The 56,248-nt window shown below is 65.1% G+C and carries 54 protein-coding genes and 1 pseudogene (1 of these 55 cut by a window edge); 36 read left to right on the forward strand and 19 right to left on the reverse strand.

Going from position 1 to position 56,248, the window contains the following annotated elements; translation table 11 throughout:
* The 4 genes from AUL38_RS14355 to fbaA all read right to left on the reverse strand — a co-directional run.
* On the reverse strand, positions 1-1,406 hold a 1,406-nt coding region (locus tag AUL38_RS14355; RefSeq protein ID WP_059063096.1), incomplete at its 3' end, for an aminotransferase class V-fold PLP-dependent enzyme.
* A complete protein-coding gene (locus AUL38_RS14360; protein WP_083506919.1) occupies positions 1,403-2,833 on the reverse strand; it encodes an MFS transporter in 1,431 nt (476 codons plus the stop codon). The genes AUL38_RS14360 and AUL38_RS14355, both read right to left, overlap by 4 nt.
* 125 nt (positions 2,834-2,958) lie before the next feature.
* Entirely contained in the window at positions 2,959-3,873 is a 915-nt protein-coding gene (locus tag AUL38_RS14365; RefSeq protein WP_059063098.1) for a DUF6264 family protein, read from the reverse strand.
* Positions 3,873-4,901: a class II fructose-bisphosphate aldolase gene (gene fbaA, locus AUL38_RS14370; RefSeq protein WP_059063100.1), complete on the reverse strand. Its 1,029-nt coding sequence runs from the start codon at positions 4,899-4,901 to the stop codon at positions 3,873-3,875. Before fbaA ends, AUL38_RS14365 begins: the two co-directional genes overlap by 1 nt.
* 142 nt (positions 4,902-5,043) lie before the next feature.
* Here fbaA and glpX point away from each other — a divergent pair, with 142 nt between their 5' ends.
* The 3 genes from glpX to AUL38_RS14385 are packed head-to-tail and all read left to right on the forward strand — an operon-like array spanning position 5,044 to position 6,817.
* Complete coding sequence (gene glpX / locus AUL38_RS14375; protein WP_059063102.1) at positions 5,044-6,027, forward strand: class II fructose-bisphosphatase; 984 nt, start codon at positions 5,044-5,046, stop codon at positions 6,025-6,027.
* Positions 6,028-6,052: 25 nt separating this feature from the next.
* Complete coding sequence (locus AUL38_RS14380; protein ID WP_083506921.1) at positions 6,053-6,511, forward strand: DUF3995 domain-containing protein; 459 nt, start codon at positions 6,053-6,055, stop codon at positions 6,509-6,511.
* 15 nt (positions 6,512-6,526) lie between these two features.
* On the forward strand, positions 6,527-6,817 hold the full coding sequence (locus AUL38_RS14385) for a putative quinol monooxygenase (RefSeq protein WP_059063107.1): 291 nt from the start codon (positions 6,527-6,529) through the stop codon (positions 6,815-6,817).
* A gap of 35 nt (positions 6,818-6,852) precedes the next feature.
* Here the strand turns inward: AUL38_RS14385 and AUL38_RS14390 are convergent, their stop codons facing one another.
* On the reverse strand, positions 6,853-7,761 hold the full coding sequence (locus AUL38_RS14390) for a LysR family transcriptional regulator (protein WP_059063109.1): 909 nt from the start codon (positions 7,759-7,761) through the stop codon (positions 6,853-6,855).
* Between the two features lie 166 nt (positions 7,762-7,927).
* Between AUL38_RS14390 and AUL38_RS14395 the strand changes: the two genes are divergently transcribed.
* Genes AUL38_RS14395 through AUL38_RS14405 form a run of 3 tightly spaced genes read left to right on the forward strand, consistent with a single transcriptional unit; the run spans position 7,928 to position 11,842 of the window.
* Positions 7,928-9,460, forward strand: coding sequence for a sodium/proline symporter (locus tag AUL38_RS14395; protein WP_059063111.1), 1,533 nt, complete (start codon positions 7,928-7,930; stop codon positions 9,458-9,460).
* Between the two features lie 43 nt (positions 9,461-9,503).
* A complete protein-coding gene (locus AUL38_RS14400) occupies positions 9,504-10,262 on the forward strand; it encodes an enoyl-CoA hydratase/isomerase family protein (protein ID WP_059063113.1) in 759 nt (252 codons plus the stop codon).
* Positions 10,259-11,842: a class I adenylate-forming enzyme family protein gene (locus AUL38_RS14405; RefSeq protein ID WP_059063116.1), complete on the forward strand. Its 1,584-nt coding sequence runs from the start codon at positions 10,259-10,261 to the stop codon at positions 11,840-11,842. Before AUL38_RS14400 ends, AUL38_RS14405 begins: the two co-directional genes overlap by 4 nt.
* A 21-nt stretch (positions 11,843-11,863) precedes the next feature.
* Here AUL38_RS14405 and AUL38_RS14410 read toward each other — a convergent pair whose 3' ends face one another.
* The 3 genes from AUL38_RS14410 to AUL38_RS14420 are packed head-to-tail and all read right to left on the reverse strand — an operon-like array spanning position 11,864 to position 14,771.
* Entirely contained in the window at positions 11,864-13,099 is a 1,236-nt protein-coding gene (locus tag AUL38_RS14410; protein ID WP_059063118.1) for a DNA recombination protein RmuC, read from the reverse strand.
* 43 nt (positions 13,100-13,142) lie between these two features.
* Complete coding sequence (locus AUL38_RS14415; RefSeq protein ID WP_059063119.1) at positions 13,143-13,727, reverse strand: 3'-5' exonuclease; 585 nt, start codon at positions 13,725-13,727, stop codon at positions 13,143-13,145.
* A gap of 12 nt (positions 13,728-13,739) precedes the next feature.
* Positions 13,740-14,771, reverse strand: coding sequence for an agmatine deiminase family protein (locus AUL38_RS14420; RefSeq protein ID WP_059063121.1), 1,032 nt, complete (start codon positions 14,769-14,771; stop codon positions 13,740-13,742).
* A gap of 147 nt (positions 14,772-14,918) precedes the next feature.
* Here AUL38_RS14420 and ychF point away from each other — a divergent pair, with 147 nt between their 5' ends.
* The 3 genes from ychF (at position 14,919) to AUL38_RS16950 (ending at position 17,516) form a co-directional block, all read left to right on the forward strand.
* Positions 14,919-15,992 (forward strand): redox-regulated ATPase YchF, encoded by a 1,074-nt coding sequence (ychF, locus tag AUL38_RS14425; protein ID WP_059063123.1) that lies wholly within the window; start codon positions 14,919-14,921, stop codon positions 15,990-15,992.
* 38 nt (positions 15,993-16,030) lie between these two features.
* Positions 16,031-16,555 carry a GNAT family N-acetyltransferase gene (locus AUL38_RS14430; protein WP_059063125.1) on the forward strand — a complete coding sequence of 175 codons (525 nt, stop codon included), beginning with the start codon at positions 16,031-16,033 and terminating at the stop codon, positions 16,553-16,555.
* Between the two features lie 163 nt (positions 16,556-16,718).
* Positions 16,719-17,516, forward strand: coding sequence for a GNAT family N-acetyltransferase (locus AUL38_RS16950; protein ID WP_083506924.1), 798 nt, complete (start codon positions 16,719-16,721; stop codon positions 17,514-17,516).
* Positions 17,517-17,558: 42 nt separating this feature from the next.
* On the opposite strand, the gene AUL38_RS14440 is transcribed toward AUL38_RS16950, so the two are convergent.
* Positions 17,559-18,062: a YiaA/YiaB family inner membrane protein gene (locus AUL38_RS14440; protein ID WP_235590746.1), complete on the reverse strand. Its 504-nt coding sequence runs from the start codon at positions 18,060-18,062 to the stop codon at positions 17,559-17,561.
* 108 nt (positions 18,063-18,170) lie between these two features.
* Between AUL38_RS14440 and AUL38_RS14445 the strand changes: the two genes are divergently transcribed.
* The 4 genes from AUL38_RS14445 to AUL38_RS14460 all read left to right on the forward strand — a co-directional run bounded on the left by AUL38_RS14445 (position 18,171) and on the right by AUL38_RS14460 (position 21,639).
* Complete coding sequence (locus AUL38_RS14445) at positions 18,171-18,530, forward strand: hypothetical protein (RefSeq protein WP_059063127.1); 360 nt, start codon at positions 18,171-18,173, stop codon at positions 18,528-18,530.
* A gap of 84 nt (positions 18,531-18,614) precedes the next feature.
* A complete protein-coding gene (locus AUL38_RS14450) occupies positions 18,615-19,292 on the forward strand; it encodes an ion channel (RefSeq protein WP_161937450.1) in 678 nt (225 codons plus the stop codon).
* Positions 19,289-20,542, forward strand: a complete 1,254-nt coding sequence (locus AUL38_RS14455) for a chloride channel protein (RefSeq protein ID WP_059063131.1) — start codon at positions 19,289-19,291, stop codon at positions 20,540-20,542. Before AUL38_RS14450 ends, AUL38_RS14455 begins: the two co-directional genes overlap by 4 nt.
* 41 nt (positions 20,543-20,583) lie before the next feature.
* On the forward strand, positions 20,584-21,639 hold the full coding sequence (locus AUL38_RS14460; protein ID WP_059063133.1) for an ECF transporter S component: 1,056 nt from the start codon (positions 20,584-20,586) through the stop codon (positions 21,637-21,639).
* Here the strand turns inward: AUL38_RS14460 and AUL38_RS14465 are convergent.
* Positions 21,636-22,484 carry a hypothetical protein gene (locus AUL38_RS14465; RefSeq protein ID WP_059063135.1) on the reverse strand — a complete coding sequence of 283 codons (849 nt, stop codon included), beginning with the start codon at positions 22,482-22,484 and terminating at the stop codon, positions 21,636-21,638. The two genes, AUL38_RS14460 and AUL38_RS14465, sit on opposite strands and share 4 nt — an antisense overlap.
* Before the next feature lie 275 nt (positions 22,485-22,759).
* On the opposite strand from AUL38_RS14465, the gene AUL38_RS14470 reads away from it, so the two are divergent.
* Positions 22,760-23,242, forward strand: a complete 483-nt coding sequence (locus tag AUL38_RS14470; protein WP_235590747.1) for a GNAT family N-acetyltransferase — start codon at positions 22,760-22,762, stop codon at positions 23,240-23,242.
* 55 nt (positions 23,243-23,297) lie between these two features.
* Positions 23,298-23,906 (forward strand): hypothetical protein, encoded by a 609-nt coding sequence (locus tag AUL38_RS14475; protein WP_059063139.1) that lies wholly within the window; start codon positions 23,298-23,300, stop codon positions 23,904-23,906.
* A gap of 15 nt (positions 23,907-23,921) precedes the next feature.
* Here the strand turns inward: AUL38_RS14475 and AUL38_RS14480 are convergent, their stop codons facing one another.
* From AUL38_RS14480 to AUL38_RS14500, 5 genes are read right to left on the reverse strand one after another with little or no spacing between them, the layout of a single operon-like run.
* Positions 23,922-24,548, reverse strand: coding sequence for a TetR/AcrR family transcriptional regulator (locus tag AUL38_RS14480; protein WP_059063141.1), 627 nt, complete (start codon positions 24,546-24,548; stop codon positions 23,922-23,924).
* A gap of 28 nt (positions 24,549-24,576) precedes the next feature.
* Positions 24,577-25,368 (reverse strand): enoyl-CoA hydratase-related protein, encoded by a 792-nt coding sequence (locus AUL38_RS14485; RefSeq protein WP_059063143.1) that lies wholly within the window; start codon positions 25,366-25,368, stop codon positions 24,577-24,579.
* Entirely contained in the window at positions 25,369-27,477 is a 2,109-nt protein-coding gene (locus AUL38_RS14490; protein WP_059063144.1) for a biotin carboxylase N-terminal domain-containing protein, read from the reverse strand.
* Positions 27,478-27,482: 5 nt separating this feature from the next.
* Positions 27,483-29,078, reverse strand: coding sequence for an acyl-CoA carboxylase subunit beta (locus AUL38_RS14495; RefSeq protein ID WP_059063146.1), 1,596 nt, complete (start codon positions 29,076-29,078; stop codon positions 27,483-27,485).
* Positions 29,075-30,955 carry an acyclic terpene utilization AtuA family protein gene (locus AUL38_RS14500; protein ID WP_083506926.1) on the reverse strand — a complete coding sequence of 627 codons (1,881 nt, stop codon included), beginning with the start codon at positions 30,953-30,955 and terminating at the stop codon, positions 29,075-29,077. The genes AUL38_RS14495 and AUL38_RS14500 overlap by 4 nt, the downstream gene beginning before the upstream one ends.
* 277 nt (positions 30,956-31,232) lie before the next feature.
* Between AUL38_RS14500 and AUL38_RS14505 the strand changes: the two genes are divergently transcribed.
* The 3 genes from AUL38_RS14505 to AUL38_RS14510 all read left to right on the forward strand — a co-directional run bounded on the left by AUL38_RS14505 (position 31,233) and on the right by AUL38_RS14510 (position 34,089).
* Positions 31,233-32,120, forward strand: coding sequence for an acyl-CoA dehydrogenase family protein (locus AUL38_RS14505; protein ID WP_201023755.1), 888 nt, complete (start codon positions 31,233-31,235; stop codon positions 32,118-32,120).
* Complete coding sequence (locus tag AUL38_RS17605) at positions 32,033-32,371, forward strand: acyl-CoA dehydrogenase family protein (protein ID WP_201023756.1); 339 nt, start codon at positions 32,033-32,035, stop codon at positions 32,369-32,371. Before AUL38_RS14505 ends, AUL38_RS17605 begins: the two co-directional genes overlap by 88 nt.
* Positions 32,372-32,439: 68 nt before the next feature.
* Positions 32,440-34,089: a class I adenylate-forming enzyme family protein gene (locus tag AUL38_RS14510; protein ID WP_059063149.1), complete on the forward strand. Its 1,650-nt coding sequence runs from the start codon at positions 32,440-32,442 to the stop codon at positions 34,087-34,089.
* Here the strand turns inward: AUL38_RS14510 and AUL38_RS14515 are convergent, their stop codons facing one another.
* Positions 34,090-34,794 (reverse strand): hypothetical protein, encoded by a 705-nt coding sequence (locus AUL38_RS14515; RefSeq protein ID WP_059063151.1) that lies wholly within the window; start codon positions 34,792-34,794, stop codon positions 34,090-34,092.
* 232 nt (positions 34,795-35,026) lie between these two features.
* Between AUL38_RS14515 and AUL38_RS14520 the strand changes: the two genes are divergently transcribed.
* On the forward strand, positions 35,027-35,419 hold the full coding sequence (locus AUL38_RS14520) for a zinc ribbon domain-containing protein YjdM (RefSeq protein ID WP_059063153.1): 393 nt from the start codon (positions 35,027-35,029) through the stop codon (positions 35,417-35,419).
* A gap of 26 nt (positions 35,420-35,445) precedes the next feature.
* On the opposite strand, the gene AUL38_RS14525 is transcribed toward AUL38_RS14520, so the two are convergent.
* Together AUL38_RS14525 and AUL38_RS14530 are read right to left on the reverse strand one after the other, a co-directional pair.
* Positions 35,446-36,621: a hypothetical protein gene (locus AUL38_RS14525; RefSeq protein ID WP_059063154.1), complete on the reverse strand. Its 1,176-nt coding sequence runs from the start codon at positions 36,619-36,621 to the stop codon at positions 35,446-35,448.
* A gap of 67 nt (positions 36,622-36,688) precedes the next feature.
* A complete protein-coding gene (locus tag AUL38_RS14530) occupies positions 36,689-37,084 on the reverse strand; it encodes a VOC family protein (protein WP_059063156.1) in 396 nt (131 codons plus the stop codon).
* 133 nt (positions 37,085-37,217) lie between these two features.
* On the opposite strand from AUL38_RS14530, the gene AUL38_RS14535 reads away from it, so the two are divergent.
* From AUL38_RS14535 to AUL38_RS14570, 8 genes are all read left to right on the forward strand, one after another.
* On the forward strand, positions 37,218-37,640 hold the full coding sequence (locus AUL38_RS14535) for a VOC family protein (protein ID WP_059063159.1): 423 nt from the start codon (positions 37,218-37,220) through the stop codon (positions 37,638-37,640).
* A gap of 4 nt (positions 37,641-37,644) precedes the next feature.
* Positions 37,645-38,139: an NUDIX domain-containing protein gene (locus AUL38_RS14540; RefSeq protein ID WP_059063161.1), complete on the forward strand. Its 495-nt coding sequence runs from the start codon at positions 37,645-37,647 to the stop codon at positions 38,137-38,139.
* A 47-nt stretch (positions 38,140-38,186) separates the two neighbouring features.
* Entirely contained in the window at positions 38,187-38,399 is a 213-nt protein-coding gene (locus tag AUL38_RS14545; protein ID WP_059063163.1) for a DUF4287 domain-containing protein, read from the forward strand.
* Positions 38,396-38,851, forward strand: a complete 456-nt coding sequence (locus AUL38_RS14550; protein WP_059063165.1) for a DUF1801 domain-containing protein — start codon at positions 38,396-38,398, stop codon at positions 38,849-38,851. The genes AUL38_RS14545 and AUL38_RS14550 overlap by 4 nt, the downstream gene beginning before the upstream one ends.
* 96 nt (positions 38,852-38,947) lie before the next feature.
* Positions 38,948-39,697 carry a GTP pyrophosphokinase family protein gene (locus AUL38_RS14555; protein WP_059063167.1) on the forward strand — a complete coding sequence of 250 codons (750 nt, stop codon included), beginning with the start codon at positions 38,948-38,950 and terminating at the stop codon, positions 39,695-39,697.
* 35 nt (positions 39,698-39,732) lie between these two features.
* Positions 39,733-40,548 (forward strand): aminoglycoside phosphotransferase family protein, encoded by an 816-nt coding sequence (locus tag AUL38_RS14560; RefSeq protein WP_059063169.1) that lies wholly within the window; start codon positions 39,733-39,735, stop codon positions 40,546-40,548.
* A gap of 57 nt (positions 40,549-40,605) precedes the next feature.
* Positions 40,606-41,538: a homocysteine S-methyltransferase family protein gene (locus tag AUL38_RS14565; RefSeq protein WP_059063172.1), complete on the forward strand. Its 933-nt coding sequence runs from the start codon at positions 40,606-40,608 to the stop codon at positions 41,536-41,538.
* 70 nt (positions 41,539-41,608) lie between these two features.
* Entirely contained in the window at positions 41,609-42,460 is an 852-nt protein-coding gene (locus tag AUL38_RS14570) for a hypothetical protein (RefSeq protein WP_059063173.1), read from the forward strand.
* A 124-nt stretch (positions 42,461-42,584) separates the two neighbouring features.
* Here AUL38_RS14570 and AUL38_RS14575 read toward each other — a convergent pair whose 3' ends face one another.
* Entirely contained in the window at positions 42,585-43,409 is an 825-nt protein-coding gene (locus AUL38_RS14575; RefSeq protein WP_059063379.1) for a CPBP family intramembrane glutamic endopeptidase, read from the reverse strand.
* A 336-nt stretch (positions 43,410-43,745) separates the two neighbouring features.
* On the opposite strand from AUL38_RS14575, the gene AUL38_RS14580 reads away from it, so the two are divergent.
* From AUL38_RS14580 to typA, 9 genes and pseudogenes are all read left to right on the forward strand, one after another.
* On the forward strand, positions 43,746-45,410 hold the full coding sequence (locus AUL38_RS14580; protein WP_059063176.1) for an ABC transporter substrate-binding protein: 1,665 nt from the start codon (positions 43,746-43,748) through the stop codon (positions 45,408-45,410).
* 189 nt (positions 45,411-45,599) lie between these two features.
* A complete protein-coding gene (locus tag AUL38_RS14585) occupies positions 45,600-46,526 on the forward strand; it encodes an ABC transporter permease (RefSeq protein WP_059063178.1) in 927 nt (308 codons plus the stop codon).
* A complete protein-coding gene (locus AUL38_RS14590) occupies positions 46,519-47,490 on the forward strand; it encodes an ABC transporter permease (protein WP_059063180.1) in 972 nt (323 codons plus the stop codon). The genes AUL38_RS14585 and AUL38_RS14590 overlap by 8 nt, the downstream gene beginning before the upstream one ends.
* Positions 47,487-49,271, forward strand: coding sequence for an ABC transporter ATP-binding protein (locus tag AUL38_RS14595; RefSeq protein ID WP_083506928.1), 1,785 nt, complete (start codon positions 47,487-47,489; stop codon positions 49,269-49,271). The genes AUL38_RS14590 and AUL38_RS14595 overlap by 4 nt, the downstream gene beginning before the upstream one ends.
* Positions 49,272-49,483: 212 nt before the next feature.
* Positions 49,484-51,100, forward strand: a complete 1,617-nt coding sequence (locus AUL38_RS14600) for an ABC transporter substrate-binding protein (protein WP_235590748.1) — start codon at positions 49,484-49,486, stop codon at positions 51,098-51,100.
* Between the two features lie 61 nt (positions 51,101-51,161).
* Positions 51,162-52,244: an ABC transporter permease gene (locus AUL38_RS14605; protein WP_153006621.1), complete on the forward strand. Its 1,083-nt coding sequence runs from the start codon at positions 51,162-51,164 to the stop codon at positions 52,242-52,244.
* A gap of 1 nt (position 52,245) precedes the next feature.
* Entirely contained in the window at positions 52,246-53,295 is a 1,050-nt protein-coding gene (locus tag AUL38_RS14610) for an ABC transporter permease (RefSeq protein ID WP_059063185.1), read from the forward strand.
* Positions 53,292-55,023 (forward strand): annotated as a pseudogene (locus AUL38_RS14615) (dipeptide ABC transporter ATP-binding protein). The gene AUL38_RS14610 and the pseudogene AUL38_RS14615 overlap by 4 nt, the downstream one beginning before the upstream one ends.
* Positions 55,024-55,159: 136 nt before the next feature.
* Positions 55,160-56,248, forward strand: the 5' portion of a protein-coding gene (gene typA / locus AUL38_RS14620; RefSeq protein ID WP_059063187.1) for a translational GTPase TypA. The gene runs 816 nt beyond the window's last position; only the first 1,089 of its 1,905 coding nucleotides appear in the window; its start codon is at positions 55,160-55,162; the stop codon falls past the right edge of the window.

Below are 56,248 nucleotides of genomic sequence, written 5' to 3' on the forward strand. Positions count from 1 at the left end.
CCGCCGGCTCCCGCGATCTTCAGGATCCGCCATGCCATGTCGGGCGACGGGACCCGGAAGGGGCCGTCCTCCCGCTTCGGCGCGTACCCAAGGGCCTGGAGCGCGCCATATTCGAGGCGCGGGTTCGCGCGTGCCTTTCCGCGCACAGCACCCGCTGCTGCCTGCAGCGCGGTGACAAGTTCGGGGAGCGTCCGCTCGGTGACTGGCGTGATCGTGAGGTGCGCCGTGTGTGGCAGTCGCACGCCGTTCGGCTGCGTGAAACCCGGTTGGTGTTGAATGCGGAAGCCCAACGTCGCCAGTTCGTCGGCGAGATGGTGCGGATCGACCTGCTCGGTCTCAGGGAGATCGCTGTCGGTGACGAGCGCGACAGACGGCCCGGTGGGTGCGCCCCAGACGTTGAGGCCGCGGATCTGCGACGCCTCACGCACGATGACCTCTGCCGAGCGAACACATGAGGCCGTGAGCTCGGCGTAACCGGCGTTGCCGAGACGCTTCGTGATGGCCCACGCCGCGGCCAGCGGAGACGCAGGCTTCGAGCCGAGCAGCGTCGGGTTGACGACAGGGTAACCGGGCCAGCTCGTGGTCGCGAAGAACTGGGCCCGGTGCCGCCTGCGTCCGCGGTGCAACAGCACCGAGACCCCCTTCGGGGCGTATCCGAACTTGTGCAGGTCGGCGGAGATGCTCGTCACGCCCGGCACCCGGAAGTCCCACGGTTCGACGCTCGGCCACCACGGCAGCACGAGGCCGCCGAAGCAGGCATCCACGTGGCAGGACACAGCGAACTCCTTCGCGACCTGGGCGACCTGCGCAACCGGGTCGACCGCACCCGAGGGGTATGCGGGGGCTGAGACCACAACGAGGGCAACGTCTGCGCCGAGTTTCCGTTCGAAACCGGCGGCCCGCACCGACCCGTCGGGCTCGCACGGGACCGGATCCCAATCGAGATCGAATAACCGTGCTGCCTTTTGGAACGCCGCGTGTGCGGTTGCGGCTGTGACGAGTCGCGGCTGCTTGCCTGCGCGGGCCAGCTTTGCTGCGAGTTCGGGGTTCTCAGCCCGCCAGAGATCCCGGGCAGTTTTCACCGCGAGCAGGCAGCTCTCCGTCCCACCACTGGTGACGCTGCCGGCGACGGGGCCGCCGCCCAACTTAGGGGTTGTACCGTGCAGCGCTTTGCGCATGAACGCGATGATGTCGCGCTCCATCGTAGCTACCGACGGGAACGTCGTCGGATCGAGTGCGTTGAGCGGTCGGGTGAGCTCCGCAGCGTCGCGCGCGAGGTCGTCGAGCTCGGCGAGGCCCGAATCGTAGACATATGACAGCACCCGGCCGCCGTGCGTCGGAGCGTCACTGTTGCGCAGCGCAGTGAGCTCGGCGAGGATCTCTGCCGAGGTCTGGCCGGCGCTCATGGTCGGCTCCCTGCAGCGGGGTCGATGTCGCGCTCGGACAGTTTGTAGCTGCGCAGCGTGGCGAGGCTTGCGAGCATGAGGAGGGCCGGGAAGAGACTGAACGCCAGCGTAATACCTGAGACTGCTGTCGCCGGCTGGGTGACCGTCACGGATGCGACTGACTCGACGTAGCCGGTTGCTGCGAGCACGAGCGCGAGCGTTGTTGATCCGAGCGCCATGCCGGCGGTCTCGCCCGCGGTCCAGACGCCGCCGAAGACGCCAGCGCGTGCCTCTCCACCGCCGGAGCGGGCGGCGTCGTGGCTCATGACGTCTGGCAGCATAGCCATCGGCATCGTCTGCATGCCGGCGTATGCAGCACCCGCGACGCCAACGGGCACGAGGATCCACATGCCCGGCCAGAGCAGCATGCCAATGAGGACGACTGTTGCGACGAGAAACAGGAGACTCGCGATGCGGAACGTGCGCACCTTGCCGACGCGATCCGCGATCCACCGCCACACGGGGGCGAAGAGCAGCGCGGGTGCGATGAGCGAAACGAACAGGATCGTCACGGCGCCCTGCGAATCCAGCACCCACGTCGCGACGTACTGTGCGCCGGCAAGCATGAGCCCGGTCGCGAGACCCTGCAGCATGAACGTCGCGAGCAGCGCGCGGAACGGCTGGCTGTCGCGCAACGCCCTGAGGCCCTCGCGGTAGTGCACGAGGGAGAAGGCGCGGGGGCCGCCGTGTGCCGCCATCGTCGGAGTGCCGCGGGGCGCCACGGTCGAAGCGATCCACAGGCTGACGCCGAGCAGCGCGGCTGCGGCGATCGCCATGATGAGGTAGCCGAGGAGCTGATTGTTGGGGAAGAGGTCGCGGATCTCGGGGCCGCCAGCACCAAACAGCAGGATCGCGATCGTGAGCACAACGACGCGCCAGGTGAGCAGCCGTGTGCGCTCTTTATAGCCGTCGGTGAGTTCCGAGGGGAGCGAGATGTACGGGATCTGGAACATGCTGAAGAAGGTTGCAGCTGCGACGAAGGCGACGAGCACCCAGATGGCCGACACCGCGGGGGAGAGCCCCGGCGGAACCGCAAACATGAGCACGAACGCGATGGGGAGGCCAACCACTCCGACGAGCATCGGCCCGCGCCGGGATCCGGTGCGAGCGAGCGCGCGGTCGCTGAGACCGCCGATGATGGGGCCGATGACGACGTCCCACACTTTTGCGAGTGTGACGATGAGCCCAGCGACGAGCGCGGTGACACCGAGTGAGTCCGTGAGGTAGTAGACGAGTACGAGGCCAGGAAGCGTCGCGAAACCGCCGGTCGCGAGCGAGCCAGCCGCGTAGCGAGCGACGCTGCCAGCGGGAAGTTTGGGGCTCGCGCCCTGGGCGGTGCCCGATGGTGTGGGCGGCGCTGCTGAATCAGAACTCGACGGTGAACTCATGGGTTCAGCGTAGCTGACTGCGAGGGTGGGTGTGTGGCCGGTACACCGCGGCGAGGGACTCCGGAACGCACACACGCCACCCGGATCCTCAGGAAACGAGTGGCGTGTGTGCAGGCCTCAGGGCGCTAATTCGACGGGAAGCCCTGCAGATAATTCAGGAGCTCGGTTGAGGCCTGTGGATCTCGCATGATCTCCATGAGCTCAGGCGTCTGCACCATGGCGGCTGCGACGATCGTCACGACCACGATAAACGCAAGCATGCCCGCTGCGAGCGGGGCCCAGAACGTGAGCTTGCGCGCGCGGAGCCGGCGGATCGAGTAGACGAGCACCAGCCCGTACAACACGAGCAGCACCATGCCGGTGACCTTGCCGGTGAGATCGAGCCAAACCGGCGGGGTGAGCTCGGTCACTCCTGGCGCGTCCTCCATCACCTTAAACATGGTGCTCATGCCCATCATCGCGAAGGCAGACTGGAGCGCGCCGAAGCCGCCGAACACGAGCAGCAGGATCGTGACGATCCTGTCGGCCATGTTCGGAGGCTTCTGGTAGCCGGCCATGCCCTGCGCTGGCGCCTGGAACTGCTGTGCCTGGCGCGGAGCGGCGGGCTGTCCCGGCGTCTGCCCGCGGTACGGCTCACCGGCGGCCGGAGTCGCCGCGGAGCCCTTTGACGCCGCCTTGCGTGCCGGGCGAGCGATACCGGAGCCAAGGTTATGTGGCACACCCTGCACCGTTCCCGGTGCCGAGGCACGCCCAGCGCCGGAGCGCTGCTGGGGTGTGCCGACTGCCGTGCCGGAGGAGGCAGCGGCATCCTCACCCTCTGGCTTCCATTCCCAACCCTCGGGCGCGTACTCGCCAAATTCCGGGCGCGGGCGCGTGTCAGGCTTCGGAGCTGGTGCGGGAACCGGGAGGGTCGGGGTCACCGGTTCCTGAGGTGCCGTCAGGGGAGCCGACGCCGCGGAGGGAGCTGGTGCAGCATCCGGCTCGGCTTCGGGGGCCGTCGGCTCGGGAGCCTCGGGCCGGTCGTTGGGAGTGTCTGCCACTATGCGCTCACCGACTTTCCTGCTGATCCGAGCTGCTCGGCAGCGAGGGCAATGCGTGCGGCCATGCCGCTCTCGGCAGCCCGGCCCCATGCGCGCGGGTCATAGATCTTCTTGTTGCCGACCTCACCGTCGATCTTCAAGATCTCGTCGTAGTTCTTAAACATGAAATCGACGACCGGGCGGGTGAACGCGTACTGCGTGTCGGTGTCGATGTTCATCTTGATGACGCCGTTACGCACTGCCTCGGCGATCTCCTCTGCCGATGAACCCGAGCCGCCGTGGAACACGAGGTCGAGGGGGTTCTTGCCAGTGCCGTACTTCGCCTGCAGACCATCCTGGATCTCAGCGAGCAGCTCGGGACGGAGGCGCACACCACCGGGCTTGTACACGCCGTGCACGTTGCCGAAGGTGAGGGCGGTGAGGTAGCGACCCTGCTCGCCGAGGCCGAGCGCCTCGACAGTGGCGACGCCGTCCTCGAGTGTCGAATACAGGCTGTCGTTGATCTCGTGGCTGATGCCGTCTTCTTCGCCACCGACGATGCCGATCTCGACCTCAAGGATGATGCCAGCCGCGGCCATGCGGGGGAGCAGCTCCTTCGCAATGTCGAGGTTCTCGCCGAGTGGCACGGCCGATCCGTCCCACATGTGCGACTGGAAGTACGGGAGGCCCCCGCCCTTCACGCGCTCTTCGCTTGCCTCGAGCAGGGGCAGGACGAAGCTGTCCAGATGCTGCTTGGGGCAGTGGTCGGTGTGGAGTGCCACGGTAACGTCGTAGGCCTTCGCGACCTCTTCGGCGTACTTGGCGAACGCGATGGCGCCGCCCGCACGGTTCTTCACAGTGTGGCCTGCGAGGTAGTCGGCGCCACCAAAGCTCACCTGGATGATTCCATCAGAGCCCGCCTCAGCGAAACCCTGGATGGCGGAGTTGATGGTCTGCGAGCTCGAAACGTTGACCGCAGGAAAAGCGAATCCGCCTGACTTGGCGGCGTCAAGCATTGCTGCGTACTGTTCCGGAGTTGCGACGGGCATGTGTGCTCCTTGGCGTAGATGATGGTTGCTCGCTTCCCGAACGGCAACACATGTTGAGTCTTGGCAGTGTGAAGGGCCACGTCACGAAACTTCGTCACCTGGCCGCACTGCAACGCCCAGTCTACGCGGTAGTCTTATGGGTATGACTGATCCTCTTTCGCTCGACGACTGGCAGCCCGACCGGAACCTCGCGATGGAGCTCGTCCGCGCGACCGAAGCTGCAGCAATGCGTTCGACCCCGTGGATTGGCCGCGGAGACAAGAACGCAGCTGATGGCGCTGCGGTCGACGCGATGCGACGCTTCCTCGCAACCGTGAACATGAACGGCACCGTCGTGATCGGTGAGGGGGAGAAGGACGACGCTCCGTGGCTGTACAACGGCGAGCGCGTCGGCAACGGCCTCGGCGCTGACTGCGACGTCGCTGTAGACCCGATTGACGGCACCCGCCTCACCGCAGAGGGCCGCCCAGGTGCGCTCTCCGTTATCGCCGTAGCCGATCGCGGCAGCATGTACGACCCGTCTGCCGTGTTCTACATGGACAAGCTTGTTGCGGGCCCCGAGGGCGTCGGCGTTGTCGACATTCGCAATCCCATTGGTGAGAACATTCGCGCCCTCGCAAAGGTGAAGGGCGTCGACGTCTCAGACATCCGTGTTGCCGTGCTCGATCGCCCCCGCCACACTCAGCTCATCGCGGACATCCGCGAGGCTGGCGCTGGCACGCGCCTCATCATGGACGGCGACGTCGCTGGCGGCGTGAACGCTGCGCGCTGGGACTCAGGCATTGACCTGTGCGTTGGCATCGGCGGCACGCCCGAGGGCATCATCACCGCGTGTGCCGTGAAGGCTCTTGGCGGCGTCATCCAGGGCCGACTCTGGTCGACCGACGACGACGAGCGTCAGCGCGCACTCGATGCGGGACACGACTTCGAGCGTGTGCTCGAGGCGAACGACCTCGTCGCGAGCGACAACTGCTACTTCGTGGCCACCGGCATCACCGACGCTGACTTCGTTACCGGTGTGGAGCGCCGAGGCCCGTTCGTGCGTGCGGAGAGCATCGTGATGCGATCGCACTCGGGCACGATCCGGCACATTATTAGCGATATGGATCCGAACCGCTGGGAGTAAATCCCAACTAGATGGAGGGCGACAGATGAGTGGACTTCGAAGCGCAGCACGAGTAATCGGATGGGCGGGGTTGACCGCCGCTGGCGCCCTTCATGCAATTTGGGCCTCTGGCTCTACGTGGCCAGAGCGTAACGCGAAGCGGTTGGGCGAGGCCGTCGTTGGAAGTTCGAAGGAGCTCCCCGACGCGCAGTCCACCTGGGTTGTCGCCGGCACCGCGCTCGCAGGTGGCGCAGTTGCCGCTGGTGCGCTGGGCGAGGGCCGGGCCGTCGTCGGTCTGCGCCGACTCGCCGGAACGGCGATGCTCGCTCGCGCTGCGTTTGGGGGCGAGGCTGCGCTGCAACTGCTCGGGCGCCCGGCTCCCGGTGCACGCTTCCAAGATCTGGATCGCCGCTACTACCGGCCGCTCTTCGGAGTGATCGGTGCAGCGCTGCTTATCGGGGCGAAGAAGAAGCCCAAGCAGCGTGCCGACTCGCTCGACAGCTGAGATACCGTTGGGCGCATGCTGAAAGTCATCGCCCAGGATTTTATTCGGCTCGACGCGATCGAGACGGTGATGCCGCTGTACCGTGAGCTCGTTGCACTGACGCGGCTCGAGCCGTTGAACATCAGCTACGAGCTCTGCATCGACCGTGAGGACCCGGGGCACTTCATTTTCCTCGAGACCTGGCCCGATCGGGCCGCGCTTGACGCGCACTGCGAGACGGAGCACTTCACGCGTCTGGTGCCGCAAATTGATGCTTTCCAGCGCTCAGCCGACACCTACATTCAGATGCGGCCCGCGTTCGAGTAACACGTCGATCTGCATGGCGCCGGATCTCCCGCCGGTCACCCCGTGACGAGCTGCGCGCTCGTGCGCAGCGCGTGCAGGAATGCTTCCGAGAGTGGACTGGTATCCGTCTCCCGTAGTGCCGCGATGATGTACCGGCTCGGCGGTGGATCCGCGAGCTGCAGTACCGAGACTGCTTCGCTCCGCCCCTGCAGTGATATCCGCGGCATGAGGGCGATCGCGAGACCTGAGTCCACGAGGCCGAGGATAGTGCCGGGGTTGTTGCTGTGAAACGCTACCGCCGGCGTAAAGCCCGCCGCCGCCGTGTACGTATGGAGGCACCGGTTCGCTGGTGTATCTGGGAGATGCGCGGCCCAGGTCTCTTCGCGCAACTCGTCAAGACGCACACTAGATTTCGCGCTGAGCCGATGCTTTGCGGGGGCAACGACAAGCAGGTCTTCTGTCGCTACCGTTTCAAGTCGCAGCCCGGGAGGGAACGAGGCGGGCACGAGCTCGTACTCAAATCCGAGCGCGATGTCGATGGAGCCGTCGGCAACCCGTGGAAAGAGCTCGTGCGGCTCGCCCTCGTCGAGCGTGATCTCGGTGTCGCGCCGCCGCACCAAGAATTGTGCGATGGCTTTCCCGAGAAGCTTCCCGCCGGCGCTGTGAAAGCTGCCGATCCGGAGTCGGCCTGCCTGGCCTGCCCCGAGCCTGCCAACATCAAGGTCGATCTGCCTGAGTAGCGCGAAGAGTTCGGTAGAGCGTTGGACGAGGTACTCTGCGGCCTCCGTGGGCACGATGCGCTTGGCCTCGCGCTCGAAGAGTTGAACGCCCAGTGCGCGTTCGAGCCCGGAGATCTGCTGTGACAGCGCTGAGGCGGTGTAGCCGAGCTCTCTGGCGGCGGCGGCAAAAGAGCCCTGGCGCATGACCTCGCGCAGCGTGGACAGCGTTCGGACGTCGATCGGCATGGAAGGCAACCTCCTGGTTCGCATCGTTGCGGTTCGTAAGTGATATTAATGCATAGCCTCGAAATCTGTCGCCCTTGCGACACATTCGGGCCTCGAGTCCTCGATAACGTTAATGCTAGTTGCAGTGCGCCGAACCTCTGGCTTGAGGAACAAAGGAGTTTTTCAAATGTCTACTGACGTGAATCCGTCCACAGTGATTGTGTTTGTGGTGTATCTCGCCGCAGTACTCGCAATCGGGATCTGGGCCTACAAACGAAACAACACCATGGGTGATTTTGCGATTGGCGGTCGTACCCTCGGCACGTTCGTCACCGCCGTCAGCGCGAAAGCGACCGACTCCAGCCAGTGGGTATTCTTCGGCTTGCCAGGCGCGTTTTACATCAGCGGCATGCGCAACGTCTGGATGATCATCGGCCTCACCGCCGGCTTCTACCTCAGCTGGCGCTTCCTCGCCGCACGGCTCCGCACGTACTCTGAACGGCTCAATGATTGGCGAGATGCCACCGATACGAACGAGTCGGTGACGCTGCCTGGCTTCTTTGCCAACCGCTTCCACAGTAACTCGCTGCGGTCGGTCACCGCTGTCTTTATCATCGTGTTCTACATCATTTACCTCGGCTCTGCGTTCATCGCGACCGGGGTGATCTTCTCGCAGATCTTCGGCACGACAATCCTCGTCGGCACCATCGTTGGCGCGATTGTTGTCACTGTGTACTCGTCGCTCGGTGGCTACCTGGCGAGTAGCTACACAGACCTCGTTCAGGGATTCCTGATGTTCGGCAGCCTCGTCGCTATCTCGATCGCAGCGGTCATTCGGCTCGGTGGCCCAGGTGGCTTTTTCGCAGCGGTGACCGAACAGAACCCGGATCTTCTGAACCCGTTCAAGGGCGTCGAAATGGTCGGCGACAGCTGGATGACGACGAGTTCTGTGCCCTTCGTCGCGATTATCTCGGCGCTCGCCTGGGCTGTGGGCTATTTCGGCTCGCCGCATATCCTCGCAAGGTTTATGGGCATGCGTTCAGCCAAGTCGGCCCGCGGCGGCGCCCGCATTGGCATCGTGCTCTCGATCACGCTGCTCGGATCCGCAGGCATTATCGGGTTCGCAGCGATCGCGCTCTTTGGGCCAGGGCTCGAAAACCCCGAGGACGCCTACATGCTGCTCGTCGGGGAGCTCTTCCCGAGCTGGGTAGCTGGGATCTTCCTCGCAGGAGTGCTGTCGGCGGTCATGAGCACTGCCGATTCGCAGCTGGTCGTTGCGTCGGCAACACTCACCGAAGATTTCTACCGTGCGTTCATCAACAAAGATGCGCCGGCCAAGACGCTCGTCTGGATGAGCCGACTGGGAGTCCTGCTGTGCGCTGGTATCGGTCTCTTTGTCGCCCTCCAAGGCGGCTCCATCCTCGACCTCGTCGGGTACGCCTGGGCTGGGTTCGGCGCAGCGTTCGGCCCTGCGATTCTTGCCGCCCTCTACTCAAAGAAGGCGACCTGGTTCGGGGTCATGCTCAGCATCATCGCCGGCGGCCTGACCGTCATTCTCTACCGCGAGTTCGACACCATCGGCCTGTACGAGCTTGTGCCTGGCTTCCTCGCCGGCCTGCTCGCGCTTTGGCTTGGCAGTGCGTTTGGTCCGAAACAGCGGGCACCGGTTGGCGCGGCCTTCGACACACTCACCGGCAAGACGCCAGTCGTCACACAGTAACCACTTCGTTTACCCCCACTCACCGACCACAAAAGGAGTTTCCATGGCCCAGCTAGATATCGCGAAGAACGACGGCATCGCGATCCTCACCATCAACAACCCGACTGCGATGAACGCCTGGACTCAGGCAATGCAGCGCGACATGAAGGTGAAGCTCGATGCACTCGATCGCGACCCAGAGGTCGAGGCGATCGTCCTCACCGGGGCAGGGGATCGCGCATTCTGCGCGGGGCAGGATCTCAACGAGGTCGCCGATTTCACACCCTCAGATGTCGAAGAATGGCTCGACACGTTCTACGAGGTGTACGACGCCGTGCTCTCCAACTCGAAGCCTGTGATCGCCGCGCTCAACGGCGTCACCGCAGGGTCGGGCTACCAGCTGTCCTTGCTGTGTGACGTGCGCATCGCACACCCCGGCGTGCGAATCGGCCAGCCCGAGGTGAAATCTGGAATCCCGAGCATCACCGGCATGTATCTCACCTGGCAGTCCGTCGGCTACAGCAAGACCGCGGAAATGATGCTGACCGGAGAACTGCTCACCGCAGAGGCCGCCGCCGCGCTCGGCATGATCGCGGAGGTTGTCCCGGAGGACGAGGTGCTCTCGCGCAGCGTCGAGCTTGCTCGGAGCCTCGCGAGCCTTCCGAAGCAGGCCTTCGCGCTGACGAAGCAGCGTGTCCGCGCGACGCTCATGCCCGGTCTCACCGAAGCGTTTGCTGCTGCGCTGGAAGCCGACAAGCAAGCCTATGGTGACGGTGAGCCCCAGCGCACCGCGACCAGCTTCGTTTCGAAGAAGAACAATTGACGGGAGGGGTAGCGGCTGTACGCAGCAGCGATGCCGTCGCCCGTGCGGCAGATTTCGTCCATGGTCCGGCGCTCTCGGACGCCCTGCGTGCGCTGGCCGCACAAGAGCCCGACCGGGTCTACCTGAAGGATGCGGGGGCGCCGGTTACGGCAGCTGAACTGCTCCTCCGCGTGCAGCTCATGGTTGAACAGCTCCGCTCCCGAGGGGTGACGGCAGACTCGCGTGTCGCGCTGTCACTTCCGGTCGGTTGCGACCACGTCGTTTCAATCTTTGCTCTGCTCGAGCTTGGGGCTCTGTGGATCCCGCTCAACACGCAACTCATCGGGACACCGCTTGCGCACCAGCTCGCGGACTCCGGGGCGACGCACATCATCGCAGATCCGGCGGCCGCACTGACGCAGGACCCAGCGGTGCGGGACGAAGGGTGCGCGGCTGACTTCGCCGGTGCGCTCTCGCACCCGGTGCGCTTCGTTGTGCTGATCGGGCGACACCGGTCGCAACAGGAAGCCGAAGATCGAGCCGGGGCATGTCTGCTCATGTACACCTCAGGGACGACGGGCCCACCGAAGGGGGCACTCGTCACGGAAACGATGCTCCGCGCGGCGGTGCTTGGTGCGCTTGAGGTGTCTGCACCCGTGGCGGGCGACGTGTTCTTTGTATGGGAGCCGCTCTTTCACATCGGCGGTGCGCAGGTCGTATTCCTGCCACTCTTCGCTGAGGTCTCGCTGGCGCTCGTCTCACGATTCAGTGCCTCACGCTTCTGGAGCGACGTCCGGGCATACGACGCGACCCATATCCATTACCTGGGAGGTGTCTTGCAGATCCTCCTGCAGCTGCCCGTCGATCCACTCGAACGGGACAACCGTGTGCGGGTTGCGTGGGGGGCCGGAGCGACGCCCGAAGTACAGACTGCCTGCCGTGAGCGCTTCGCATTCGCGCTACACGAGTGCTACGGGATGACCGAGGCCTCAAGTATCGTCACGGTGAACGCTGATGACCAGGAGGGTGGCGTCGGCCTGCCTCTGCCGTGGGTTGAAGTCGCGATCCGGGAGCATTCGGGTGCGCAGCAGACCGGCCAGGCGCCTGAAAGCGTCGGTGAGATTGTTGTGCGAGGACTCATCGATGGACTCGTGACACCCGGGTACCTCGGTAACGCAGACGCGACAGCCAAGATTCGTGACGGTGAGTGGTTCCGCACTGGAGACCTGGGCTTCCTAGACGCAGCCGGGCGGCTGCATTTCAGCGGTCGTGCCAGCGACAGCATCCGGGTGCGCGGGGAGAACATTTCCGCGTGGCAGATTGAGAGCGTCTTTGGGCTGCACCCTGCGATTGACCGGTGCGCGGTGATTGGCGTCGACGCGGCAGTGGGGGAGCAAGAGATGGTGCTCTGTTACACGGTTGACTCTGAGGCCTCAGTCACCCCGCAAGAGATACTCGACTGGGGGTCCACGCAGCTCGCGAAGTTCCAGATCCCGCGCTACGCCCGTCGCTTGGAGACGATGCCACTCACCCCAAGTCAACGCGTCGCGAAGCACAAGCTTCCACACACACTGGAGGGTGCAACCGCGCGCGCACGATGACGCGAGTGCTGTGGCGGCGTGTTAACGGCCGAGCGAGGAATCGCTCGGCCGTTCTGCATCCGGCTCGGGTGACGACCACAGGTCGGGCGCGAGTTCGGGGGCGGTCAGTGGTCGCACCGCGTCTTCGAGCTGGGCCGGTGCGCTCTCGAGAGCGTCGCCGTTCAGCGCACTGATCTTTCGTGCTGTCGGCAGCACCTGGCGTTCGAGCGAACCGACGTAAGCGTTGTAGCCCTGGACGCTGCGGGAGAGCGTGCGACCGAGCTTATCGAGGTGGGTGGCGCTCACCCCGATCCGCTTATGGAGCTCGCGACCGAGCTCAAAGAGCGTGCGCGCCTCACTTGTGAGCGTGTCTTGGCGCCAGCTGAAGGCCACGGACTTCAGGATCGCCCACAGGCTGACGGGTGAGGCGAGCGCAACGCGGCGCTCGAATGCGAACTCGAGCAGCACTGGGTCAGTGTCGAGCGCAGCCGACAAGAGCGACTCGCTCGGAACGAACGCGATGACGAACTCGGGGGAGTCACCGAGCGCCGCTGAATAGTCGCGCCCGCTCAACTCGATGACGTGGTCGCGGAGCGCGCGTGCGTGTCGCGCGAGCAGGTCTCGCTGCCGTGCGGCTCGCTCAGGCGCGTTATCTCCCGCCGGCTGCGTCGCAAGGTGCTGGGCCTCGAGGTACGCATCGAAGGGGACCTTCGCGTCGATTGCGATCGACTTGCCGCCCGGTAGTTTCACGACCATGTCGGGCCGGAGAGCCCCTGTCGACGTAGGAATGTGCTGCTGCACCTCAAAGTCAACGTGCTCAAGCATGCCCGAGGCCTCGATGATGCGCCGCAGCTGGGTCTCTCCCCAGAGCCCGCGGGTGTTGTTCGATCGGAGCGCCGAGGCGAGGCTTTCGGCCGTGCCACGCAGCTTCTCCTCGGCGCGGGCTGCATGCCGAAGTTGTTCGGCGAGCTCACCGTGCTGGGCCGCACGCTGCTGCTCGATGCCGACGACGGTGCGCTCAAGTTTGCCGAGCGTGTCCCGCAGCGGCACGAGCTGCTGCAGCACTCGTTGCTCCTCGCGGTCGAGCTCGATGCGGCGTTCAGTGTTCGCCTGCGCATCGCGCAACCGTTCGTTGAGCCCCTGTGCGCGGGTTTCTGCGACCGCGAGCTGCTCTCGCAGCTGACCCGACCGTCTGCCCGCTAGGAAGGCGCCGCCTGCTCCACCAACGGCGAGAGCGGCAAGGATGATCGCGGTGAGGGCGAAAGCGGAGATGGTCATGTCTCCATGGTGGCAGCTGCCACCGACAACGCCGGTACGGTACTTACAGTTTGAGGGGGATCGCCTTCAGCTGGTTGAGGCGTACGCCGGTGAGTTTCGCGAGAGCAAGCACGTCGGGTGCCTCGTGTCGCCGGGCCGAATCGATGATGATTGAGGCGCACGCCTCCGCGTCGGCGAGGGCTTCGTGGTGGGAGAACTCGCCGTAGCCGGCTGCTGCGGCCGCGAGCGGGAGCCTGTGCGAGGGGATGTCGTAGGTCTTACGCGAGACCTGCACGCTGCAGAGATACTTGAGCCGCGGCGTCGGTACGACAGCCTCAGCGCATGCGGCTCGAATCACGCCCATGTCGAACGAGGCGTTGTGCGCGACCGCGACATCGTCTCCAATGAAACCGAGGAGATCCTCAAACTGTTCGGCCCATGTGGGTGCATCGAGCACCATCTCGGGGGTGATGTTGTGGATCTTCACGTTGAACGAAAGGAAGCGCGAGTGTGCCGCGGGTGGCTTGATGAGCCACTCGGTGCGGTCTACGACAACGCCATCGCGTACCCGAGCGAGCCCGACGGAACAGGCAGAGGACGGGTGACCGTTGGCGGTCTCGAAGTCGATCGCAGTGAAATCAATTGGCACCGGTCAAGCCTGTCACATGCCGCTGACACTGGACCGCGAGGGCACCTCGCGTGTGGCGCAGTGAATCCCGCCGCCGCCCGCTGCGATCTCGTCGATCCGCACCGCCACGACTTCGCGGGAGGGGAAGTGCTCGCTGAGGATCGCGCGAGCGCGTCGATCCGCCCGGCGGTCGCCGAACTCGGGTACGAGAACGACCTCGTTGCCGACAAAGAAATTCACGTATGACGCGAGGAACTCGTCTGAGTTCGCGCGGATCCGTGTGAGGTCAGGCTGCGGAAGGTCGACGACGTCGAACGCCGCGCCCCTTGCATCGCGTTCGCGGCTGAGCACGCCGCGTGCTTGCTCAGCTGACCGAGACCACACATCTTTTGGGGCTCCCGGCGCCGCTACGTCAAGCAGCACGACGCCGGGCGCGGTGAAGCGGGCGAGGGAGTCGACGTGTGCGTCGGTGATGTCCGCGCCCACGACGCCATCGAACCAGACCACACGGCTGACTCCGAGGAGCGCGCGCAGCTCCGCTTCGAGTTCGTCGCGGGTGCGGCCGGGATTGCGGTTCGGGTTGACGACGGAGCTCTCGGTCACGAGCAGCGTCCCGGCCCCGTCAGATTCGAGCGATCCGCCCTCGGCCACGATCCGTGCCTGCGTGCGCGGAATTGAGAGCGCGTCGAGGATCCGCTCGGCGACCGCCGCATCGTGATCGTGCGGCTGCTTGCCGCCCCAACCATTGAAGTTCAGGTCCACGCCCAAGATGCCCTCGGCGCTGTCGACACACACGGGAACCGTGTCACGAGCCCACAGATCATCGACCGGGATCGGCACCACCTCCACGTTCGGACCGCAGGCGCGGGCCGCGCGCTCGGCATCGTCCGGTGACGCGAGCAGCATCACCGGCTCGCTCTCGCCGAGCACGCGCGCGAGGCGGGCGATGTCCTTGCGAACGTACCTTGCATCTTCCTCCCAGATGCGGGCTGTCGGCCACGACATGATGGTGCGCTCGTGCGGTTCCCACTCCGCGGGGAGGCGTGGCGTGGCGTGCTGTGTCATGGAAAGCTTTCGGCGTCGAGGTGCTGCCCGAATCGAGTGCGGGATGGGCGGGAGCCCTAATGCTAGGCGCCCTGCCGGGGTGAGCCGCTGTGAATCAGATCGCGGGCGCGGGTCGCGCGTCCCCGTTCCCGGGTAGACTTAACCCCCGTGGCTCTAACTATCGGAATCGTGGGACTGCCCAATGTTGGCAAGTCGACCCTCTTCAACGCGCTTACGCACAATGACGCTCTCGCGGCGAACTACCCGTTCGCGACGATCGAGCCGAACGTTGGCGTCGTCAACCTTCCCGACCCCAGGCTCGACAAGCTCGCCGAGATCTTCGGCAGCGAGCGGATCCTCCCCGCCCCCGTCAGCTTCGTCGACATCGCCGGCATCGTTCGCGGCGCGAGCGAGGGCGAAGGGCTCGGCAACCAGTTCCTCGCAAACATCCGCGAGTCTGACGCGATCGCCCAGGTCGTGCGCGGCTTCTCCGACCCCGACGTGATCCACGTCGAGGGTGGCGTGAACCCCGCGAGCGACATGGAGACCATCAACACCGAGCTCATCCTCGCCGACATGCAGACGCTCGAAAAGGCGCTCGTGCGGTACGAGAAGGAGCTCAAGGGCAAGAAGATCGACCCCGCGGTCGTCGACTCCGCGAAGGCCGCGATGGCCGTGCTCAACGAAGGCACGCTGCTGTCGCTGTCGAAGGTGGATCTCGAGCCGATCCGCGAGCTCGGGCTGCTCACCGCGAAGCCCTTCCTCTACGTCTTCAACGTTGACGAGGGCGTGCTGCAGGACAAGGCACGTCTCGCCGAACTCGCCGAGCTCGTCGCACCGGCGAAGGCGATCTTCCTCGATGCCAAGCTCGAGAGCGAGCTCATGGAGCTCGACGACGAGGACGCCGCAGAGCTCCTCGCCTCGATCGGCCAGGAAGAGAGCGGTCTCGACCAGCTCGCACGCATCGGCTTCGAAACGCTCGGCCTGCAGACCTACCTCACCGCGGGTCCCAAGGAAGCACGCGCCTGGACGATCCCGAAGGGCGCAACCGCCCCGCAGGCTGCCGGCGTCATCCACGGCGACTTCGAGAAGGGCTTCATCAAGGGCGAGATCATCTCGTTCGAAGACCTCGTCGAGACCGGCTCGGTCGCCGAGGCGCGCGCGAAGGGCAAGGCCCGCATGGAGGGCAAGGAATACGTCATGCAGGACGGCGATGTGTGCGAGTGGCGGTTTAACGTCTAGTCGCGCCACACGCCTGCGCGTCGCGTTAGGCTCGCCGTATGCGGTTTTCATACGACCTTGGTGGCGGTTACTCGCTGTCCCTGCGCACCCTCGAGACAGCGGGGGAGCAACACGCGCTCATCCTGAAGAACCTTGAACGCCTGAAGCAGTGGGAGCATTGGGCGCACGAGAAGGGCGAGGAAGAGGATGCCGCCTTCATTCGGCAGTCGCTCGACTCATGGCTGGCGGGCAACTCGCTTCCGTGCAATATCTACGCGGGCGAAGCAATCGTGGGGTCGATTGAGCTGCGGATCAACCAGTATCAGCAGACCGGTGAGATTGGGTATTGGATCGATGCCGATCACGAGGGCCACGGGGTCGTGACACGTGCGTGCCGGGCGCTGATTGAGCACGGTGTCGAGAAACAGGTGAAGCGCTTCGAGCTGCACCTTGCGGTCGAGAATACGCGCAGCGCCGCGGTCGCTGAGCGCCTCGGATTTACGTGCGAGGCGAAGCTTGCCCAGGCGATGCGTCTCGGTGACAAGCGCCTCGACTCATACGTGTACGCGCTGATCGTGGACTAACAGCGACGTTCTGAGAGTTCAGCGCCTGGGCAGTCTCGTGGGGCTGCACTTCGCGGGGGCTTCTTGAATATCCGCGGGGCTGGACGGGCGTCAGACATCCATTGAACGGTTTCGCACGAGGGGCCTGAGCGACCTATCGCTCAAGGAATGCCAGACTCGTCTCATGACGAACTCCCCGGCGCAGGTCGATATCCGTGCCTACGAAAGCGCCGATGCCGCGGCGACCTTGCGCATCTTCGAGGAAGCGATCCTCGTCACGGCCGCCGCGGACTACACACCTGAACAGTTGGCGGTATGGGCGCGACCAGGCGACCGTGAGCTCAGCGGCTGGGATCGCTCCATGCTTGATCGCGAGAGCTGTGTCGCCACAATCGACGGGATCGTTGCTGGGTTCTCCGACGTGAATGTCGAAGGCTACATCGACATGATGTTCGTCTCTCCCGAGTGCGCGCGGCGCGGCGTCGCGCGCGAACTGCTGGTGTTTCTCGAACACCGAGCGCGTGCGGGTGCAGCGAGCCAGCTATCCGCCAATGTGAGCCTCACTGCCCGCCCATTGTTTGCAGCGCACGGGTTCCGCGTTGTCGCCGAGCAGCAGCCCGTGATCAACGGTGTCGCAATGACGAACTTGCTCATGGTGAAGCCGCTCGGTGCTGAGCGTGTTGAGGGCGAGACTAAGGCTCGCTGGCAGGCAAAGCTCAATGACGTGCGGAGTGCGGTTGAGCAGTTACGTGAGGTTTGCGCAGCGGAGGACGATGCCCGGCGCGCGGCGACCGCGACGTTGCTTGCGGGAATGTTTGCCGACATCGACAGCCCTCCTGCGCTCCGGAAGGGCGCCAGAGAAGCGTTGACGCTGTACGCGGGAGGAATGGGATCGTTCTCTGACGTTGGCACTGCGAGCATGGACAGGGCTGTCCAGACTCTGCGCGTCGCGCTGCGCGGTTCGGTGACTGCGCGTTCGTAGCGTGTGTCGCACCACAGCCCGGCGGGCCAAGACACTCGGGAGTCAGTGGCTGCTCGGGGTCTCCCGCTGCGCGGTCTGCCGTCGCGCGTCGACGGCGTCGGGGCCGTAGAGCTCCGGGTGCTGTGCTTTGTAGGCGATGAGGTCGCGCACGTTTTTCTGTACGACGATCACCGCGAACACTGCCATCGCGAAGGTCATGCCATAAAGGCCATTTTCGCTGGGGAGGAGCGGGCTATTCCAGAGGCCCCAGGCGAGCATCGCGAGGCTGATGCCGAGCCCGAGCCAAGACACAGCGAGGTAGATGGAGGTCACGGGGACACCCTCGTGACGGTCGCGCACTGATTTTTGCAGGCCAACGGCGCTCACAAGGCCGAAGAAGAACGAGCCGAGGAAGAAGCCTTTCTCGAAGGGGTCCATGTCGGCCCGCCAGAGGCTCACGAAGTAGACGATCACTGAGAGCGCGAGTGCTGCCCAGGCCGCACCTACGAAGGCTCCGGTTGGCTTGCCGAACTGTTCGCGGCGGGTCATTGTGAGTTCCTGTTCCATGATCCTGCTCCTTTGCGTCTGGTTTGGGTCAGCATAACGGCCGCTATATGAGGCTGTCGGAACATTGGGTTACTCTAAGACAGCCCTAAGCAAACAGAGGGGGACACGATGTCAAAGCGCAAGACGGCTGCGGAGAAAGCTGACGAAGTACGACGCTACGCACTCGCTCAGGGGGCCTGCACTGAAGCAGAGTTCGAGCCGTTCTTCACGGACCCGAACCAGGCGATCCGAAACACTGCTGCAATGAACCCCGACGCGACCGCAGCCGTGCTTGCGCGGTTTGCCGGAGATCGCTTCTGGAGCGTCAGAGCAGCCGTTGCGGAGCACCCGAATACGAGCCGAGAGACGCTGCTCGGCCTGCTCGAAGCGCAGCAGCCCCGACGAGGCGTCGTGCATCATGCGGCGCGCGAACGCCTCGAGAGCGAAGGCGTCGCATTCGACGAGGACGGACTGCCAGAGCCGGCGTAGGCGCGCGCCCGGCGTGCGCGATCGATTGTCGGTGAAGAGGGGCGACGGGTACACACACCCGAAAACCCCTGCAGGAATAATTCCGTGGAGAAAACACCTCGACAGGAACAACTCGGGCGCTCGCGCCGTTTCAAGCGGTCTGCTTCGACGGACCCGAGCCAGGCCGCGCGCTGGCGTCGGGTTGGGGAGCTATTGCGGACTGGGCTGGCGACGGTGGCGGTGATCGCCCTCTATTTCACGGTGCCACTCGCCTCAGGGGAGTTCAGCGCATTTGGTCGCCTGATCGGCGCATCCATCGCGCTCGTCGTCCTCGGCTATGCGATTGTGCAGGTCGTACGTCAGCGCAGCAATCTCTCCAGGTTGATCGTGTTGTTTGTGGTCGTTGCCGCAGTGTTCTCGGCGCTGTTCTTTGTTATTGCTCGAAACTGGCCGGGATCTTTCGAGGGCCTCGACACCCGTATCGATGCCCTGTATTTCACGCTCACGACGATGACGACGACAGGGTATGGTGACATTCACGCTGTCGGACAGGTGGCGCGAGTACTCGTCTCCGCGGTGTTCGTCTTCGACTTCGTGTTTATCGGGCTCGTCGCAGCTGAACTGTCACGGCATGTCGATAGGTCGCGACTTACCGCCCGTACCGTCGTGAACGTCACGGCGGTCGCCACGGCGCCCACTTCAGACAGTGACGATGAGACCGGCGCGGTCGGTGAAGAGCCACGAGGCCGTGATAGCGACGGCGAAGAAGGGCATCCAGCATGATCCAGATCCCGGCACAGCGCGGCATCCCCGCGCCGCGGCTCATCGTGCTCGCACTCAGCTACGGTGCCGTCGCCGGTCTGCTCGCACTCCTCACGCTCTCGGGGATGATGTGGTTGCAGGGCATCGTGTGGGGCGCCTCGGCTGCCGCTTTCGGAGACCGCAGCCCGCTGCAGATCGTGCTCACAATCCTCGCAGGGGGCGCGCTGCTCGTGCTTCTCGACCGGATCGCCCCGAGCGAGGACATCGAGACGTTGCTTCGCCAGTCGGCCGACCCTGGAGGGATGCCCCGTCGCGCGGTGCTTGCCACGGGACTCTCGGCGATCGTCGCCGTCGCCTGTGGCGGGGCCGTCGGCCCCGAGGCTGGCATCCTCGCGGTCGTCGCGCAGCTCTCGGCCATCGTCTCGCACCGACTCAGGGGAGACATCGAAGCGCAGCGTGTCATCGGACAGGCTGGCACAGCCGGCGCGCTTGGCGGGTTCTACGGTTCACCGCCCGGTGCGGCGGCGATTGAGGGCGACACCATCGGGCCCCGCAAGGCACTCGAACTTGTTGCAGGATTCTCCGGCTTCCTTGTGTTTCTCGGAGTCGCGCGGCTCGTTGCGCCGGATGGCGTGCAGCGGATCGAACTCCCCGCACTCACCGAGAGCTCCACGCTCGAGTTTGGGTTGGTGCTCGTGGCGCTCGCGGGGGCCGCTGCCGGGCTGCTGTTCCGCGCTCTCCACGGGGTGCTGCACCGTCTCACGGCGGCGATCCGCCACCGGTGGATCGTCATTCTGGCGGGCACCGGAATCTTCGCCATGCTCGCCGCCGCGCTCCCACTCGTACGGTTCTCGGGGCACCACGAACTCGTCGAGCTGTGGGGCCTCACCGAGTCGGGTTCGTGGGGCGAGCTCGCGCTACTTGCGGCCGCGAAGATCGTCGCCCTCGCGCTGTGTCTCGCGAGTGGTTGGCGCGGCGGCGAGTTCTTCCCGCTCGTGTTCGTCGGGGCTGCCGTTGGCGGCGCGCTCGCAGCGGTGACCGCCGTCGACGCCGGTGCGGCGATCGCCGTGGGCATGGCGGCCGCGGCCGCCGTCGGGTGGAAGCGCCCCCTTGCCGCGGTGCTCGTGCTCGTGTTGCTTGTCGAGACTCCGGCCGCGCTGCCGCTCCTGCTCGGCGCTGGAGTGGGCTACGTCGTGAATCTCCTCCTGCCCGACCGTGACGCGGGTCGAGCATCGTCGGATCCCAGCGATCCTGACTTTTCGATACCCTGAGGATAGAAACTGGCCTATGTGCCAAGCCGGGGGAGTGGCGAATGGTGGGGTCGAGTACCAGCGGGCAGGAGCACACCGAGACGTTCGACGAGATCGTCGCAGACCTGCACACGCTGCGGGAGCAAGCTGGTCCCGTCTCGTACGCTGAGATCGTGCGGCGCATTTTCGATCTCAGGATTGCCCGCGGCGTGAACGAAGCCGCAGCAGCGCCGCCCCGATCCACCGTTTACAACGTCTTTACTGAGGGCCGAGCACGTCTGGACACCGAGCTCGTCAGGGACATCGTGCTCGCGCTGGGCGTCACCGAGGACGAAGCGGAGCAGTGGGTGGATCGGTGCCGAGCCGCCCAACGGGTGCACCCGGCAGTGGAACCGGTCAGTGTTCCGCCTGCGCTAAGTTCGGGCAAGATTCGGCCGCCTGTTTCGGACCGCATCCAGCTACCAGCGGGACCGATTCGCCCTCCGCTCGGCGTCCTGATTCTGGTGCTGCTGCTGTGCATTTGCGTCAGCGTCGCGGGGAATGTGCTTGTGCGCGCCCTCGGACTCCCGATCTACCTGGACATGGTCGGAACAGCGATTGCGGCGATCGCGCTTGGACCCTGGTACGGCGTGCTCGCCGCGGTCGTCACCGCCTTAGCGGGAACGCTCTACATGGACAGCGATTTTCTGTTCGCGCTTGTCGGGATCACCGGCGCCCTCGTCTGGGGCTACGGTGTGCGTCGATTTCGGATGGGCGACACCTTTGCGCGGTTCCTCGTGCTGGGCCTGATCGTCGCAGCGGCGAGCTCGCTCATGGCAACTCCCTTGCTGGTGCTTCGGCATGGGGGAAGCTTTGGCGAGGGGCAAGTGAATATGACCGGCTCGCTACTCGCCGCGGGCGTCCCACTGCTCGGCGCAGTCTTCACGGTGAACATCATTACGTCGCTCATCGACAAGCTCCTCACGAGTTACATCGCACTGGCGGTGCTGCCGCTGCTTCGCCGCTGGTTCGGAGTCTCCCTGACACATATTCCCGTTGTTGGCCAGCTGCACACCCCGGGTCCGCCAGCAGAGGGGCGAGAATCTCCCGACGGCCCAGAGCTACCGGGCGTAGGTTAGCGGGCGTCGGAGACGAAGAGCGGTTCGCTCACTGCACGCGCCAGTGCTTCGTCAATGCGCGCGAACGCCGCACGGCGCTCATCGAGTGGCACCGCTCCCGCCGCCGCGCTCGAACTCGGCACGTAGACAACCTCGTATCCCAGTGGCGCGAAGTGCTCGCGGATCGGAGCCTCGACCTCGCGGCTGAGACAGGCGAGCACCGGCTTGACCGGCCCGCGCAGAATCGCGAGCTCTTCGTGCAGAAGTTCGAGCATGACGTCGAGTACGAGGCCGCAGTGCTCGGCACCGAGCCGCTCGACGATGGCGTCCTGCGTCGGCACTGAGATTCCCTTGTACAGGTCTGTGAGATACCCGCTCGCGCGCTGTGTCCCTGCCCAGTCGGCCGGTTCGTGTTGCCCGTTGATGCTGATGAAGAAGACATCGGCGTGGAGTTCGTCTCGCAGCGCATCCCAGTGCTCGGAGCCAACGGATGCGTCCGAGAAACGCTCGACGGTGACGCGCTGCTGCGGTGCAGTCTCTCCTGCTGCGGGCGGCGCTGGCTGGCTGCTCGGGGGTGGAACTGCCCAGCTGGTCGTGTGCGCGAGTGTCAGATCGTTGACCGTCAGCTCGCCGGGTGCATCGCTGGGTGCAGCATGCTGGTCAGGACGCTCCCGAAGCCTGCCTCCGGTCGCTCCGACGTGCAGCCCCTGCACGAGTGCGTGGACGCGCGCTGCGGCGGCGTTCCGGGTACCTGCCGGGAGACGGCAGAGCAGCCGTTCCGTCAGTGACAGTCGAGTCGAACGGAGCTCGTCGAGGGCAGCTTGCGACACGCGGTTGACTGGGGCGGTGCCTGACGTAGGCTGCATCGTATGCTCCTCTGGGCTGTTATTTGACGCGCACGTTCACGGGCGACTTCTCTGTGCTGATCTTTGCAGGGATGCTCGTTGACCGGGGCAGATACGAACCCGCCGAAGCGATTCTGGACAAGCTTGGACAACCCGGCGACGTCCTGCGGCATCCGGAACGATGCGGAAACGCCTCGGAAATGCGCGGAGGGTGGAGCCGCTGGGGAGAATGCCCGACGCACCAGCAGATACGAAAGAAGCACCGCTTGCACATTGCGCCGCTACAGGGGCCCCGAGTGGCCCTCACCCCGCTTGCCGTGACCGACGCCGAAGTGATGGTCGAAGTGCTCGCGGACCCGGAGCTGTACCGGTTCACCGGGGACGCTCCGCCCACGCTCGCCGAGCTCACCGCACGCTACGAGCGGCAGGTGAGTGGGCCGCCAGCGGACTCGCGCACTCGGTGGCTGAACTGGATCGTGCGGTACGAGGGGCGTCCCGTCGGGTACGTGCAGGCGACAGTTCAGGAGCAGCCCGGTGCAGAGCTGGCTGAACTTGCCTGGGTGATCGCCACCGCAGCGCAGGGCCGCGGACTCGCAGCTGAGGCGGCAGGACTGATGGCGGACTGGATCGCGGCGCAGGGCGTGCCACGGCTCGTCGCGTCGATTCAATCTGGGCACCGGGCCTCGGAGCGTGTGGCCGAGCGGATTGGGCTCACGCTGACTGGTGTGACAGACGAGGAAGGCGAGCGCGTGTGGGAGCGTAACCTGAGTCTCGTCTGAAGCCCGTCGGTGCGTGACCGTTGACTCGCCTGTGGGCAGCAGCTTTGATGTAGACATGAGCTTCTTTAGCAACATCCCAGCACCCGAACCAGAGGCGGACGACTCCGCCGAGCTCCGTGCCCCGGCCTGGTTCGTGCCCAGCGAGGACGAGGTCCCGGTCGCGGTGCACATCGGGAGGGTGCTTACCGAGCAGCCGGGGGTCACCCTCGTGCTGCAACGCGCAGACGTATATTCGCAGGGGATCCAGTTCGTGTTCCTCACTGCCGTCCGGGCTACCTCCGCGCTGAGTCGCGCGGAGTTCACGACCCTGTATGAAGCAGCCAGTGGATCGTTCCGCAGCAACGATCCACGTCGCGATCTGCGGATCGGGCTCACGCTCGCCGACGGCGCCCGCCTCGACAGCTACCGCGGGGACAACGGCCTCGACTGGGAACACGCACCGAGCGGCCCGGTGTTCTCGCTCGGCGGAGGCGGCGCACACGGGGGCTCACACCGGATGAGTGTTCACAGTACGGGCTGGCTGTGGCCGCTGCCTGCGCCCGGCCAGGCAACGCTGCACTTCTCGTACCCAGGGCTCGGAGTTGACGAGGGATCGATCGATATCGATCTGCGGCCGCTCGTGGACGCTGCCGCCGGCGTGGAATTCATTGAGAGTCCGTGCTGAGCTGGCGCTCGGGGACTACTCGGGTAGGTCGTACGGGAGCTGTTTGATCGAGCGCAGCTCCTCAGCCCAGAACTTCGCCATGGAGGTACGGCGCTGGGAGTCGTCGCGCAGCACGTCTGCGAGGCCGAGGCCGCGCGATAGATCGAGCGTGGACTGGATGAGCCGGTGCGTGCGCAGGTCGCTCGTGTCGGCGTTGAGGACGACGACGACCCGGTCGTAGACGGCCCGCGCGAGGCGGTCACCGTGCATCTGCAGCTGGGCGTTGAACTCAGGGTCACCGATCGCTGCCGTCCACATTTGCAGGGCGGCCTTGAAATGGTCCGATGCGTAGTAATGCAGCACTTGCTCAGTGATGTACTCGAAGCGGTCGGTGCCTTCGGGCACGTCGTCAGTGATCGAGAACTCGCTCGTATTCCGGCTCTCGTACATGTACTCGAGCGCGCCTCGCATGAGCGCTTCCTTCGTCGGGAAATGGTGCTGGATCGCTCCCCGGCTCACCCCGCTCTGCGCCGCGACAACGGTCGTCGTCGTGCCATTCCAGCCGGAGTGCGCGAGAGCCTTCAGGGTCGTCTCAAGAATGAGATCTCGGGTGTCTCTACTGCGGTCCTGTTGGGGTGCGCGTGCGGTTTCGGTGAGTGTCATGCCGTTCGAGTTCGGTGAGGTGAGCTGATCAGCGCTCGAGCACCCAGGGAGGTACGGTGCGCTGTAGGAAGGATTGTATCCCGGCCTGTCCTTCCTCGCTCGCGAAGCCGTTCGCTGAGAGATCGAGCATCGCGTCGATCTCCTCGTCCATGCGGGAGAGCAGACGCTGGTTCACGAGGCGCTTCGACGCGGCGAGGGCGCCGGGAGCCGCCTTCCGTAGGTCGCCGAGGATCTCCTCGACTGCGTCAGCCACACTTACGGACTCTCCGTCGACGGCGCGGGTGATGAACCCGGCTGCCGCCGCCTCGGCAGCGGAGACCGGGCCGCCGCGCAGGAGCCACTCGGCGGCCGCGCGGTCGCCGATCCGGCTGAGCACGGGCGGCGAGATGATCGCCGCGACGACCCCGATGCGCACTTCGCTGAGCCCGAAGGTTGCCTTCGGGCCAGCAACCACGATGTCGCAGCTCGCGACGAACCCCATGCCGCCCGCGCGCACGTGACCGTGGATCGCCGCAACGACCGGGCGGCTGCTCGCAGCGAGCAGCCGGTTCACCGCGGCGGCCTGCTCCCCGCTCGCGCGGATCCGCTCGACCGGTGACTCGTTCCCGCCAGCGACCGGGCCCGTGAGATCCGCCCCGGCGCAGAACGTGTTCCCGGTGTGTGTGAGCACGATCGCGCGGACGTTCGGGTCGGCCTCCGCAGCGGCGACGCCCGCGGTGATCCCGGCGAGCATATCCGCCGTGATCGCGTTGCGTTTTTCGGGGTGATCGAGCGTGAGGATCGCGGCCGAGCCGTCGACCTCGTATCTGACAGCAGCCATCTACTTCACGTCCTCTCCGGTGGAATCATCGTCGGCGCCGGCGATGACCGCGAGCAGCATGCCGACGTCTACCTGGTCGCCGACGCTCACCCGCAGCTCCTCGACGACGCCCGCGGCGTCTGAACTGATGGTGTGCATCATCTTCATCGCTTCGAGCCAAATGATCCCCTGGCCCGCGGTGACCTCGTCACCGATGGCGGCCTCCACTCGCACGACGGTGCCCGGCATCGGAGCGAGCAGGCTGCCAGGGGCCGCGATCGCGCTCGGATCCGTGTAGTGGGGCAGCTCGTGCAGCGTGACCGAGCCTGCGGCTGAGCCGACCACAAGGCTCGAGCCGCGACGTTCGACGCTGAAGCGCTGCTCGACGCCGTCGATACTCAGACGCACCTGCCCGGGCATTGCCGATACGACCTCGATCGTGGGCCCGCCGGCGAGTGTCTCGGTCGAGAACTCCCAACCGTCGCGGCGCTGCCGGTAGTCGACGCTGAGCTCGGTTGACCCGCTCGCGAAACTCCTGCTGCGGTAGTCGGGGTGGAACATCCGCCAGCCGCCGATTGCCGGGCGCGGGCTCCGCTGGGCCTGGTGCGCGGCGAGCGCGTCTTGTGCTGATACGGGGGCGCCGGCGACGACGGTGCCGTCGGCGCCGGCAGGGGCACCCTGCCCGATCGCGGCTGCGGTCGCGACCGCAGCCGCGATTGCGGCGGCCCGCAGTCGGTCTGACCCGGCGACGGGCGCGAACACTTCGGGGTGCTCGCCGAAGTACGCGGTCGTCGTCTCCCCGGCGAGGAAGTCGGACTCACGCAGGATGTTGACGAGCAGGTCTGCGTTCGTCGTCGGGCCGTCCCAGGTCATGCGTTCGATCGCGGAGGCGAGTGCGAGCGCGGTCTGCGTGCGATCCTGCCCGACACCAATCACCTTCGCGATCATCGGGTCGTAGAACGTTGAGATCGTCTCGCCGGCAGACACGCCAGCGTCGAGCCGGACGGCGGGGGAGCCGTCCGGGATCGCGAAGTGGCTCTGGGCCGCGGGCATCGCGAACGCGTGCACTGGGCCGGACTGTGGCTGCCAGTTCTCCGCCGGATCCTCCGCGTAGAGCCGCACCTCGATCGCGTGCCCGGAGGCCGTGGGCGGCTCGCCAACGAGGGGAGCGCCCGACGCGACGTCGAGCTGCAGCCCGACGAGATCGACGCCGATGGTGCACTCGGTGACGGGGTGCTCGACCTGCAGCCGGGTGTTCATCTCGAGGAAGAAGAAGTCGCCGCGATCGTCTGCGAGGAACTCGACGGTGCCCGCACCGACATAGCTGATCTGTGCCGCGGCTGCGCGGGCAGCGTCGTAGAGGCGCTCGCGCATTGCCGTGCCGTGCCGCTCGACGAGCGGAGCCGGCGCCTCCTCGACAACCTTCTGGTGGCGGCGCTGGATCGAACACTCGCGTTCGCCGACAGCCCACACGGTGCCGTGCCTGTCGCCGAATACCTGCACCTCAATGTGGTGGCCATCGGGAATATACCGCTCGCAGAATACAGTGGGATCGCCGAACGCGCTTGCCGCCTCAAGGGAGGCCGTGCGGATCGTTTCGGCGAGGTCCTCGATTCGCTCGACGACACGCATGCCTCGCCCGCCGCCACCCGCCGATGCCTTCACGAGCACCGGCAGCTGCTCCGCTGTGATCGTCTCGGGGTCAAGCTCGCCGAGCACGGGCACGCCGGCCGCCGACATGAGCCGCTTCGATTCAACCTTCGAGCCCATCTGGTCGATGTTCTCGGGGTCCGGCCCGATCCACACGAGCCCCGCCGCGAGCACGTCGCGCGCGAACGCGGCGTTTTCGCTCAGGAAGCCGTAGCCGGGGTGGATCGCGTCGGCGCCCGCACGCCTGGCGGCCTCAATGATGAGATCCCCCCGTAAATACGTGTCAGCGGGAGCGGTGCCGGTCAGGCGCACAGCGGCGTCGGCCTCGGCGACGAATGCTGCGTGCTCGTCAGCATCGGAGAACACGGCGACGGTCGCGATGCCGCGTGTGCGGCAGGTCGCGAAGACGCGACGGGCAATTTCGCCGCGGTTCGCGACGAGCACCTTCGAAATGGTGCGGAGCGTGATGGGAGTAGTCATCTGGGTCACATCCTGAAGATTCCGTAGCTGCGATCGGACTCGATGGGTCCGCTCGAAATGGCCGAGAGGGAGAGCCCCAACACGGTGCGGGTGTCGCGCGGGTCGATGATGCCGTCGTCGTAGCCGAGGCCCGAAAGGAACAGCGGCAACGACTCTGCCTCGATCTGCTGCTCGATTGCCTGCCGCCTGAGCTCGTTGGCGTCGTCGTCGAACGGGAGTCCACGGGAGGCTGCGGACGCCTTCGCGACCGAGGTGACGACGTCGGCGAGTTGGGCACCGCCCATGACCGCCGATTTCGACGAGGGCCAGGCGAACAGGAAACGCGGGTCGAAGGCTCTGCCGCACATGCCGTAGTGGCCGGCACCGTACGACGCCCCGATGAGCACCGAAATGTGCGGCACGGTCGACGTGGACACGGCATTCACCATCGCCGATCCGTGCTTGATGATGCCGCCCTCCTCGTACTTCTTGCCGACCATGTAGCCGGTCGTGTTGTGCAGGAAGAGCAGGGGAGTGGCCTGCCGGTTGGCGAGCTGGATGAACTGCGTCACCTTCTGCGCCTCCTGACTGAAAATGACGCCCTTTGAATTCGCGATAATCCCGACGGGGTAGCCGTGGATGCGGGCCCAGCCCGTCACCATGCCGGACCCGTACATCGGCTTGAACTCGTCGAAGTCTGAGCCGTCAACGATGCGCGCGATGACCTCCCTCGGATCGAAGGGGATCTTCAGATCCCCAGGGACGATCCCGACGAGTTCGTCGGCCGCGTAGCGCGGTTCGATCGCGATGGCCGGCGCTGGCCCCTGCTTCTCGTAGTTCAGGCGCGCAACGACGCGGCGGCCGATGCGGATCGCGTCTTGTTCGTCTCGTGCGAAGTGGTCGGCGAGGCCGCTCGTGCGCGCGTGCATCTCGGCGCCGCCGAGGGATTCTTCGTCGCTGATCTCGCCGGTCGCGGCCTTCACGAGCGGCGGGCCGCCGAGGAACACCATCGACTGCTTCTCGATCATGATGATGTGGTCGCTCATACCGGGCAAGTAGGCGCCACCGGCGGTCGAATTACCGAAGACGATCGCGATCGTTGGGATGCCAGCCTTCGAGAGCTCGGCCAGTCGCCGGAAGCTGTCGCCGCCCGGGATGAAGATCTCGCTCTGCGTCGGCAGGTTCGCGCCCCCGGATTCGACGAGCGAGATGAGGGGGAGCCGGTTCTTCAGCGCGATGTCCATGACGCGCAGCTGCTTCTTAAGCGTGACCGGGTTCGAGGTGCCGCCAGCGATGGTCGGGTCGTTCGCCATGATCACGCACTCGACGCCGGAGACCACTCCGATGCCGCCGACGGTGCTCCCGCCGACCGGAAAGTCGCTACCCCAGCCGGCGAACGCTCCGAGCTCGAGGAACGCGGTGTCGCGGTCGAGCAACAGCTCGATGCGCTCTCGCGCGGTGAGCTTGCCGCGCGCGCGGTGTCGCGCCACTGCCTTCTCTCCGCCAGAAGCGGCGAGCTGTGTGAAGACGCCGTCGAGCTCGGCGAGTTTTTCGTGCATCGCGCCCGCGGCATCACGGAACTCCTGCGAGCCGGTGTCGAGCGCTGATGTGAAGACTGTCATGATGCGTTCCTCATATTCTCTGCGGTGAGGGTTGATGGTGACGAAGGAAGTGCCTCGGGCGGGGTGCCCCGTTCGGCGGCGAGCGCCTCGGGGACGGCGACGTGCCTGCTGCGCAGCCATTCGCCGATGCCCTTCGCTTGGGCGTCGAACCTGGCCCCGTATGCGACGCCCTCGCCGAGAATGTCGTCGATGACGAAGTTCACGGCCCTGAGATTCGGAAGCTCGACGCGGGTGATGTCGAGCGTGGCCGTCTCGGGGAGGAGTGCGCGCAGGCGATCGGCGGTGAGCTCCTCGCGTAGCCACTCCCAGGCTGCTGCGCTGCGCGCCCAGACGCCGACGTTTGCGGTGCCGCCCTTATCGCCGCTGCGCGCGCCGAAGAGCTCGCCGAGTGGGAGTACGACCCCGCCTGCTTCCGGGGTGCTCGCTGGGGCCTCGTCGGTAGCCTTCCAGCCGGCGCTGTGCGTGTCGGCCGCGGTCGGCTCGAGTGCGTGTGCATCGGTGGGTGGCGGCACATCGAGGGTGCTGCCATCGGGCAGGTGCACTGTGTGTGCAGGGGTCGCCTGCGGCACGAACATCGGGCGAAATCGACCGTAGACGCTCGCATCGCCAGGCGGGCCGTCGGTGAAGAACCCGGGGATCGAGCCGAGCGCGAACTCGACGGCGAGGTTCGCGAACGCCCGGCCAACGACCTTGGGGTTCACATCTCGAGCGACGAGCGTGAGGCGGGCCGCTGCTGCCTCCTCGGTCGCCGCGTTCGCGTGGTCGGTGCGGGCGAGCGTCCAGTTCATGCTCGCCGGGCGGGGGAGGCCCGACTGCTGCAAGCCGTACTCGAACTGCTGCTTGATGAGCTCGGTCTTCTGCTCGATGTGCAGGCCGACGATGGGGAAGGTGAGCTGCTGCCTGAATCCACCGATCTCGGTGACTGAGACCTTCACGTCGGGTGGGGGAGCCTCTCCGCGTGCACCGCTGATGCGCACCCGATCCTCGCCGATCACGGTGAGGCGCAGCGAGTCAAGCCGGAGGGTGGCGTCGGGCCCGGCGTAGCGTGCGCCAGAGATCTCGTAGAGCAGCTGCGAGAGCACGGTCTCAGCGGTGACCGCGCCGCCGGTGCCTGGCGGCTTCGTGATGACGCTGTCGCCGTTCGCCGCGATCTCGGCGATGGGGAATCCCGGCCGGCGAAGATCATCGATCTCGTCGAAGAACGCGAAGTTGCCGCCGGTTGCCTGCATGCCGCACTCGATCACGTGACCCGCGGCCATGGCGCCCGCGAGTTCGTTGTAGTCGGTGCGCTCCCAGTCGTGGAACCAGGCGGCGGCGCCCGTGATGACAGCGGCGTCGGTGACACGGCCGGTGACGACGACCTGTGCGCCGCGTGTGAGCGCAGCCGTGATGCCCCACCCCCCAAGATACGCGTTGGCTGCGAGGGGGGTTCCGAGCCCCAGGGACTGAGCGCGCTCGGTGAGATCGTCGCCATCAACGTGCGCCACGGCAAGCGCCACCCCGTGCTCCGCGGCAAGGGTGCGCACCGCGGCCGCGAGCCCTGCGGGGTTCATGCCGCCCGCGTTCACGACGACACGTGTGCCAGCTGCCGCGATCTGGTCGAGCGAGCGCCCGAGCTGCGTGAGGAAGGTGTGCGCGTAGCCGCGCTCCGGGTCTTGCTGCTTCTGCCGCGCGAGAATGAGCATCGTGAGTTCGGCGAGGTAGTCGCCGGTGATGACGTCGACGCCGGCGGCGACCATTTCGTCGAATCCACTCAGACGATCGCCGTAAAACCCAGACGCGTTACCGATTCGTACGACCCGATCCCCAGCATTGGGTGAGCTCGTACGCGGCGCAGCTTGCGTGTCGACGGGCGGTGACGCGGGTGCAGTGGTCATGGCGACGGTGCCCTCCTGAACTGTAAAAGTGACGTGATGGATCACTATTCCACAGAGCCGGAAGATAAACAATCAAGCATGAATGATTTTTTATGAAAAAGCCGCTAGTGTGTCAGCAAGCTCACTGAGCGGGGGACAGATTTGGGCGGCACGCACGCGTGCCGAAACCTGCGACGACACCCGCTCGGAGCTCGGAGACAGCCGTCCTGCCGCCGCACCGTCGCGTGCGCAACCCGAGTTGAGTACGTACCACCCTCGCAAAGGAGCACACCCAATCATGAAGAGCGAAATCGACCAGTTCCGGGCCATGGTGCGCTCGGTGATCGCCGCCGAGATCCTGCCACACATCGATCAGTGGGAGGCCGACGGCGTGTTCCCCGCGCACGAGCTGTTCCCCAAGCTTGCCCAGCACGGGCTCCTCGGCCTCGGCTTCGACCCTGAAGACGGCGGCGAGGGTGCACCCATGGAGTACCAGATGGTGCTGTCGGAAGAGCTTGGACGCGGCAACGCGGCCGGGGTGTCGATGGCGATCAACGTGCAGATGCACATGGCGACGCCGTCGCTCGCGAAGTTCGGCAGCGAGGAACTCAAGGAGACGTACCTGCGCCCTGCGATCCGCGGCGAACACGTGGCTGCCATCGCCGTGACCGAGCCCGACGCCGGATCCGACGTCGCCGCGATCACCACGCGCGCCGTGCGCGACGGCGACGATTGGATCATCACCGGCGCGAAGACCTACATCACGAATGCGACGCAGGCGGACTGGTTCTGCATGCTCGTGCGCACGAGCGACGAGGGCGGCTACCGGGGCATGTCGCAGATCATCGTGCCAGCGGGCACTCCCGGGTTTGAGGTCGTGCGCAAGCTTGACAAGCTCGGCAACCGGTCGAGTGACACCGCTGAGCTGCGGCTCGACAGCGTGCGTGTGCCGGTCACGAACACCATCGGCGAGATCGGGCGCGGCTTCCAGCAACAGATGGGGCAGTTCATCATTGAGCGGCTCTCCGCCTGCTTCTCGATCGCCGGATCCGCCGAGTGGGCGCTCGGAAGACCCGCGACTATCTGCAACTGCGCGAGGTGTTCGGGGCGCCGCTCGCTACCCGTCAGTACCCCGTGTTCAAGCTCACCGAGCTTTCTGCCGACGTCGAGCTGCTCAAGGCGATGAACGAAAAGATGTGCCGCATGCTCACCGAGGGCGAAGACATCACCCGTGAGGCGACCGTTGCGAAGCTCCATGCCGGGCGCACCTACCGCAACGTGGCCGACGCGGCCATGCAGTTCCACGGCGGCCTCGGGTACATGGAGGAGAGCTGGACGGCGCGCTACTACCGAGACGCGCGACTGAGCTCCATCGGCGGCGGCGCCGACGAAGTCATGCTGCAGGTGCTCGCCCGCATGGACGGCTACACCGTCTAACCCCACCCGTCACACCCGGGCCCCAACCGGCCCCGACCACACCAGCCCCAGTCAAAGGAGACAGGACGATGAAACCAGATACCAGCACGCTCGACCCGCAAGATCTCAACCTGGCGGTGCGCAACACCGTCGGGGACATGCTTACGCGGATTGCGGAAGTCGCACAACACAAGATCGCGGTTGTCGATGGCGAACGCCGGATCGATTATGCGACGCTGGATCGCGATGCCGAGGCGATTGCGCGCGGTGTGATCGGGCTGCCGGGAGCCCCTGCCCAGGGGCACCCGGTGGCGGTGATCATGCCCAACTGCTACGAATTCCTTCCGGTCTATTTTGGGCTCGCGAAGGCCGGCCGAGTGGTGCTTCCCATCAACTACGGACAGACCGCCGTTGAGATCGCTTGGATCCTCGGCGACGCCGAGGCGAAGCACGTCATCGTGCACGAGTCGTTGCTGCCAGTGCTGCGCGGGGCGCTCGCCGCAGGAGCAGAGCTCGACACCGTCGTCGTGCATCGCGTCTCTGGCGAAGCGGTCACCATCGACGGCGTCCGCACGGTGGATCTCGCTGAGCTCCTGGCGACAGAAATTACTGAGGAGCTGCGGCTCATCATTCACAGCGATGACGTCGTGCAGTGCCTGTACACGTCGGGCACCACTGCTGCACCGAAGAGCGCGCTCGCGACGCACAACGCCGTCGTGACCGGGGTCATGTCGAACGCGCTCACGGTCGGGGACTCGTGGGTGCGGCGCCCGCCGACCGCGCTCGTTGTGTTGCCGCTCTTCCACGTGACCGCGCTCAACGCGGTCACGAAGCCGGTGCTGGCCGTCGGCGGAACGATCGTGCTGCACAACGGCTTCAACCCACCCGCCGTGCTCGACGACATGGTGTCCGAGGGCGTGACGATGTTCACGGGGCTTCCCATGATGTGGGCCGCCATGATCGCCGAGTACACCCGACAGCCGCGCGACCTGAGCGCGATCAACATTGCCATGTACGCGATGGCCCAGATGCCGGAGCGCGTGCTCGCCGGCATGGACGTGATGATGCCGAACGCGCTGAAGCTCTTGGGATCGGGCCAGACCGAGGTGATCCCGGCGACAACCTTCCAGCGCCCCGACCACCGCCACACGAAGAATGCATCGTGGGGAATGTCGGCGTCGACCGTGCGCACCCGCATCATGGACCCAGAGGGCAACATTCTTCCGCCGGGCGAAACCGGTGAGATCGTCTACCGAGGGCCGCACGTCACCGCCGGCTACTGGAAGCGCCCGGAAGCGAACGAGGAGGCCTTCAAGCACGGCTGGTTCCACAGCGGCGACCTCGGGTACATGGACGAGGAAGGCGTGATCTGGTTCACGGATCGCTCGAAGGACATCATCAAATCGGGTGGGGAGAACGTCTCCTCGATGAAGGTGGAGCGGATCATGGCCGATGCCCCTGGCGTCGTCGAATGCTGCGTCGTTGGTACGCCACACGAGTACTGGGGTGAAGCGGTGACCGTGGTCGCAATCGCGGACTCGCTCCCCGATGCTGCGGAGGTCGGTGAGGCAGCCTTCCGGTTTGCGGTGGAGACGCTCGAAGAGAACCTCATCGCTCACGCGAAGCAGCACCTCGGCAAGTTTGAGGTTCCGAAACGGTTTGAGTTCGTGTCAGAGCTCCCGAAAACCACGACCGGGAAGGTGCGGAAGAACCTCGTACGCGAGCTCATCGACGGCTAGTTAACCGGAAGCCATCCGCTGCGACAAGAGCAGCTCCACCGCCTCAGGCATGTTCACTGGGCCGGAGAAGCTGAGCAGCTCACGCACCAGGTGGCCGCGGTGACGCGGGCCTCCCGGGGCCACCATGCGGTGAAACACCCGCTGGTCGTCCGGGAGGTCTCCGCGTTCAACCAGAAAGTCCCAGAGCTCTCGCGCGTGTATTCCGACGGGAATGTACAGAGTGTCGGGGCCCAGATTGAGCGCCCGCTGCTCTGCAAAGAACGGTTCGACAATGTGCCGTTCGACGTCGAGGTCACCGTAGCGGATGTCTTGCTGGAGACCATTCGCGTACATCGTCGGGAAATCCTTGACGATGTTCGTGAGGAATGCGCCCTCGAGCGGCGAGCCGGTGAGTCCGCTGCGGAGCCTGCCGTCGGCGGCGCTGCGGTGCGCATGGAAGTTGCGAAACGGCGGCGAGTTCGTCAGCGTCCCTCCGGGCGCGAATGTCGCGGCGATGACCACGACGTCTTTCCGCAGCCGTGGAAGCAGCGCGTCGGTATCGTCGAACAGCGACAGGTCTCCTGTCTTGTCACCCCAGACCGCCCAGCTTGCGGCCGACCCGACCGTGCGGCTGGCGCTGAACTCGGTGCGTGTGACGGGCGAGAACGACGCCGCGAGTGTATCGCGCAGTGCCGCCGTTGTTGGCAGGGTTGCAGTGAAGCTCATCAGCGGTGATGTGTCCTCTCTGAATGCGGTTTGGTGTGGGGCGACGGGTAGCGCGCCGTGCGAGCCGTTCCAATCTCGAACGTAGCGGCCGCCCGTTGCTGCCGGATGCTCGTTCGGAAAGACTGGACAATTCGGAACGCCAAAACGGCGCGACTGTGCCGCCGGAGCCACCCGTGTCGCGAGTGGCCTAGGCTGGGCGAGACCGACTGTCGGGTTCACGAACGGAGCTTTCATGTCTGCAGAGACGACCGCCGCGGGCGAGACCGCTACCCCTCCTTGCCCCGAGTGTGCGAGCGAATTCTCCTACGAATCGGGGGCGCTGCTCGCCTGCCCGATGTGCGGCCACGAGTGGGCTCCGGGTGAGAGTGCAGATGACGCCGACGGGAGCGACGACGAGGATGCCGGTATTCGTGACGCCGTCGGTAACCTCCTCACGGACGGCGACACCGTCACCCTGGTGAAGACGGTGAAGGTATCGGGCGGTGGCGGCGGCACGATCAAGGTCGGCACGAAGGTGACAGGCATCCGGCTCGTGCCAGGAGGTGCCGGTGGTCACGACATTGACGCCAAGGTACCCGGCTTCGGCAAGATGCAGCTGAAGTCGAGCGTGGTGAAGCGGGCGTAGCCTCCCCTGATATGAAGCTCGCGTAGCTACACGATCGTGAGCTGCGCGAGTTTCGCGCGCATGCGGGCGAGTGACCGCTCCCGCTCACGGAGCACCTGCGCCGGCCACGCTGAGCGTCGGAGCGTGAACGGGTTCGCGATCCACACCGCCGCGAGAAAGAGCGCGGCATAGCTGAGCGGGATGATCACGGGGCGGATCCCGGAGAACACGAACCACAGGTTGTAGAGCACGAGGCAGCCGACGCCGACGGCGAGAATCACGCCGCCGATCGTCTCAAGCTTGCTGCGGACCTCGTGCCCGGCGAGCTTCGAGAGCCTGGCATCGATGAGTTCTCGCTGGATCAGGGACACCACGAGAAATACGAGCGCCCCGACCGCGGCGAGGTAGACGGCCTCGAGCAGCGCGGTTGACAGGGACTCACCGTGTACCAGCCAAAACGCAAAAAATACGATGACGGCGACGCCGCCCTGCGCGACGAGCGGCCACTTCCATGTGGAGCGCGAGGCGTGCGAGGTGACGCTGTCGTCGCCGTAGAACAACCGGGTGTCTGCGAGTCGGTGGTATTCGCGCTCGGACCTGGCGATCGAGGCGCGCAGCAGCTCCGCGCGCCGTGCCACTGGCCGGAAATCGAGCCTGCCGAGGACCAGCGCCAACACGACGGAGATTGGCGTGATGAACAGCAACCCCCAGAGCTGCTGCCCGCCGTCGCTCGTCGCTGTCGGGCCGTGTGTCGAGAGCACGATGACCGAGAGCACGGTCCAAGCGAGCATGAAGCCACCGATGAGCGCCGCCACGAAGGGCAGTGGCCGCAGCACTGACTGGCTGTCGAGGTCGGCATTGGGTGTGACAAGAAACCCCAGTCCGACGAGTAGCGCCAGCATGGAAGGTGCCACCCACCCGACGTAGTTGCCTGAGATCGCGACGACCTCGATCGTTTCCTGCCAGGCGCCGCCGTAGTGCGGCACACGGGAGTCTTCGGCGGCGAGCATTGCCGAACGGGCGAAGAACGCGAGGAAGAAGACAAACGGCCAGAGCAGGGAGCCCGCACCGAACAGCGCCGCAGAGGCGCCCCAGCTGTCAGACATCGCCTGGGTGCTGTGCGCGGCCTCTAGAGACTCGTCGGGGTGTGGGCTCGCCTCGACGGTCGGCGTGCCAGCGGCAGTGCCGGCCAGCTCTGGATCAGTGTTCGCTTCGTTGGTCATATCGTTCTGTAGCGATAGTACCCAGACCGTCGCGAAAGCGGGCGAAGCCGCTCCCTGTCGCGCTGCCTCAGTCCGAATCGGCGCAGAGGCAGAACGGATGACCCGCGGGGTCGAGAAACACGATGAACGAGCCGCTCTCGCTGGGCTGAACGGCGTGCCGTCTCGCGCCGGCGGCGACGGCCGCAACTGACGCTGTCTCCAGGTCTGGCACGTAGAAGTCGAGATGCGCCTGCTGCGGGACGGGGCCGTCTGGCCAGACCGGCTCGAGATAATTGGCGACGGCTTGGAACGCGAGGAAGTGCGATCGCGGTTGCCCAGCTGGCGGGTGCACCTCGACCCAGCGGTCGTCTTCGCCGCGTTCGATGCGCCATCCGAGGAGCCCGGCGTAGAACTCAGCCAGCGCGACGGCATCCGGGCAATCGATCGCGAAGGTCATGCGATGCAGCGTGATGGGATCGGTCATGGGAAAAGTGTAGGCCCGCAGCGAGGTGAGGTCTACAGCTGAGAAACCACTGGAGAAAGGTCAGCCCGTGCTGCAGGATCCGCAGTTTCGGGGGATACTGGCTGCACTCCCGTCAACGTCGAAGGACTCACTCATGGCGCACATGCTTGCCACCTATATCGCCCTACCTGGCACGACCGCCGAGGCTATGGAGCACTGGCAGGAGGTGTTCGGTGGCGACCTCGAGATCATCCGGTACGGCGATGCGCAGCTCAAGGACCTGCCCTTCGACCCCCCAGCGGACGCGGTCGCCCACGCCTCGCTCACACTGCCTGCTGGGATCATTACCGGCGGCGATGTCATGGACACGGGCACTGAGTATCCGGTGCGCGGCACCGCATACTCGCTGCTCTACACAACGGACACCCCGGAAGAAGCGCAGCACTACATTGATCGCCTCACCGCAGGGGGCGGCTCGCTCGGGATGCCCTTCGAACAGGCGCCCTGGGGTGACTGGTACGGGCAGGTCTTTGACCAATACGGCGTGATGTGGGCGTTTTCCTGCGCGGTAACGTAGAACCGTGTCATTTGAGGATTCCTACCTGGGACGGTTACGGAAGCACGTCGGCAACGCTGAGTTGCTCGCACCCGGCGCGCAGGTGCTGTTGCTCACCGACGACGAGCACGCCATCTTTCAGCGACGCGCTGACTCCGGGCTGTGGGAGTTCCCGGCCGGCAGCGCGGAACCGGGGCAGAGCTTCGCGGACACCGCGATTGCCGAGGTCTCCGAAGAACTCGGGCTGCGCCTCACCGCAGACACCCTCACCGCGTTCGCATCGTTCTCGGACCCTGTCGAACACCGGCTTACCTACCCGAACGGCGACATCGTGCACGCGTTTGCGCTGTGCTTCGTCGCGCGCGAATGGACCGGTGAGATCCTGCCGGACGCCACCGAGGTGCGCGAGTGGGGCGTCTACTCGCTGAGTGATCCGCCGGCCGGGCTGCAGCGTGCCACGCGCCTCGTGCTCGACATGTATCTCGCGTATCGGGAAACGGGCCGCTTCCAAGCGCGGTAGCGGCGTGCTACCTTCAGACTCCGAAACGAGTGCACCGAGGAGTGAGCATGACCGAGCAGGTGAAGGGTCCGAGATCGTACTTCCCCTCGATTGAGGCGAAGTATGGAAAATCGATCGAGGAGTGGATCGCGCTCTTGCGCCCGCACGCCGGCGAGAAGCACATGGAACAGGTCGCGTTCCTCAAAGATCTCGGCATGGGACACGGCCACGCAAATGCCCTCGTGCACGTGTTCCGTGCAGAGTTCGAAGGTGCCGCATGACCGCTACAGAACCCGCAATGTCGCCCTCGGATATGCCCATCGCGGAGGCCCTTGACCGAGTCACAGGTCCGAGGCGGGCAGAGGCAGACGAGTTGCTCGCGTTGCACCGGGCAGCGAGCGGATCGGAACCCGTCGTCTGGGCCGGCCGCATCCTCGGCTTCGGTGAGCACCACTACGCCTACGAGAGCGGTCGCACCGGGCGCGTGCCCGAGCTCGCGTTTGCGACGGGCGCGAAGCGGCACACGATCTACCTCACCGAGAACTTCGCCGAGCGCTGGCCCGACCTGCTCGCCGAGCTGGGCCCGCACACCGCGAGCAAGGTGTGTCTGTACCTCACCCGCCTCACAAAGGTGGATCTTGGTGTGCTGCGAACGATCCTCGACCGAGCCCTCGCCGAAACGCGCGGGGGCGAGGAGATACACAGCGAGACCGCGAACACCCGCCCAGCGTAGGCAGCGAGGCGGATCCCGCGGGTCGATCCTGTCCGACACAGCGAAACGCCCGCGAAGTCACAGGTGATTTGGAAGGCCCAGAGTTAGCCTCAGACCATGAGCAACACCGCACCGATTCCGCGAGCATCCGTTGCCGCTGTGGGCGACGAAATCACGATCTCTCCCAGCGCGCTCCGCTCCCTGAGCGGGGAACTCCAACGCTTTATGCTCGAGTACCGTTTTGCGATGCAGGAGATCGAGACAAAACTCGCGATTCTCCGCGAAGAGTTCATGCACATGCACGAGTACAACCCGATCGAGCACGTCTCGAGCCGGGTGAAGACGCCGGAGAGCCTGCTCGCGAAAGTCGAGCGGCGCGGCGTGACTCCCGAGGTCGGTGCGATCCGCCGCGAGATCCAAGATATCGCCGGGGTGCGCGTGACCTGCGCCTTCATCCGCGACGTCTACCGGCTGTTCGGGCTGCTCACACAGCAGGACGACATCACCGTACTCGAGGTCGAGGACTACATTGAGCACCCGAAGCCCAACGGGTATAAAAGCCTGCACGCGATCCTGTCCGTGCCCGTCTACCTCTCGAGCGGCCGCGTCGACGTGCCCGTCGAGGTGCAGTTCCGCACGATCGCGATGGACTTCTGGGCGAGCCTCGAGCACAAGATTTATTACAAGTACCAGCGGCAGGTACCCGAGCAAATGATGGACGAGCTCAAGCAGGCAGCAGATTCGGCGGCCGAGCTCGACACCCGCATGCAGAGCTTGCATGTGCAGATGCACGGCGAACCGCCTCCCACCTCGCCGATCAACCTGCAGGAGATCCGCGAGGTACGAGAACGCATCAGGCGCGTATAACGCCCGAACTCTCCCCAAGCCCCTAGGCTCGAGGCGTGGAACCAGACAGCGCGGCACACGGCGAACACCTCCCAGGCGGATCGGGCGGAGTGTGGCGCGTGCGCGCCGCAACCGGCGAGGTCCGCGTGCACCGGCCGACGGGGCCGTGGACCCCCGCAGTACACGAGCTGCTCACCCACCTGCGGGAGCGCGGGCTCGACGGGATCCCCGAGGTACACGGCATCGACAGCGACGACCGCGAGGTGCTGAGCTATCTGCCGGGGGAGACGCTCGACCCGGAAACCACCTCTCCAAGTGATCGCGCGCTCGCCGCAGCGGCAGCGTGGATGCGGAGATTTCACGACGCTGTCGCAGACTTCACCCCAGCCAGCGACCACTGGCGGCAGGGCGAGCAACCCCTCGATCGGGCGCGCGGTGAAATCATCTGCCACAACGATCCCGGCCTCTACAACTGGGTGGTTGTCGACGGCGAATTTGCGGGAATGATCGATTGGGATCGGGCGGGGCCCGGGCTCCCGATTGATGACCTGGCCTTCCTCGTGTGGTCGGGGGTACCGCTGCTGCGGGAGATCCCCGCGGTGGACGCGGCCAGGCGTATCCGCGTCGCCGCCGCGGCCTACGGTGGCGTCGACGGCTCTGACCTGCTCGACGCGGTCACGCGCCGAATGGGGCTGATCGCCGACCGATGGCAGGCGGGGATTGAGCGAGGAGATGCTGGCACGCTCGCGCTGCGCGACGCTGGGATTATGGCTCGGCACGAGAGCCGGGTCGCCGGGTTTGCGGCCCGCCGTGAGGGACTGCGGGAGCTCGTGCGCGCCGCGGGGAAGCAAGGCTCCGGCTCCGGGCAGTAGGCTGCTTCGTAGGTTCGAGTGTGTAAGCGAGCCAGCGAAACGAAGGAGTGCGCGGACATGACGACCGAACCAGCCCAGGTAGCCTCGGCAGTGATGTTGGCTGATGGCGGAATCGAGACCGCCCTCGAGACCAGGCTGGGTCAGGTGCTCCCTGAGTTTGCGGCCTTCGTGCTGCTCGACACGGCCGAGGGGCGTGACGCGCTACGAGAGTACTACCGGCCCTTCGTCGAGCTCGGCGTCGAAGCGCGGGTGCCACTCGTGCTCGACACTCCAACGTGGCGTGCGAATCCGGACTGGGTCGAACTCGTTGACGGAGCTGACGCGGCCGTGCCAACCGCGGAGCGTGTGCGTGAGTTAAACACCGACGCGGTGTCTCTTGTACGCGAGTGCGCACTGCGGCTTGCACCCGACGCCGCGATTGAGGTGAACGGGGTCGTCGGACCGCGCTTCGACGACTTCGAGGCAACCCAGCGGATGACCGCCGAATCAGCTGAGCAGTACCACGGCCCGCAGGTGCGTGCGCTCGCGGAAGCTGGAGCGGATCGCATCACCGCGGTGACCACCCTCGACGCGGCGGAGGGGATCGGTGTGGTTCGGGCGGCGGTCGCCGCGCGCGTCCCCGTAGCGGTGTCTTTCATCGTCGGCCCCGACGGGATGCTTGCTGACGGCTCGACGCTGGCTGCAGCGATCGCAGCGGTCGACGAGGCCACCGGCGGCGCGGCTCTCGGGTTCGCCGTGAACTGCGCGCACCCCGATGAGGTGCTGAGTGGGATCGATCCCGACGCTCCCGAGATGGGGAGGATCCTCGGGTTTCGACTCAACGCCGCACGCCACGGAGACGACGGCCCGGGGGACGGGCCGGAGGCATTCGCGGGTGCGCTCATGCGGCTCGCGACTCTCGTGCCAAGCGCAGGAGTGTTCGGGGGCTGCTGCGGAACTGACGCGCCGCACATCGCGGCAGTCCTCGCAGGGGCCCGGCGCTCAGCGTAGACAGTGCACAGGCGTGGCACAGCTTCCGTGCGGATCGGGGAATTCAGGCTTCGTCGTTTAGGCTGTTCGTGTGAGTAGAGACCCCCTGGAAGAGCTCTTCGGTCCGCTGGACTCGGATGATGCCGAGACCGGCGCCATCGAGACCGACGAGATCCAAGCTGCCGGCGACACCAACAGCTCGGCCCCGACGCAGGCCTTCGAGCCCGCGCCAGCCGTGCGGCGTAGCCCTGCCGCGTCACCCGAGGCCCCAACTGCCCCGTTCGCGCCTGCCGCAGCGCCGGCCCCGGCCCCGGCGCCCATACGGACGCCCGCCCCAGCTCCTGCCCGCGCGGCGCGGGAAGAACCGCCGACGCGTCCCGTCTCGGCCAACCCGAAGCGGTCAAACGCCGCGCTGCCGTGGATCATCATTGCTGCCGTCGCCGTGCTTGCTCTCGTTGGCGCGCTGATCGCCGTCAACGCGCTCAGAAACGACGACGCGCCGGTCGAGGAGACTACCGCAGCGCCAGTGCCGACCCCCACCGAAACCGACGGCGCTGAGCCCGAGACTCCCGCTCCGACTCCCGAGGAGCCTGAGGTCGAAGAAGCCCCCAAGGTCGACGTTGGCGCAAACCCGATCTCGATGGACATTTCATTTGCCGGCATTTCCGTTGAATCCTCGCAGAAGCTCACGAACCCGCAGTGGTTCTACCACGCGGGCCCTCCGGAGCGCGTGATGATTGAATCCGGTCTCATGAACTCGTTCCCCGAGTCCTGCAGCGCGATGCGCAGCCCGGTCGGGCAAAGCCCCTGGGGTATCGAGAAGGGTGAGGGCGACACCTGGACGGTCGTTCGCCCCGAGGGGACCTGCACCGCAGACCCGAAGCTCTATGACGAGGTCTGGGGCCTCATGCAGGCCGTCGCAGACAGCGCGAAGCCGCTCTAGCCCCCTCCGGTGGGCCTCCGGCCCGGCCCTGCCATCGCTACACCCCCGTTTTTTCTATTCCGACCCTTGTGTGCCCTGCACAAGGGTCGGAATAGAAAAAACGGGGGTGTTTGGGTGTGTGGCGCTAGCCGAAGAGGGTGGGCCAGAGCGCGAGCGCGAGCGGGTACCCGACGAAGCTCACAATGTCCAAGAGCAGGTGCGCGACGATGAGGGGGAGGGACCGTCCCCAGCGCTGGTAAGCCCAGCCAAAAACGATACCCATCACGACGTTCCCGATAAAGCCGCCGAAGCCCTGATAGAGGTGGTACGAGCCGCGAAGCAGGGCGCTCGCGAAGATCGTCGCCCACGTTCCGACGCCGAGCCGTTTGAGCCGGTCGAAGAGGTAGGCCACGACGATGAGTTCCTCGCTGAGCGCCGCGCGGAGCGCCTGCAGAACGAGCACGGGAACGGTCCACCAGAACGCATCGAGCGTCGTCGGGACCACCGTGGTGTTGATGCCGATCCACTTCGCGAACAGGTAGAACGCGAGCCCGGGGATTCCGATGACTGCCGCGAGCAGAAAGCCATGTCCGGTCTCTCGCAGCCAGGGCCAGCCAGCGCGTGTGTGCATCGGCGCGAATGATCCGGCGGACGCGGCCCCAAGTCCGAGGTCGCCAAGGTGCGGTTTGCGCGCCCGCCAGAGCAGGAACGCCACGAGCGCCACGGGTGCGAGACCCCCGACGATGCCGAGCAACTGGTAGGCCAGGTCGAAGTACTGCTGAGTCGAAAGCGGACGGTTGATCGTCGCCGTCTGATTCGCGAGCTCAGTCTCCTGCGCGAGGCGCTCGATGATGGTGATGATTGCACGCACGCCGGAGTATCCGAATGAGAGCGCGAGCACAATGCCCAGCTCCCAGCGCAGCCTGGTGCGTTGGGAGCTGGGCACTGGTGTTCTGCGGTGTTCGGTCACGCACTTAGCGTAGCGGGCGTGTCCAGCGTCGGACTGGGACGCGAATCTCTTCTCTTCGAAAGACATTCAAGCTCAGGTATTTATGCATGCCTCCAGAGTACGTATGGCGTAGATCTTGCATGAATCACACAAGTTTTCTTCCTATGTGTGTCATTGCTTTGGTAGCCGGGAATGGCGCGGTTACGAGTCAGTCACGAGCCGACACAAGATTCGCTTCGGGGGAGCGCGGTGGCATAAACTGCACTACGGAAATACCTACATATCCCGTACCCGTTTTCGGGGCACTTTTCGTGTTTCTCGGCAACGGAGTCCAGGGTCAATACAAGGAGGAAACCAGTGAAGCGTTCACGCATCGGGCTGGGCATTGTTGCCCTGGCCGCAGCGAGCTCCCTGGCACTCGCCGGTTGCTCAACCGGCGGAGGCGACAAGGGGGGAGACAACAGTGGCGGTGGCGGGATCATCACCGCTAACGGCTCTGAGCCCCAGAACCCGCTCATCCCGACGAACACGAACGAGACGGGTGGCGGCAAGATCATTGACGCGCTGTTCGCTGGTCTCGTGAGCTACGGCGCCGACGGCGCAGCCTCGAACGAGGTTGCAGAGTCGATCGAGCCCAACGAGGATGCTTCGGAGTTCACCATCAAGCTCCGCGAGGACGCGAAGTTCTCGGACGGCACCCCCGTCAAGGCTGAGAGCTTCGTGAAGGCATGGAACCAGGGCGCGAGCAACGAGCTCCAGCACCTGTCCAACTACTTCTTCGAGGACATCGAAGGCTTCGAGATCAACGACGGCCCCGACGGCGAAGCCGGGACCGACGATGACGTCTACGGCGCTGTTGGAGACATGTCGGGCCTCGTTGTTGAGGGCGACTACGAGTTCACGGTGAAGCTCAAGCAGCCCACCTCGGACTTCCCGCTGCGTCTCGGCTACTCGGCGTTCTACCCGCTGCCCGAGGTTGCTTTTGAGGACCTCGATGCATTCGGCCAGAACCCCATCGGTAACGGTCTGTACAAGATCGACGGCGAGGGCGCTTGGGAGCACGACGTGCAGATCAAGCTCGCCAAGAACGAAGACTACGTTGGCCCCCGCGAGGTGAAGAACGATGGTCTCACGATTATCTTCTACGCATCGCAGGACGCGGCATACGCTGACCTCCAGGGCGGCAACCTCGACGTGCTCGACGCCATCCCCGATGCAGCACTCGCAAACTTCGAGTCGGATCTCGGCGACCGCGCCGTGAACCAGCCCGCAGCGATCTTCCAGTCCTTCACCATCCCGGAGCGCCTCGAGCACTTCGGTGGCGAAGAGGGCAAGCTCCGCCGCGCTGCAATCTCGATGGCAATCGACCGTGCTGAGATCACTGACGTGATCTTCGACGGCACTCGCACCCCCGCAAGCGACTTCACCTCACCCGTCATCGACGGCTGGAGCGACAAGCTTGAGGGCGCAGAGGTTCTCGAGTTCAACCCTGAAGAAGCAAAGAAGCTGTGGGCTGAGGCCGACAAGATTTCGCCTTGGAGCGGAACCTTCGAGATTGCATACAACGCTGATGGCGGCCACCAGGCGTGGGTCGACGCAGTCACCAACTCGGTGAAGAACACCCTCGAGATCGACGCGGCAGGCAAGCCCTACCCGACGTTCGCTGAGGCTCGCACCGAGATCACGAACCGCACCATCACCTCTGCGTTCCGCACCGGCTGGCAGGCTGACTACCCGGGTCTGTTCAACTTCCTCGGACCGTTGTACGCGACCAACGCTGGCTCGAACGATGGCGACTACTCCAGCAAGGAGTTCGACGGACTGCTGAAGCAGGGCGCGCAGGAGACTGACGTTGCCGCTGCGAACAAGCTGTTCCAGCAGGCGCAGGAAGTCCTCCTGAAGGATCTTCCCGCGACTCCGCTGTGGTACTCGAACGTGGCCGGTGGCTTCGGCGAGTCGGTAGAGAACGTCCAGTTCGGCTGGAACTCTGTACCGATGTTCGAGGACATCACCAAGAAGTAACGCACTTCCTTAAGGCCCCGGGCGCAAGCCCGGGGCCTTAACCCCGTTTCCTGGCTTATCCGGCGAGGCACAGCGGGGACATAGAGTCGTGCGAATCCGGAGACACCGGCGTCTCGACTTCGCATCGCGCAACCACAGCGAGAGAAAACCAACTATGCAAACTCAGTCTGAATGGGAGGCGGCAGCCACATGCTGAGATATATCGTCTTCCGCGTCCTTCAGGTCATTCCCGTCTTGCTGGGAACGACCTTCCTCATCTACTTCATGGTCTTCGCCATGCCGGGTGACCCGATCATCGCAATGTTCGGCGACAAAACCCCGAACCCCATCGTCCTCGAGAAGCTGCGCGCCCAGTACAACCTGGACAAGCCCTTCCTCGTGCAGTACTTCCTGTACCTCAAGGGCATTCTTGTTGGCGACTTTGGTGTGAGCTTCTCCGGCCAGCCAGTCTCCGATATCCTCGCCCGGACCTTCCCGGTCACCGCCAAGCTCGCGATCATGGCGATCATCCTCGAATTCGTGCTTGCAGTCGTCATCGGCCTGTTCTCAGGTCTGCGCAAGGGCAAGCTGTTCGACAACGTGAACCTCCTGATTGGTCTCGCCCTCATGAGTGTGCCGATCTTCGTGATCGCCTTCATCGGACAGTACGTTTTCGCTATCAAACTCGACTGGTTCCGCGCGACGGCCGGTGGCGGTGCTCCGCTGCAGGATCTCATCCTCCCCGCGATCGTCATCGGTATTACGGGATACGCGACCTCAATGCGCCTCACCCGTTCGTCGGTGATCGACACGCTCAACCAGGACTTCGTGCGCACCGCGTACTCGAAGGGTCTGTCGCGTAACCGCGTCGTTCCCGTGCACGTGCTGCGTAACTCAATGATCCCGACTGTCACGAACACCGCCGCAAACTTCGGCGTGCTGCTCGTCGGTGCAACGGTCACGGAGGGCATCTTCAACGTGCCCGGTGTCGGTAACACCCTCTACCAGGCGATTATTCGTGGCGAGAATGCGACGGTCGTGTCGTTCGTCACGATCATGGTCCTCCTGTATCTCGCAGTGAACCTCGTCGTGGATCTGCTGTACGCCGTGCTCGACCCGAGGATCCGTTATGCCTGAGCCAACGCTAAATAATTCACAGAAGCGCCCCAAGATCGAGCACTTCGTCGCACCATTCGACGAGAACTCGGTTGCCGCGGTTGACGCGGTCAAGGTCCAAGCAAAGAAGTCGAACCTCTGGACTGACGCCTGGAAAGATATGCGCCGTCGGCCCATGTTTTGGATCTCCGCCGCGATCATTCTGCTCGTGCTTGTTGTCTCGCTGTTCCCGACGCTGTTCACCCAGGCTGATCCCCGGGTGTGCCAGCTTGCGCTGTCGAATCAGGGCGCCGCTCCGGGCCACCCGCTCGGCTTCAACAAGCAGGGCTGCGACATCTACTCGCGAGTGATTCACGGCACCTCGACCTCGGTTTCCGTGGGTCTCGTCGTGATCGTGATGACGTTTGTTATTGGCGTCGTGATGGGTGCTCTCGCTGGCTACTTCGGTGGCTGGGTTGACACCGTGCTCTCGCGTCTCGGCGACATCTTCTTCTCGATTCCCTACATCCTCGCGGCAGTTGTCGTGATGAGCGTCATGTCCGAGCACCGAAACATTCTCGTGATTTCCCTCGCGATCGGTGGCTTCTCCTGGCCGGTTACGGCGCGTATTTTGCGTGCTGAGATCTTCAAGGTGAAGAACAGCGACTACGTCATGGCTTCGCGTGCGCTGGGCTTGTCCGGCCAGGGCACGCTGTGGAAGCACGTGCTGCCAAACTCGATCGCGCCGGTGATCGTGGTCACGACGCTCTCGCTGTCGGGAGCTATCGTCGCCGAAGCCGTGCTGTCGTTCCTTGGCGTCGGGTTGCCGCCCGCAGAGTTCATGAGTTGGGGCAACGACATTAGTGCCGCACAGAGCGATCTTCGCACCAGGCCGCAGAACCTTATTTACCCGTCTATCGCGCTCAGCGTCACCGTCCTCGCATTCATCATGCTTGGCGAGGTCGTTCGTGACGCACTCGATCCGAAGGCGAGGGCTCGCCGATGAGCGACATGCAACCGCTGCTCAGCGTGCGCGACCTCAAGGTCGCCTTCAAAACGGATAAGACTGCCAAGCAGGTGCTGCATGGCATCGGGTTCGACGTCTTCCCCGGGGAGACCGTCGCGATTGTGGGCGAGTCCGGCTCCGGCAAGTCAACAACGATGCACGCAGTCATCAATCTGCTTCCCGGGACCGGTGAAATCACCGGCGGTTCTGTGAAGTGGAATGGTCGCGAGCTCGTCGGCATCGGCCGCCGCGACATGGAGACGATCCGTGGTCGCGAGATCGGTCTCGTGCCGCAGGATCCGATGTCGAACCTCAACCCCGTATGGTCGGTCGGCTTCCAGGTCGAAGAAGCGATCCGTGCGAACGGAATTGCTTCGGGCAAGAAGGAAGTCCGTGCTCGCGCCATCGAGGTGCTCGAGCAGGCTGGTCTCAGCGACGCTGAGAAGCGGATGAAGCAGTACCCGCACCAGTTCTCTGGCGGTATGAAGCAGCGTGCGCTCATCGGCATCGGCCTGTCGGCGAAGCCTGAACTGCTCATCGCTGATGAGCCGACGAGTGCGCTTGACGTGACTGTGCAGCGCGTGGTGCTGGATCACCTCGCAAAGCTCACGAGCGATCTCGGCACCGCGGTTGTGTTTATTACGCACGACCTCGGACTCGCCGCCGAGCGCGCTGAGAAGCTCATCGTGATGTACCAGGGCAACATCGTCGAGTCGGGGCCGAGCCGTGAGATCCTGCAGGATCCGCAGCACCCGTACACGAAGCGTCTCGTTGCTGCCGCACCGAGTCTTGCCTCGCGTCGTATTGGTTCCTCCGCTGGCATGCCCGCGGCTCCCACGAGCACGTTCAACGTTGCCGCTCTGGCGGATGCGGAGAACCGCGGGGGCGCGGTCGGCGAGCCGCTCATTGAGGTCGAGAACCTGCGCAAGGTATACAAACTGCGCAAGGGCAACTTCAAGAGCGAGGACTTTGTCGCGGTCGATGGTGCAAACTTCACGATCAACCGCGGCGAGACCCTCGCGCTCGTTGGCGAGTCCGGCTCGGGCAAGTCGACGATCGCGAAGATGGTCCTGCAGCTTGAGGAGCCCACTGGCGGCAAGGTGACGATTGCAGGAAGGGACACCGCGAAGCTCTCGAGCCGAGAACTGTTCGACTTGCGACGCACGCTGCAGCCGGTCTTCCAGGATCCGTACGGTTCGCTTGACCCGCTGCACAACATCGGCAACACGATCATGGAGCCGCTGAACATCCACAAGGTGGGTGACATGGCGAGCCGGAAGCGGCGCGTCAACGAGCTCCTTGATCAGGTCTCGTTGCCGCGTGAACTCGCGAGCCGGTACCCGAACGAGTTGTCTGGTGGACAGCGGCAGCGTGTCGCTGTGGCACGCGGGCTCGCGCTGAAGCCGGACATTCTCGTCCTCGACGAGGCTGTCTCGGCACTCGACGTGCTCGTGCAGGCGCAGGTCCTCGACCTGCTCGCCGAGTTGCAGCGCGACCTCGGACTCACCTACCTCTTCATCACGCATGACCTTGCAGTCGTTCGCCTCATCGCTGACCGCGTATGCGTCATGCAGCAGGGCAAGATTGTCGAGCAGGCGAGGACAGAGGACGTGTTCGAGAACCCGAAGATGGAGTACACCAAGAATCTCCTTGCGGCGATCCCGGGTGCTTCGATCGAGCTGGGCATTGGTAGCGCCGGCGACAGCGTTGCGCATACGCCGATCACGGGCGCCGGAACCGCGCCGTTCGATGGTGGCGGCCAGCTAGGAGCCACTATCTAGTCGCACATGGTGCACGAATCACGCGCAGGGAGGTCCGTCGGAAGGCGGGCCTCCCTGCGTATTTCTCTGACCGTGGAACGGTGAGATCACGATTCGTGAGTCATTGTTACAAGGGAGTCAGTCTCCGCGTAGCGAGGCCGGTAGTGTGGGAGTGTTCTGAAAACAATTGTGGCGAGCAATGTTGTTCGCCTGTGTTTCCAATGGAGGAAGAATTGAAGAAGAAACTATTTACCTCGGTCGCTCTCGCCGGCGCAGCTGCGCTGCTGCTGAGCTCATGCGCATCGGGCGATAACGGTGACAGCGGCGGCGGCGCATCGGGCGGCGCGATCACCGTCGGTACGACCGACGTCGTGACCGCGCTTGATCCCGCAGGCTCCTACGACAACGGCTCTTTCGCCGTGATGACGAATGTCTACCCGTTCCTGCTCAACCACGAGATCGGCTCGAGCGATGTTGCTCCCGATATCGCAGAGTCGGCGGAGTTCACCGAGCCGACCCAGTACACCGTGAAGCTCAAGGCTGGCCTGAAGTTCGCGAACGGCAACGACCTCACGAGCTCCGACGTGAAGCACACCTTCGACCGCCAGGTCGCCATCGCTGAGCCCACGGGCCCGTCGAGCCTCCTCGAGAACCTCGAGAGCGTCGAAGCAGTCGACGAAACCACCGTCATCTTCCACCTCAAGGAAGCGAACGACCAGACGTTCCCGCAGGTGCTGTCGACCCCGGTTGCGCCAATCGTTGACGAGGATGTGTTCCCCGCTGACAAGCTCGCCACCGACGAGGAGATCGTCTCGGGCAAGGGCTTCGCAGGCCAGTACACACTCGAGAGCTTCAAGAAGAACGACCTCGCATCGTACAAGGCGTTCGACGGCTACCAGGGCCTGTGGGGCGCTGCGAAGACCGACACTGTCAACACCAAGTACTTCGCCAACGAGACGAACCTCAGCCAGGCGATGGAAACGAAGGCAATCGACGTCGCCTTCCGCAGCCTCTCTGCGACCGACACCGAGAAGCTCGGTAACACCGACGGGCTGAAGCTTGTTGACGGCCCCGGCGGCGCAATCCGCTACATCGTCTTCAACTTCGATACCCAGCCGTTCGGCGCGAAGACCGCGGATGCGGATCCCGCAAAGGCGCTCGCGGTGCGCCAGGCCGCTGCCGACCTCATCGACCGCTCGAAGATTGCCTCGCAGGTCTACAAGGACACCTTTACGCCGCTGTTCAGCCCGGTTGCGCAGGGCTTCACCGGCGCGACTGAGTCGTTCAAGGAGCAGTACGGTGACAAGCAGGGCGGCGCAGACTCGGCCGCGGCAAAGGCTCGCCTCGAGGCAGCCGGCGTCGAACTCCCCGTCACGCTGCAGCTGCAGTACAACCCGGATCACTACGGCGACGCTTCGGCAGAAGAGTACGCGCTCGTGAAGCAGCAGCTCGAGGCCGACGGCGCGTTCACGGTCGACCTGCAGTCGACCGAGTGGGGCCAGTACTCGAAGGACTTCCCGGCTGACGCGTACCCCGCGTACCAGCTCGGCTGGTTCCCCGACTTCTCGGACGCCGACAACTTCCTGACGCCGTTCTTCGTCAACGGTGGCTTCTTCAACAACCACTACGAGTCGCCGAAGATCAACGAGCTCATCGGCAAGCAGCGCGTCACGGTCGACCCGACCGAGCGCACCGCGATCATCGAAGACGCTCAGGCGCAGGTCGCCCAGGACGTCCCGATGATCCCGCTGCTCCAGGGCACGCAGGTCGCGATCACGACTGATGCGATTGACGGTGTTGTCCTCGACGGCTCCTTCAAGTTCCGCCTCGGAACGATCACAAAGAACTAGCAGTGCGTAGTCGATGCGGGGAGGAGGCCTTCGGGCCTCCTCCCCGCACGGCGTGAGCATCATGACTTCTCTCGAAACTCCGACGGCGCCGTCGATACCGAAAGCGCCGAAACGTCCCTCCGGTGGGGGGCTCTGGCGCTATATTCTGTGGCGCGCGGTGCTCATCATCCCCACCGTCTTTATCCTCGTCACGATGGTGTTCCTGCTCATGCGGACCATCGGTGACCCGATCACCGCGTCCGTCGGCGGTAAGCTGCCGCCCGACGAGCTTGCCCGTCGCATTGCCGACGCCGGCTACGATCGCCCGGTCTTCGTGCAGTACATCGAATACCTCGGTCAGGTCTTCACCGGCAACTTTGGTACGACGCTGAGCGACCACCGCCCGGTGACTGAGGTCATCATGACCTTCGGTTCGGCGACGCTCGAGCTCGCGTTCTTCACGCTGATCGTCGCCTTCATCGTCGGGATCCCGCTGGGCATGCTCGCGGCCTACTACCGCGACCGTGGCCCAGATGCCTCGCTGCGCATCTTCGCGATCCTCACCTACGCGACCCCCGTCTTCTTCTCTGGCCTGCTCATGAAACTCGTGTTCGGGGTGTGGCTGGGCTGGTTCCCGCTCTCGGGTCGGGCCTCGATTGCGACCGAGTTGCAGATCGAGATGCTCGGAAACCCGAGCGGCTTCTACCTCATTGATGCGTTCCGCACGGGAAACATGGCGAACGTCGGGGACGTCCTCATGCACGCGGTGCTGCCCGCGCTGACGCTCGGGCTGATGACCGCCGGAGTCTTCCTGCGTCTCGTACGCACGAACATGATTGGCACGCTCGGGCGAGAGTACATTGACTCCGGGCGTTCGCGCGGCGTGACGGAGTTCCGTCTCGTCACCAAGCACGCCTACCGTCCCGCACTCATCCCGATCATCACCGTCATCGGCATGCAGATCGCGATGCTGCTTGCCGGCGCCGTGCTGACCGAGACAACGTTCGAGTGGAAAGGCCTCGGCTTCCAGCTTGCCCACTACCTCAGCGCGCGCGACTTCATCGCGGTCCAAGGCATTGTGGCGCTGCTCGCGGTCATTGTCGCCCTGAGCAACTTCATCGTCGACATCATCGCGGCGCTCATCGATCCGAGAGTGAGGTACTGAGATGGCTGATACGACTTCGCTCATCATCGGGGCCGGTCCGAGCCGTGAGCGCGGCTGGCACTCCTGGCCGATCATCAAGCAGTTGCGGCAGAGCGTCGGGCTGCAGCGTGGCATGCTCATCGCGGGCCTCGCGTTGATCGCGTTCTTTGTGATTCTTGCCGTGTTCGCGCCGCTGATCGCACCCTACGACTTCAACGCGCTCGCCGGGCCCGATGGCGACTTCGGGTCCCGCACACCACCTTCAGCGGCGCACCCCTTCGGCACCACGATCGCCGGCTACGACGTGATGTCACGCGTGATTTGGGGATCCCGCACCGCACTCATCGTGATCGTCATCGCGGTGCTCGCGTCGATCTTCGCCGGCTCGCTTCTCGGGCTTGTGTCCGGGTACATCGGGGGGGCGCTTGACCGCGTGCTGGTGATGCTCACTGACGCGATTTACGCATTCCCGTCGCTGCTGCTCGCGATCGTCATGTCGATCGTGATCTCGGGTGGCCAATCGAGCCTGTGGGGCGGTATCTGGTCAGCCTCGCTGTCGATCACCGTGGTGTTCATTCCGCAGTACTTCCGCGTCGTCCGCTCGGAGGTCGTGCGCGTGAAGGCGGCGGCGTTCGTCGAGTCGGCACGCGTGATCGGCGCGAGCCGTTCGCGGATCATGTTTAAGCACGTGTTCCGTAACTCGACGCGCTCGCTCCCACTCGTGTTCACCCTGAACGCGTCCGAATCGATCCTCACCCTCGCGGGCCTCGGCTTCCTCGGCTTCGGCATCGAGCCGAACTCGGCTGCGGAGTGGGGCTACGACCTGAACAAGGCCGTCGGGGATGTCACGAACGGGGTGTGGTGGACGAGCCTGTGGCCCGGACTCGCGATCGTGCTCATCGTGATGGGGCTCACCCTCACGGGCGAGAGCCTGAACGATCTCGCAGACCCGCGCCTGCGCAGTCGCCGCCGGGCGAAGGCTGGCAGCGGGGCTGTAGCTGACACGGCGATGGGCGACGCCTCGGGCAGCGATCCGGTCGCTGACGCCGACTTGGACGGGGGAACTCGATGAACAACGTGCTGCAGATTAAAGATCTTGAGGTGACGGTTTGCGACCGATCACGGCAACGTGAAGGCCGTCGATGGTGTCTCGCTTGCCGTGCAGCCGGGCAGGGTACTCGCCGTCGTCGGCGAGTCCGGCTCGGGAAAGACAGTGTCAGCGCGCACCGTGCTCGGGCTGCTGCCCGAGACCGCTGTCGCGCAGGGTTCCGTACTCCTCGCGCCCCGCGCTGGTGGTGAGCCAAACGACGTGCTGCACCTCACCGCTGACCAGATGCGGGCCGTTCGGGGGCGCGATGTCGCGATGGTGTTCCAAGAGCCATCGACCGCGCTGAACCCTGTGTACACGATCGGTTGGCAGATTGGCGAGGGGCTGCGCGCCCACGGAACGTACTCGAAGAAGCAGCTGCGGGAACGGGCGATTGAGATGCTCGAACTCGTAGGCCTTCCCGATCCCTCCGACCGCGTCGACTACTACCCGCATCAGCTGTCTGGCGGGCAGAAGCAACGCGTGATGATCGCGATGGCGCTTGCGTTGAAGCCTGGGCTCATCGTCGCCGACGAGCCGACGACGGCGCTCGATGTGACCGTGCAGGCCGAGATCCTCGACCTGCTCCGCTCGCTGCGCGACGAGCTCGGCACCGCGATCCTGCTCATCACCCACAACATGGGCGTGGTGGCGGATCTCGCCGACGATGTCGCCGTGATGTACCAGGGCAAGGTTGTCGAGCAGGCTCCTGTCGCTGAGGTGTTCGCGAACCCGCGCCAGGACTACACGAAGCGGCTGCTCGGCGCCGTGCTGAAGCTCGGCGACGGCAGGATCCAGCCGCGAGATCGCGCGCAGGATCCGGCCGGTGCCACCGGGCCCGGCACTGGGGCTATCGCCTCGGTGGATCGGGAGGGCGCGCCAATTGTGAGTGCGCGCGGGCTGGAAATCCAGTACCCGGGTCGACTCGGGAGGCCAGGGTTCACCGCCGTCCGCGGCGTCGACTTTGAGATCCGGCCCGGTGAGGTCTTCGGCCTGGTGGGGGAGTCTGGCTCCGGTAAATCGACGATCGGTCGCGCGATCGCCGGGCTGACGGCGGCAACCGGCGGATCATTGAGCGTGCTCGGACACGAGATGGTTGGGTTCAAGGAGCGCGCCTTCAAGCCGCTGCGGAAGCAGATCGGGTTCGTGTTCCAGGACCCCGCGTCGAGCTTCAACCCCCTGCTCACGATCGCCGAGAACGTGGCCGAACCGCTCATTGTGCACGGGCTGGCGCGGAACGTCCGCGGCGCGCAGCAGCGCGTCGACGAGCTGCTCGAAGCGGTGCAGCTGCCGCGCGCATACGGCGAGCGGTTCCCGCACGAGCTGTCCGGTGGGCAGCGGCAGCGCGCCTCGCTCGCGCGTGGGCTCGCACTCGATCCGATGCTGCTCATCGCAGACGAGCCCACGAGCGCGCTCGACGTCTCGGTCCAGGCGCGCGTGCTCGAACTGTTTACCGAGCTGCAGGCCGAACTCGGCTTCGCGTCGCTGTTCATCACCCACGATCTCGCGGTGGTCGACGCGCTCGCCGATCGGGTTGGGGTGCTGTTCCAGGGAGAACTCGTTGAGACGGGTCCGACCGCAGAAGTGCTGATGGCCCCGAAGGAACGGTATACGCAGCGGCTCCTCGCATCGCTCCCGGTTCCGAACCCCGCAGAGCAGGCAGAACGCCGCGAACTCGCGCGGGCACTCAGGGAGTCCGAAGCGGCCAGATAGAGTTACTCATAAGGCGCGCCCGACGCGCACCCGCACGCCGGGGTTGTGGGGTCTGAAAAATAAGGCTCTCGACCCCGGCGTGTTCTGCGGGTATGATAGAACGTTCGCTAATTTATGATCGTGAGGATCCACCCATATGGCTCTCGCCACACGCGAAGACATTCGTAACGTCGCCATCGTCGCACACGTCGACCATGGCAAGACCACCCTCGTTGACGCCATGCTGCGTCAGACAGGCTCCTTCGACGCACACGCTGACGTCGATGACCGGGTCATGGACTCCAACGACCTTGAACGCGAAAAGGGCATCACGATCCTCGCGAAGAACACCGCTATCTCGTACGAGGGTGTTCACGCGAAGAACGGCCCCATCACCATTAACGTGGTCGACACCCCGGGTCACGCTGACTTCGGTGGCGAGGTAGAGCGCGCACTCTCGATGGTTGACGGCGTTGTACTGCTCGTCGACTCCTCTGAGGGCCCGCTGCCCCAGACCCGCTTCGTGCTCCGCAAGGCGCTTGAGGCGAAGCACCCCGTGATCCTCGCGGTCAACAAGACCGACCGCCCCGACTCGCGTATCCCCGAGGTCGTTGGCGAGGCGCAGGATCTGCTGCTCGGCCTCGCATCGGACATCGCTGAGGAGCACCCCGACCTTGACGTCGACGCGATCCTCGACGTGCCCGTCGTGTACCTCTCGGGCCGTGCCGGTGCGTCGAGCCTGAACCAGCCCGCAAACGGCGTGCTGCCCGACGGCGACACCCTCGAGGCGCTCTTCGGCGTGATCCTCGAGCAGGTTCCCGCTCCGACCTACGATGATGAGCACCCGCTGCAGGCGCACGTCACCAACCTTGACTCCTCACCGTTCCTCGGCCGTATCGCGCTGCTGCGCGTGCACAACGGCTGGATCCACAAGGGCGAGACCGTCGCCTGGGTCAAGAGCGACGGCACCCAGCAGAACGTGCGCATCACCGAGCTCATGCTCACCAAGGCGCTCACCCGCTACCCCGCCGAGAAGGCTGGCCCCGGCGACATCGTCGCGATCGCTGGTATCGAGAACATCACCATCGGCGAGACCATCGCAGACGCTGAGGACACTCGTCCGCTGCCGCTCATCGAGATCGACGAGCCCGCAATCTCGATGACCATCGGTGCGAACACCTCGCCGCTCGTCGGCAAGGTGAAGGGGCACAAGCTCACCGCCCGTATGATCAAGGACCGCCTCGAT

The sequence above is a fragment of the Leucobacter sp. G161 genome, from assembly GCF_001482305.1.
Classification (GTDB): domain Bacteria; phylum Actinomycetota; class Actinomycetes; order Actinomycetales; family Microbacteriaceae; genus Leucobacter.

What these genes read in the sequence shown, in the direction of transcription:
- AUL38_RS14360 (WP_083506919.1), bottom strand. Translation starts at nt 2,833, where the DNA reads ATGAGTTCACCGTCGAGTTCTGATTCAGCAGCGCCGCCCACACCATCG.
- fbaA (WP_059063100.1), bottom strand. Translation starts at nt 4,901, where the DNA reads ATGCCCGTCGCAACTCCGGAACAGTACGCAGCAATGCTTGACGCCGCC.
- glpX (WP_059063102.1), top strand. Translation starts at nt 5,044, where the DNA reads ATGACTGATCCTCTTTCGCTCGACGACTGGCAGCCCGACCGGAACCTC.
- AUL38_RS14380 (WP_083506921.1), top strand. Translation starts at nt 6,053, where the DNA reads ATGAGTGGACTTCGAAGCGCAGCACGAGTAATCGGATGGGCGGGGTTG.
- AUL38_RS14385 (WP_059063107.1), top strand. Translation starts at nt 6,527, where the DNA reads ATGCTGAAAGTCATCGCCCAGGATTTTATTCGGCTCGACGCGATCGAG.
- AUL38_RS14390 (WP_059063109.1), bottom strand. Translation starts at nt 7,761, where the DNA reads ATGCCGATCGACGTCCGAACGCTGTCCACGCTGCGCGAGGTCATGCGC.
- AUL38_RS14395 (WP_059063111.1), top strand. Translation starts at nt 7,928, where the DNA reads ATGTCTACTGACGTGAATCCGTCCACAGTGATTGTGTTTGTGGTGTAT.
- AUL38_RS14400 (WP_059063113.1), top strand. Translation starts at nt 9,504, where the DNA reads ATGGCCCAGCTAGATATCGCGAAGAACGACGGCATCGCGATCCTCACC.
- AUL38_RS14410 (WP_059063118.1), bottom strand. Translation starts at nt 13,099, where the DNA reads ATGACCATCTCCGCTTTCGCCCTCACCGCGATCATCCTTGCCGCTCTC.
- AUL38_RS14420 (WP_059063121.1), bottom strand. Translation starts at nt 14,771, where the DNA reads ATGACACAGCACGCCACGCCACGCCTCCCCGCGGAGTGGGAACCGCAC.
- AUL38_RS14430 (WP_059063125.1), top strand. Translation starts at nt 16,031, where the DNA reads ATGCGGTTTTCATACGACCTTGGTGGCGGTTACTCGCTGTCCCTGCGC.
- AUL38_RS16950 (WP_083506924.1), top strand. Translation starts at nt 16,719, where the DNA reads ATGACGAACTCCCCGGCGCAGGTCGATATCCGTGCCTACGAAAGCGCC.
- AUL38_RS14440 (WP_235590746.1), bottom strand. Translation starts at nt 18,062, where the DNA reads ATGGAACAGGAACTCACAATGACCCGCCGCGAACAGTTCGGCAAGCCA.
- AUL38_RS14445 (WP_059063127.1), top strand. Translation starts at nt 18,171, where the DNA reads ATGTCAAAGCGCAAGACGGCTGCGGAGAAAGCTGACGAAGTACGACGC.
- AUL38_RS14455 (WP_059063131.1), top strand. Translation starts at nt 19,289, where the DNA reads ATGATCCAGATCCCGGCACAGCGCGGCATCCCCGCGCCGCGGCTCATC.
- AUL38_RS14460 (WP_059063133.1), top strand. Translation starts at nt 20,584, where the DNA reads ATGGTGGGGTCGAGTACCAGCGGGCAGGAGCACACCGAGACGTTCGAC.
- AUL38_RS14465 (WP_059063135.1), bottom strand. Translation starts at nt 22,484, where the DNA reads ATGCAGCCTACGTCAGGCACCGCCCCAGTCAACCGCGTGTCGCAAGCT.
- AUL38_RS14475 (WP_059063139.1), top strand. Translation starts at nt 23,298, where the DNA reads ATGAGCTTCTTTAGCAACATCCCAGCACCCGAACCAGAGGCGGACGAC.
- AUL38_RS14480 (WP_059063141.1), bottom strand. Translation starts at nt 24,548, where the DNA reads ATGACACTCACCGAAACCGCACGCGCACCCCAACAGGACCGCAGTAGA.
- AUL38_RS14485 (WP_059063143.1), bottom strand. Translation starts at nt 25,368, where the DNA reads ATGGCTGCTGTCAGATACGAGGTCGACGGCTCGGCCGCGATCCTCACG.
- AUL38_RS14490 (WP_059063144.1), bottom strand. Translation starts at nt 27,477, where the DNA reads ATGACTACTCCCATCACGCTCCGCACCATTTCGAAGGTGCTCGTCGCG.
- AUL38_RS14495 (WP_059063146.1), bottom strand. Translation starts at nt 29,078, where the DNA reads ATGACAGTCTTCACATCAGCGCTCGACACCGGCTCGCAGGAGTTCCGT.
- AUL38_RS14500 (WP_083506926.1), bottom strand. Translation starts at nt 30,955, where the DNA reads ATGACCACTGCACCCGCGTCACCGCCCGTCGACACGCAAGCTGCGCCG.
- AUL38_RS14505 (WP_201023755.1), top strand. Translation starts at nt 31,233, where the DNA reads ATGAAGAGCGAAATCGACCAGTTCCGGGCCATGGTGCGCTCGGTGATC.
- AUL38_RS14510 (WP_059063149.1), top strand. Translation starts at nt 32,440, where the DNA reads ATGAAACCAGATACCAGCACGCTCGACCCGCAAGATCTCAACCTGGCG.
- AUL38_RS14515 (WP_059063151.1), bottom strand. Translation starts at nt 34,794, where the DNA reads ATGAGCTTCACTGCAACCCTGCCAACAACGGCGGCACTGCGCGATACA.
- AUL38_RS14520 (WP_059063153.1), top strand. Translation starts at nt 35,027, where the DNA reads ATGTCTGCAGAGACGACCGCCGCGGGCGAGACCGCTACCCCTCCTTGC.
- AUL38_RS14525 (WP_059063154.1), bottom strand. Translation starts at nt 36,621, where the DNA reads ATGACCAACGAAGCGAACACTGATCCAGAGCTGGCCGGCACTGCCGCT.
- AUL38_RS14530 (WP_059063156.1), bottom strand. Translation starts at nt 37,084, where the DNA reads ATGACCGATCCCATCACGCTGCATCGCATGACCTTCGCGATCGATTGC.
- AUL38_RS14535 (WP_059063159.1), top strand. Translation starts at nt 37,218, where the DNA reads ATGGCGCACATGCTTGCCACCTATATCGCCCTACCTGGCACGACCGCC.
- AUL38_RS14545 (WP_059063163.1), top strand. Translation starts at nt 38,187, where the DNA reads ATGACCGAGCAGGTGAAGGGTCCGAGATCGTACTTCCCCTCGATTGAG.
- AUL38_RS14550 (WP_059063165.1), top strand. Translation starts at nt 38,396, where the DNA reads ATGACCGCTACAGAACCCGCAATGTCGCCCTCGGATATGCCCATCGCG.
- AUL38_RS14555 (WP_059063167.1), top strand. Translation starts at nt 38,948, where the DNA reads ATGAGCAACACCGCACCGATTCCGCGAGCATCCGTTGCCGCTGTGGGC.
- AUL38_RS14565 (WP_059063172.1), top strand. Translation starts at nt 40,606, where the DNA reads ATGACGACCGAACCAGCCCAGGTAGCCTCGGCAGTGATGTTGGCTGAT.
- AUL38_RS14585 (WP_059063178.1), top strand. Translation starts at nt 45,600, where the DNA reads ATGCTGAGATATATCGTCTTCCGCGTCCTTCAGGTCATTCCCGTCTTG.
- AUL38_RS14590 (WP_059063180.1), top strand. Translation starts at nt 46,519, where the DNA reads ATGCCTGAGCCAACGCTAAATAATTCACAGAAGCGCCCCAAGATCGAG.
- AUL38_RS14595 (WP_083506928.1), top strand. Translation starts at nt 47,487, where the DNA reads ATGAGCGACATGCAACCGCTGCTCAGCGTGCGCGACCTCAAGGTCGCC.
- AUL38_RS14605 (WP_153006621.1), top strand. Translation starts at nt 51,162, where the DNA reads ATGACTTCTCTCGAAACTCCGACGGCGCCGTCGATACCGAAAGCGCCG.
- AUL38_RS14610 (WP_059063185.1), top strand. Translation starts at nt 52,246, where the DNA reads ATGGCTGATACGACTTCGCTCATCATCGGGGCCGGTCCGAGCCGTGAG.